The 57,671-nt window shown below is 59.9% G+C and carries 52 protein-coding genes and 1 pseudogene (2 of these 53 cut by a window edge); 17 read left to right on the top strand and 36 right to left on the bottom strand.

All coding sequences use genetic code 11. The features are described 5' to 3' along the window. Together BWR59_RS11600 and BWR59_RS11595 are read left to right on the top strand one after the other, a co-directional pair. Positions 1-1,218 carry the 3' portion of a transporter associated domain-containing protein gene (locus BWR59_RS11600; protein ID WP_081565775.1) on the top strand. 21 nt of this gene lie to the left of the window's left edge, so 1,218 of the gene's 1,239 nt are visible here — the last part of the coding sequence; its start codon lies beyond the left edge, outside the window; the stop codon is at positions 1,216-1,218. 303 nt (positions 1,219-1,521) lie between these two features. Further along, a complete protein-coding gene (locus tag BWR59_RS11595) occupies positions 1,522-2,844 on the top strand; it encodes an MFS transporter (RefSeq protein ID WP_081565774.1) in 1,323 nt (440 codons plus the stop codon). Positions 2,845-2,986: 142 nt separating this feature from the next. On the opposite strand, the gene purT is transcribed toward BWR59_RS11595, so the two are convergent. The 4 genes from purT to BWR59_RS11575 all read right to left on the bottom strand — a co-directional run bounded on the left by purT (position 2,987) and on the right by BWR59_RS11575 (position 6,205). Continuing rightward, complete coding sequence (gene purT, locus BWR59_RS11590) at positions 2,987-4,168, bottom strand: formate-dependent phosphoribosylglycinamide formyltransferase (RefSeq protein ID WP_081565773.1); 1,182 nt, start codon at positions 4,166-4,168, stop codon at positions 2,987-2,989. A gap of 599 nt (positions 4,169-4,767) precedes the next feature. Next, on the bottom strand, positions 4,768-5,001 hold the full coding sequence (locus tag BWR59_RS11585) for a DUF1289 domain-containing protein (protein ID WP_081565772.1): 234 nt from the start codon (positions 4,999-5,001) through the stop codon (positions 4,768-4,770). Beyond that, positions 5,001-5,525, bottom strand: a complete 525-nt coding sequence (locus BWR59_RS11580) for a gamma carbonic anhydrase family protein (protein WP_081565771.1) — start codon at positions 5,523-5,525, stop codon at positions 5,001-5,003. Before BWR59_RS11580 ends, BWR59_RS11585 begins: the two co-directional genes overlap by 1 nt. A gap of 68 nt (positions 5,526-5,593) precedes the next feature. Continuing rightward, positions 5,594-6,205, bottom strand: a complete 612-nt coding sequence (locus tag BWR59_RS11575; RefSeq protein ID WP_081565770.1) for a CoA pyrophosphatase — start codon at positions 6,203-6,205, stop codon at positions 5,594-5,596. Positions 6,206-6,363: 158 nt separating this feature from the next. On the opposite strand from BWR59_RS11575, the gene BWR59_RS11570 reads away from it, so the two are divergent. The 7 genes from BWR59_RS11570 (at position 6,364) to nagE (ending at position 15,020) form a co-directional block, all read left to right on the top strand. Next, a complete protein-coding gene (locus BWR59_RS11570) occupies positions 6,364-6,915 on the top strand; it encodes an NUDIX hydrolase (RefSeq protein ID WP_081565769.1) in 552 nt (183 codons plus the stop codon). Between the two features lie 49 nt (positions 6,916-6,964). Beyond that, the gene (locus BWR59_RS11565) at positions 6,965-7,528 is read left to right on the top strand and encodes a L,D-transpeptidase family protein (protein WP_081565768.1); all 564 of its coding nucleotides are present in this window, start codon (positions 6,965-6,967) and stop codon (positions 7,526-7,528) included. 301 nt (positions 7,529-7,829) lie between these two features. Continuing rightward, on the top strand, positions 7,830-8,561 hold the full coding sequence (locus BWR59_RS11560; protein WP_081565767.1) for a GntR family transcriptional regulator: 732 nt from the start codon (positions 7,830-7,832) through the stop codon (positions 8,559-8,561). 28 nt (positions 8,562-8,589) lie between these two features. Next, positions 8,590-9,696: an N-acetylglucosamine-6-phosphate deacetylase gene (nagA, locus tag BWR59_RS11555; RefSeq protein WP_081565766.1), complete on the top strand. Its 1,107-nt coding sequence runs from the start codon at positions 8,590-8,592 to the stop codon at positions 9,694-9,696. Further along, on the top strand, positions 9,677-10,699 hold the full coding sequence (locus BWR59_RS11550) for an SIS domain-containing protein (RefSeq protein WP_143490815.1): 1,023 nt from the start codon (positions 9,677-9,679) through the stop codon (positions 10,697-10,699). Before nagA ends, BWR59_RS11550 begins: the two co-directional genes overlap by 20 nt. 39 nt (positions 10,700-10,738) lie before the next feature. Beyond that, the gene (ptsP, locus tag BWR59_RS11545; protein WP_081565764.1) at positions 10,739-13,294 is read left to right on the top strand and encodes a phosphoenolpyruvate--protein phosphotransferase; all 2,556 of its coding nucleotides are present in this window, start codon (positions 10,739-10,741) and stop codon (positions 13,292-13,294) included. Positions 13,295-13,334: 40 nt separating this feature from the next. Next, a complete protein-coding gene (nagE, locus tag BWR59_RS11540) occupies positions 13,335-15,020 on the top strand; it encodes an N-acetylglucosamine-specific PTS transporter subunit IIBC (protein WP_081565763.1) in 1,686 nt (561 codons plus the stop codon). Positions 15,021-15,056: 36 nt separating this feature from the next. On the opposite strand, the pseudogene BWR59_RS11535 reads toward nagE, so the two are convergent. Continuing rightward, positions 15,057-15,179, bottom strand: a pseudogene (locus tag BWR59_RS11535) (NGG1p interacting factor NIF3); the annotation flags it as partial. A gap of 89 nt (positions 15,180-15,268) precedes the next feature. Here BWR59_RS11535 and tssD point away from each other — a divergent pair. Then, positions 15,269-15,871, top strand: a complete 603-nt coding sequence (gene tssD, locus BWR59_RS11530; RefSeq protein WP_081565762.1) for a type VI secretion system tube protein TssD — start codon at positions 15,269-15,271, stop codon at positions 15,869-15,871. Between the two features lie 27 nt (positions 15,872-15,898). Here tssD and BWR59_RS11525 read toward each other — a convergent pair whose 3' ends face one another. Beyond that, positions 15,899-16,153, bottom strand: a complete 255-nt coding sequence (locus tag BWR59_RS11525; protein WP_081565761.1) for a hypothetical protein — start codon at positions 16,151-16,153, stop codon at positions 15,899-15,901. Positions 16,154-16,506: 353 nt separating this feature from the next. Here BWR59_RS11525 and BWR59_RS11520 point away from each other — a divergent pair, with 353 nt between their 5' ends. Together BWR59_RS11520 and BWR59_RS11515 are read left to right on the top strand one after the other, a co-directional pair. Next, entirely contained in the window at positions 16,507-17,976 is a 1,470-nt protein-coding gene (locus tag BWR59_RS11520; protein ID WP_081565760.1) for an anthranilate synthase component I family protein, read from the top strand. Continuing rightward, entirely contained in the window at positions 17,973-18,554 is a 582-nt protein-coding gene (locus BWR59_RS11515; RefSeq protein ID WP_081565759.1) for an aminodeoxychorismate/anthranilate synthase component II, read from the top strand. Before BWR59_RS11520 ends, BWR59_RS11515 begins: the two co-directional genes overlap by 4 nt. A 144-nt stretch (positions 18,555-18,698) precedes the next feature. Here the strand turns inward: BWR59_RS11515 and BWR59_RS11510 are convergent, their stop codons facing one another. Both BWR59_RS11510 and purL read right to left on the bottom strand, forming a co-directional pair. Further along, positions 18,699-19,010: a YqfO family protein gene (locus BWR59_RS11510; protein ID WP_081565758.1), complete on the bottom strand. Its 312-nt coding sequence runs from the start codon at positions 19,008-19,010 to the stop codon at positions 18,699-18,701. Positions 19,011-19,016: 6 nt separating this feature from the next. Then, entirely contained in the window at positions 19,017-22,916 is a 3,900-nt protein-coding gene (gene purL / locus BWR59_RS11505; RefSeq protein WP_081565757.1) for a phosphoribosylformylglycinamidine synthase, read from the bottom strand. A gap of 214 nt (positions 22,917-23,130) precedes the next feature. Here purL and mltF point away from each other — a divergent pair, with 214 nt between their 5' ends. Then, positions 23,131-24,591: a membrane-bound lytic murein transglycosylase MltF gene (gene mltF, locus BWR59_RS11500; RefSeq protein ID WP_081565756.1), complete on the top strand. Its 1,461-nt coding sequence runs from the start codon at positions 23,131-23,133 to the stop codon at positions 24,589-24,591. Between the two features lie 553 nt (positions 24,592-25,144). Here the strand turns inward: mltF and tadA are convergent. Next, a complete protein-coding gene (gene tadA, locus BWR59_RS11495) occupies positions 25,145-25,627 on the bottom strand; it encodes a tRNA adenosine(34) deaminase TadA (protein WP_081565755.1) in 483 nt (160 codons plus the stop codon). Further along, a complete protein-coding gene (locus BWR59_RS11490) occupies positions 25,627-26,997 on the bottom strand; it encodes a multicopper oxidase family protein (protein ID WP_081565754.1) in 1,371 nt (456 codons plus the stop codon). Before BWR59_RS11490 ends, tadA begins: the two co-directional genes overlap by 1 nt. Positions 26,998-27,272: 275 nt before the next feature. Here BWR59_RS11490 and BWR59_RS11485 point away from each other — a divergent pair, with 275 nt between their 5' ends. Beyond that, positions 27,273-30,119, top strand: coding sequence for a membrane-targeted effector domain-containing toxin (locus tag BWR59_RS11485; RefSeq protein ID WP_168184478.1), 2,847 nt, complete (start codon positions 27,273-27,275; stop codon positions 30,117-30,119). Between the two features lie 91 nt (positions 30,120-30,210). Here the strand turns inward: BWR59_RS11485 and guaA are convergent, their stop codons facing one another. The 4 genes from guaA to BWR59_RS11465 form a co-directional block, all read right to left on the bottom strand. Continuing rightward, positions 30,211-31,788: a glutamine-hydrolyzing GMP synthase gene (gene guaA / locus BWR59_RS11480; RefSeq protein ID WP_081565752.1), complete on the bottom strand. Its 1,578-nt coding sequence runs from the start codon at positions 31,786-31,788 to the stop codon at positions 30,211-30,213. A 102-nt stretch (positions 31,789-31,890) separates the two neighbouring features. Beyond that, complete coding sequence (gene guaB, locus BWR59_RS11475) at positions 31,891-33,360, bottom strand: IMP dehydrogenase (RefSeq protein ID WP_081565751.1); 1,470 nt, start codon at positions 33,358-33,360, stop codon at positions 31,891-31,893. Between the two features lie 126 nt (positions 33,361-33,486). Next, entirely contained in the window at positions 33,487-34,035 is a 549-nt protein-coding gene (locus tag BWR59_RS11470; protein WP_081565750.1) for a sugar ABC transporter ATPase, read from the bottom strand. A gap of 70 nt (positions 34,036-34,105) precedes the next feature. After that, on the bottom strand, positions 34,106-34,891 hold the full coding sequence (locus BWR59_RS11465) for a sulfite exporter TauE/SafE family protein (protein ID WP_081565749.1): 786 nt from the start codon (positions 34,889-34,891) through the stop codon (positions 34,106-34,108). A gap of 87 nt (positions 34,892-34,978) precedes the next feature. On the opposite strand from BWR59_RS11465, the gene xseA reads away from it, so the two are divergent. The 3 genes from xseA to leuA all read left to right on the top strand — a co-directional run bounded on the left by xseA (position 34,979) and on the right by leuA (position 39,218). Then, positions 34,979-36,358, top strand: coding sequence for an exodeoxyribonuclease VII large subunit (gene xseA / locus BWR59_RS11460; protein WP_081566026.1), 1,380 nt, complete (start codon positions 34,979-34,981; stop codon positions 36,356-36,358). A 3-nt stretch (positions 36,359-36,361) separates the two neighbouring features. Further along, a complete protein-coding gene (locus tag BWR59_RS11455; protein WP_081565748.1) occupies positions 36,362-37,204 on the top strand; it encodes a peptidoglycan DD-metalloendopeptidase family protein in 843 nt (280 codons plus the stop codon). A 328-nt stretch (positions 37,205-37,532) separates the two neighbouring features. Further along, positions 37,533-39,218, top strand: coding sequence for a 2-isopropylmalate synthase (gene leuA, locus BWR59_RS11450; protein ID WP_081565747.1), 1,686 nt, complete (start codon positions 37,533-37,535; stop codon positions 39,216-39,218). 148 nt (positions 39,219-39,366) lie between these two features. Here leuA and BWR59_RS32785 read toward each other — a convergent pair whose 3' ends face one another. From BWR59_RS32785 to cysE, 22 genes are all read right to left on the bottom strand, one after another. Next, positions 39,367-39,774: a hypothetical protein gene (locus BWR59_RS32785; RefSeq protein WP_230981993.1), complete on the bottom strand. Its 408-nt coding sequence runs from the start codon at positions 39,772-39,774 to the stop codon at positions 39,367-39,369. Positions 39,775-39,895: 121 nt separating this feature from the next. Then, positions 39,896-40,336: a hypothetical protein gene (locus BWR59_RS11440; RefSeq protein ID WP_081565746.1), complete on the bottom strand. Its 441-nt coding sequence runs from the start codon at positions 40,334-40,336 to the stop codon at positions 39,896-39,898. Positions 40,337-40,394: 58 nt separating this feature from the next. Further along, the gene (locus tag BWR59_RS11435) at positions 40,395-41,186 is read right to left on the bottom strand and encodes an amidohydrolase (protein ID WP_081565745.1); all 792 of its coding nucleotides are present in this window, start codon (positions 41,184-41,186) and stop codon (positions 40,395-40,397) included. Further along, positions 41,174-42,322, bottom strand: a complete 1,149-nt coding sequence (locus BWR59_RS11430) for a pyridoxal phosphate-dependent aminotransferase (RefSeq protein ID WP_081565744.1) — start codon at positions 42,320-42,322, stop codon at positions 41,174-41,176. Before BWR59_RS11430 ends, BWR59_RS11435 begins: the two co-directional genes overlap by 13 nt. A gap of 118 nt (positions 42,323-42,440) precedes the next feature. Further along, the gene (gene der, locus BWR59_RS11425) at positions 42,441-43,910 is read right to left on the bottom strand and encodes a ribosome biogenesis GTPase Der (RefSeq protein WP_081565743.1); all 1,470 of its coding nucleotides are present in this window, start codon (positions 43,908-43,910) and stop codon (positions 42,441-42,443) included. Between the two features lie 151 nt (positions 43,911-44,061). Next, entirely contained in the window at positions 44,062-45,213 is a 1,152-nt protein-coding gene (gene bamB, locus BWR59_RS11420) for an outer membrane protein assembly factor BamB (protein ID WP_081565742.1), read from the bottom strand. Further along, positions 45,206-45,847, bottom strand: a complete 642-nt coding sequence (locus BWR59_RS11415; protein WP_081565741.1) for a YfgM family protein — start codon at positions 45,845-45,847, stop codon at positions 45,206-45,208. Before BWR59_RS11415 ends, bamB begins: the two co-directional genes overlap by 8 nt. Before the next feature lie 36 nt (positions 45,848-45,883). Continuing rightward, the gene (hisS, locus tag BWR59_RS11410) at positions 45,884-47,173 is read right to left on the bottom strand and encodes a histidine--tRNA ligase (protein ID WP_081565740.1); all 1,290 of its coding nucleotides are present in this window, start codon (positions 47,171-47,173) and stop codon (positions 45,884-45,886) included. A gap of 21 nt (positions 47,174-47,194) precedes the next feature. Continuing rightward, positions 47,195-48,304 carry a flavodoxin-dependent (E)-4-hydroxy-3-methylbut-2-enyl-diphosphate synthase gene (gene ispG / locus BWR59_RS11405; protein WP_081565739.1) on the bottom strand — a complete coding sequence of 370 codons (1,110 nt, stop codon included), beginning with the start codon at positions 48,302-48,304 and terminating at the stop codon, positions 47,195-47,197. A 3-nt stretch (positions 48,305-48,307) separates the two neighbouring features. After that, positions 48,308-49,321 (bottom strand): RodZ family helix-turn-helix domain-containing protein, encoded by a 1,014-nt coding sequence (locus BWR59_RS11400; protein WP_081565738.1) that lies wholly within the window; start codon positions 49,319-49,321, stop codon positions 48,308-48,310. Further along, the gene (pilW, locus tag BWR59_RS11395) at positions 49,321-50,079 is read right to left on the bottom strand and encodes a type IV pilus biogenesis/stability protein PilW (RefSeq protein ID WP_081565737.1); all 759 of its coding nucleotides are present in this window, start codon (positions 50,077-50,079) and stop codon (positions 49,321-49,323) included. The genes BWR59_RS11400 and pilW overlap by 1 nt, the downstream gene beginning before the upstream one ends. A gap of 26 nt (positions 50,080-50,105) precedes the next feature. Further along, positions 50,106-51,254 (bottom strand): 23S rRNA (adenine(2503)-C(2))-methyltransferase RlmN, encoded by a 1,149-nt coding sequence (rlmN, locus tag BWR59_RS11390; RefSeq protein ID WP_081565736.1) that lies wholly within the window; start codon positions 51,252-51,254, stop codon positions 50,106-50,108. 27 nt (positions 51,255-51,281) lie between these two features. After that, on the bottom strand, positions 51,282-51,707 hold the full coding sequence (gene ndk / locus BWR59_RS11385; RefSeq protein ID WP_081565735.1) for a nucleoside-diphosphate kinase: 426 nt from the start codon (positions 51,705-51,707) through the stop codon (positions 51,282-51,284). A gap of 90 nt (positions 51,708-51,797) precedes the next feature. Next, positions 51,798-51,998, bottom strand: a complete 201-nt coding sequence (gene iscX / locus BWR59_RS11380; protein ID WP_081565734.1) for a Fe-S cluster assembly protein IscX — start codon at positions 51,996-51,998, stop codon at positions 51,798-51,800. A gap of 13 nt (positions 51,999-52,011) precedes the next feature. Next, the gene (gene fdx / locus BWR59_RS11375; protein WP_062383494.1) at positions 52,012-52,353 is read right to left on the bottom strand and encodes an ISC system 2Fe-2S type ferredoxin; all 342 of its coding nucleotides are present in this window, start codon (positions 52,351-52,353) and stop codon (positions 52,012-52,014) included. Between the two features lie 3 nt (positions 52,354-52,356). After that, positions 52,357-54,219 carry a Fe-S protein assembly chaperone HscA gene (gene hscA / locus BWR59_RS11370; protein WP_081565733.1) on the bottom strand — a complete coding sequence of 621 codons (1,863 nt, stop codon included), beginning with the start codon at positions 54,217-54,219 and terminating at the stop codon, positions 52,357-52,359. Positions 54,220-54,264: 45 nt separating this feature from the next. Continuing rightward, positions 54,265-54,783 carry a co-chaperone HscB gene (hscB, locus tag BWR59_RS11365; protein WP_081565732.1) on the bottom strand — a complete coding sequence of 173 codons (519 nt, stop codon included), beginning with the start codon at positions 54,781-54,783 and terminating at the stop codon, positions 54,265-54,267. 8 nt (positions 54,784-54,791) lie between these two features. Further along, a complete protein-coding gene (gene iscA, locus BWR59_RS11360; RefSeq protein ID WP_074752840.1) occupies positions 54,792-55,115 on the bottom strand; it encodes an iron-sulfur cluster assembly protein IscA in 324 nt (107 codons plus the stop codon). Between the two features lie 38 nt (positions 55,116-55,153). Beyond that, positions 55,154-55,540 (bottom strand): Fe-S cluster assembly scaffold IscU, encoded by a 387-nt coding sequence (gene iscU, locus BWR59_RS11355; RefSeq protein WP_062383507.1) that lies wholly within the window; start codon positions 55,538-55,540, stop codon positions 55,154-55,156. 92 nt (positions 55,541-55,632) lie between these two features. After that, positions 55,633-56,847 (bottom strand): IscS subfamily cysteine desulfurase, encoded by a 1,215-nt coding sequence (locus BWR59_RS11350; protein ID WP_081565731.1) that lies wholly within the window; start codon positions 56,845-56,847, stop codon positions 55,633-55,635. Between the two features lie 44 nt (positions 56,848-56,891). Beyond that, positions 56,892-57,383 (bottom strand): Fe-S cluster assembly transcriptional regulator IscR, encoded by a 492-nt coding sequence (iscR, locus tag BWR59_RS11345; RefSeq protein ID WP_081565730.1) that lies wholly within the window; start codon positions 57,381-57,383, stop codon positions 56,892-56,894. Positions 57,384-57,553: 170 nt separating this feature from the next. Then, positions 57,554-57,671, bottom strand: the 3' portion of a protein-coding gene (cysE, locus tag BWR59_RS11340; RefSeq protein ID WP_081565729.1) for a serine O-acetyltransferase. 671 nt of this gene lie beyond the right edge of the window; 118 of the gene's 789 nt are visible here — the last part of the coding sequence; its start codon lies beyond the right edge, outside the window — the gene reads right to left on this strand; it ends in the stop codon at positions 57,554-57,556.

Genomic DNA, 57,671 nt, shown 5'->3' with positions numbered 1-57,671 from the left:
ACGATGCTCGCGCTCCTCGCCCTGCTCACGTTGTGGTCGGCGCTGTTCACCGCAGTCGAGGCGGCGCACCACAACCTGCGCGCGGTGCACATCAACCCCCGCTCGACCGAACCGCCGAAACCTACCTTGGCGTTCAACCTCAACAGCCTGATTCTCGGCAATACCTTGCTCAAGGTATTGATCACGATTCTTTCGACATTGCTCGCCATCAGCCAGTGGTACTTCCATGGCCCGCTGATTGCCTGGATCGCGGTGGCCAGTGTGCTGGTGATTGTCACGGAATTCATTCCACGCAAACTCGCCGCCCGCAGGCCGGAAGCGATATTGCTGCTGGGCAACAATGTCCTGCGCATCCCGATCCGTCTCTTGCGGCCATTGACCTGGATCTACAAGAACATCGCCAAACTGCTCCTGCGCCCGTTCCTGTCCAGACGTCGCCCCGACACCGCCGACGATGAAGACGATATGGGCGCCACGGTCTATCAGGACAACGAAAGCCAGTTCGGCCGCGCTCACATAATTTCCGGGATCCACGCGCTGGACAGCATGAGCGTCAACGACATTCTGGTGCCGCGCAGCGAAGTGGACGGCATCAATCTGGACGAGACCATCGAGGAGATCACAGACAAGCTGATCATTTCGAGGCATACGCGTCTGCCGGTCTACCACAACGACATCAATCAGGTCGAAGGCGTGCTCAACACGCGGATGATCAGCCACCTGTTACCCCGTGGCGAGTTGACCAAGGATGCGCTGAAAGCCGCTTGCTACGAGCCCTACTTCGTTCCGGAAAGCACCCCGCTGCAAATGCAGTTGCTCAACTTCCACAAACAGCAGCGGCGCATGGGTGTGGTGGTGGACGAGTACGGCGAAGTGCTGGGCATCGTCAGTCTGGAAGACATTCTTGAAGAGATCGTCGGCGAATTCGAGAGCGAGCAATCCCTCGATAATCCCCACATCCATCCGCAGCCAGACGGGCGTCTGGTGGTCGAAGGCGCGGCGTCGATTCGCGACCTGAACAAGACCCTGGGCTGGCACCTGCCCGCCGATGGCCCCAAGACCCTCAACGGCCTGATCACCGAAGCACTGGAAACCATTCCCGACAGCTCGGTGTGCTTGAAGATCGGGCCTTACCGCCTGGAAACGCTGGAAACCGAGGACAACCGCGTCACCCGCGTGCTGATGTGGCAGAACACCCGGACCAAAGACGTCATTTAAAGGGCTCGTCTGGCGTTTGAAACACTTGTTTCCACGCCGGCGCCCTTCCTATAATCGAGCCGCTTACCCAGCCCCGCCGATCCGCGTGCTACCCGCACGAAGCGCGATCCGGCCAGTCACTCAGCCTGACGTCTTCACGCGACACCCTGGCGCCCGCTCCCATCCCGAGCGTTGCCAGTCGCCCTCGCCCGCATCCGGGCTAACCTGTTCAGCGCTGTACCCAAAATAATTAACGATTGCCCCAGCGCGCGTACGATTTTTCGATGCCCGCTGACAGGCAAGATGACTGCCAGGGATACCCGCATGACCAGTACTTCCGCCTATCAACCAAGCGACGAGCGCGAGGCGCGCCCCGCCAACTCCGCCGCCCGCGTGGCCACTGCCAGCTTCATCGGTACCGCCATCGAGTTCTACGACTTCTACGTCTATGCCACAGCAGCCGCGCTGGTGATTGGTCCGGTGTTCTTTCCACAGACCTCCAGCACCGCACAGATGCTGTCGGCGTTTCTGACATTCGGCATCGCTTTTCTGGCCAGGCCGATAGGCTCGGCATTGTTCGGTCACTTTGGCGATCGGATCGGCCGCAAATCGACACTCGTCGCTTCCCTGCTGCTGATGGGCATCTGCACCACGCTGATCGGCGTGCTGCCGGGCTATGACGCCATTGGTTCATGGGCGCCCATACTGCTCTGCGTGCTGCGCTTCGGTCAGGGCCTGGGCCTTGGCGGCGAATGGGGCGGTGCAGCGCTGTTGGCGACCGAGAATGCGCCGAAAGGCAAGCGCGCCTGGTTCGGCATGTTCCCGCAACTGGGCCCTTCGATTGGTTTCCTCGCAGCAAACGGCCTGTTTCTGACGCTCGCCATGACGCTGACTGACGAGCAGTTCCGTTCCTGGGGCTGGCGGATTCCGTTCCTGCTCAGCGCAGTACTGGTGGTGATAGGCCTGTACGTGCGCCTGAAGCTGGAGGAAACGCCGATCTTTGCCAAAGCCATCGCTCGCCACGAACGCCTGAAAATGCCGATTGCCGAGCTGTTCGCGCAGTACTGGGCGCCGATGCTGCTGGGCGCGGCATCGATGGTGGTGTGCTACGCGCTGTTCTACATCTCGACGGTGTTCTCGCTGAGCTACGGGGTCAAATCGCTGGGTTACACCCGCGAATCGTTCCTTGCGATGCTGTGTTTCGCCGTGCTGTTCATGGCCTTGGCGACCCCGCTTTCCGCCTGGGCGAGCGACCGCTTCGGCCGCAAGCCTGTGCTGATCATCGGTGGCGTGCTGGCGATTCTGTCCGGTTTCCTGATGGAACCGTTGCTGACCCACGGCACGACCTGGGCCGTGACGCTGTTCCTGTCTATCGAGCTGTTCCTGATGGGCGTGACCTTCGCGCCGATGGGCGCCCTGCTGCCTGAGCTGTTTCCTACACGCGTGCGGTACACCGGCGCGTCAGCGGCCTACAACATCGGCGGTATCGTCGGTGCGTCGGTTGCGCCGTTCTTCGCACAGAAACTGGTGGAAATGGGTGGCCTGAGCTGGGTGGGCGGTTATGTGTCGGTGGCAGCGTTGATCAGCCTGATCGCGGTGCTGTGCTTGAAAGAAACACGGCACGCGGATCTGGATACGATCAAGTAATGCTTGCTCCGTAGCAGTCCGGCTTGCCGGCGGTGGCGTCCTTGAAATCGCTGCCGCCGGCAAGCCGGACTGCTACGGGATCAGTGTTCACTGCAAACAAAAACGGCGCCCCTGAGGGCGCCGTTTTTGATTGCGCGTCAGCTTACAGCTGAACCTTCACCGCCATCGACGAGCGCATCGCCTTGCTGCGCGCGGCTTCGATCGACTCATCGCGCGCCAGTGCCACGCCCATGCGACGCTGGCCGTTGACTTCCGGCTTGCCGAACAACCGCAGTGCGGTGTCTGGCTCGCTCAGAGCCTGCTCCAGGTTGGCGAAGGCGGTCTGGGTCGATTTGCCTTCCACCAGAATCACCGCCGAAGCCGATGGGCCGAACTGACGAATCAGCGGAATCGGCAAGCCCAGGATGGCGCGGGCGTGCAGCGCAAACTGCGACAGGTCCTGAGAAATCAGGGTCACCAGGCCGGTATCATGCGGGCGCGGCGATACTTCGCTGAACCACACCTGATCGCCCTTGATGAACAGCTCCACGCCAAACAGGCCGCGGCCGCCCAGCGCTTCGGTCACAGCCTTGGCAACGCGCTCGGACTCAGCCAGGGCAACCGGGCTCATGGCCTGTGGCTGCCACGACTCTTGATAATCGCCCTTCTCCTGACGGTGGCCGACCGGCGCACAGAAGGTGGTGCCGCCGACATGACGCACGGTCAGCAGGGTGATTTCGTAATCGAAGTCGATAAAGCCTTCGATGATCACGCGACCTTTGCCGGCTCGGCCGCCTTCCTGCGCGTAATCCCAGGCTTTCTGGATGTCGGCGTCGGTCTTCAGCAGGCTCTGGCCCTTGCCCGACGAGCTCATGACCGGTTTGACTACACACGGGAAGCCCAGGTCTTCAACGGCTTTCTTGTAGGCTTCGAAGGTGTCGGCAAAGTGATACGGCGAGGTCGGCAGGTCCAGCTCTTCAGCCGCCAGACGACGAATGCCTTCCCGGTTCATGGTGAGCTGCGCGGCGCGGGCGGTCGGGATCACCGTGAAGCCTTCGGATTCAAGCTCCACCAGCGTCGCGGTGGCGATGGCTTCGATTTCCGGGACGATGTAATGCGGCTTCTCGGCCTCGATCACGGCACGCAGCGCGGCGCCATCGAGCATGTTGATCACATGGCTGCGGTGCGCGACCTGCATGGCCGGAGCGTTGGCGTAACGGTCGACGGCAATCACTTCAACGCCCAGACGTTGCAGTTCGATCACCACTTCCTTGCCAAGCTCGCCGCAACCGCAGAGCAATACGCGGGTCGCGGTCGGCGACAGTGGAGTTCCGATTTGAGTCATCTCAGGTCCTCGTGGAGCAGATATCGAGGGCAGCCCGCCATGTGCGAGCAACCGCAGGGGAGAAAGGCGCGCAATTTACCATGAAGGCCGGGGAATGGGGTGTTGCGGGTGACGGGTGATCCGATGTTCCGCAGCCTTTCGCAACACCGCTACCCCTGCAGGAGACGCCGGCGGTCACGACGGCAGCGAACGCGGTGGGTCAGCCAGCTCAGTTCTGTCTGAAGTACCGCAATCGCCACTGTCGTAACCTCCAGAAGCTCCCACAATGCAGTGTCCACAGTGGCATCGCGGGCTCGCTGAACGCTGTGGGAGACGCCGGAGGTCACGACGGCAGCGAACGCGTCGGGTCAGCCAGCTCAGCTCTGTCTGAAGTACCGCAATCGCCACTGTCGTAACCTCCAGAAGCTTCCACAATGCAGTGTCCACACTGGCATCGCGGGCTCGCTTGAACTCTGTGGGAGACGCCGGAGGTCACGACGGCAGCGAACGCGGTGGGTCAGCCAGCTCAGCTCTGTCTGAAGTACCGCAATCGCCACTTTCGTAACCTCCAGAAGCTCCTACAAATGGGTCGCCGTGCCCAGCGGCTCCCAGGATGAAGCTTATTGACCGGGAACCGAAAACATCATCCCGCTCGCCCGCGCCCGCTCGCCACATAGCAACAACACCGCGCGGCGTTCGTCGTTGTTCATGCGGCTCCAGCCGGTGATTTCCCCGACGGTGCGCTGGCAGCCGACGCAGATGTCGGCCTCGTCCAGCGCGCAGACGTTCACGCAGGGTGAGCGAACGGGTTTTTCATGTGCCGGCTGTGCTTGAATCAGTGGTTCGGTGGACATCAGTCTTCCTGGGGCGCCAGATCGCGTGCATAACGCTGTGCATTGTGAACGTAATGCGCGGCGCTGGCTTCGAGCATTTTCTTCTGGGCGTCGGTCAGCTCGCGGACGATCTTGCCCGGTGAGCCCATCACCAGCGAGCCGTCGGGGATCACCTTGCCCTCGCCGATCAGCGAATTGGCGCCGATGATGCAGTATTTGCCGATCTTCGCGCCGTTGAGGATCACTGAATTGATGCCGATCAGCGTGTTGTCGTCCACGCTGCAGCCGTGAAGCATGACGTTATGCCCGATGGTCACGTTCTTGCCGATGGTCAGCGGCGAGCCCATGTCGGTGTGCATCACGGTGCCATCTTGCACATTGCTGTTCTCGCCGATGTCGATCAGCTCGTTGTCGCCACGCAGTACCGCGCCGAACCAGACACTGGCGTTGGCTTGCAGCCGAACCCTGCCGATCAGCGTCGCAGTCGGTGCGATCCAGCTTTCAGGATGGGCTTCGACACGGGAATCCCCCAGACGGTATTTCATATTATTTTCCTCATGGCTCTATGGCCGCGGGTCGAGCGCGTGGCTCACGGTTGGATGGAAAGATTCGTTCAGGATTTCAACGTGTGGATCACAGAGCGCCCGGGCGGGTGGCTCAGGCTGATATTGCTGTCGTACAGCACGTTCATCAGTTCGACGATCATGATCGCGGTCAGCCCCCAGATCTTGTACTCGCCGAAACGGTAACTCGGCACGTACCAACTGCGGCCCTGATAATCGATGCGGTGGGTATGTTCGCGAGCGTCCTGGCGGAAGAATTCCAGCGGCACGCTGAAGACGGCAGCAATCTCGCCGTCATTGGGGCGGTATTCGACAAAATCGGGAATCACGCCCACGTAGGGCGTGACCTTGATGCCGTGCTTGGAGATCAGCGGACTCAACGGGCCTATGACTTCGACGAGGCCGGGAGGCAGACCGATTTCTTCCTCGGCCTCGCGCAAGGCGGTGAACACTAGATCAGGATCCTCAGGATCACGTCGTCCGCCGGGAAACGCCACTTCGCCACCATGGGTGGACAAGCTGCTGGCGCGCAGCGTCAGAACCAGTTCGGGTTCGTCACTGCGGGTGATGGGCAGTAGCACCGCCGCCTCGGGGAAGCGCGCGTCCGTCTCCAGAGTGCCCGGCGTGTGGCTGCTTATACGGCGAAGTAGCTCGTCCAGCATGGGAATTCTCGTCCTGTTGCCTACTCGGCATGATGCACCAAAGGAGCGACGCGCCCAACCCCCGGCAGGACAGGACAGCATTACCGGGAAGACGCCCCTTGCCGACCACACGCGCGGCACGCCAAGATAGCCGCTGACTTCAGGAACCCGATTCGATCATGAAATTCTGCAGCCAATGCGGCGAACAGGTCATCCAGCGCATCCCCGAGGGCGACAGCCGCCCGCGTTTCGTGTGCGACCACTGCCACACCATTCACTACCAGAACCCCAATATCGTCGCGGGCGTGCTGCCGGTCTGGGAAGGCAAGGTGTTGTTGTGCCGCCGCGCCATCGAGCCACGCCTGGGTTACTGGACGCTGCCAGCGGGCTTCATGGAGAACGGCGAGAGCGTCGAGCAGGCCGCTCGCCGGGAAACCGTGGAAGAGGCCTGCGCCGTTCTGGAAGACCTGCATCTGTATGCGATGATCGATGTGCCGCACATCAGTCAGGTGCACATTTTCTATCGCGCGAACATGGCCAGCGCGGATTTCGCTGCCGGCGTCGAAAGCCTTGAAGTGAAGCTGTTCGACGAGGCCGACATTCCGTGGTCGGAGCTGGCTTTCCACACTGTCAGGCGTACCCTAGAATGCTTCTTTATCGACCGGCGGCATCAAGAATTCCCGGTGCATACCGATTGCCTGTCTATCTCACCTCCTCTTAAAACCACTTGATCAGATGACGACGCGCGATGGCTGCGCGAGCTTCAGGGATACCGTGTACATGCGTTGGTTGCTTGCCGTTCTATGTCTGTCGTTCGTTCCGCTGTCCCAGGCTGCGTTCACTCAGACCATCGTGCCCAAAGGCAGTGAGCAGAAGTTCATTGGCGGCAAGGTCATCGACACGGAAGACATCGCCAACCGCACCATCGACAAGATCCTGGTGCTCAAATCCGCGCACCAGTTGCAGCTGATGAGTAATGGCGAGGCGCTGAAGACCTACCGTATCTCGCTGGGCAAGGCACCCAAGGGGCCCAAGCTGCAGGAAGGCGACCAGCGCACCCCTGAAGGCTTCTACTGGCTGGACTACCGCAAAACCAGCGACGCCTTCAACCTGTCGCTGCACATTTCCTACCCCAACATCTCCGATTCCGCACGCGCCCGCCGCGAAGGCGTGAACCCCGGCAGCATGATAATGATCCACGGCACGCCGGTCAGCGAGGATTACCCGGAATGGTATTTCCAGACGCTGGACTGGACCAATGGCTGCATTGCCATGAAGAACAGCGACATTCGCGAAGTCTGGGATCTGGTCAAAGACGGAACGATGATCGAGATTCGGCCGTAACCTTTCAATACCACTTGGTAGCCAGTTCCACTCCGGTATAGACGCCACCGATTCGGTGGGAGGGAGCGAAGCTCGCGAAAGCGTCGTGTCATTAACAAACATGTGATCTGAGACCCTGCATTCGCGAGCCTCGCTCCCGCCCACAGGTGCATTCGACATCCCGGACTTTCGAGCTTTTCTGTCACCATCCCGTGACCAAAAAACCTTCCTGACCAATACCAATCCCGTTGACGTGGTATGCAAGTGGTATTACTTTCGGCAAGCAGTCCGAGAATAATTTCAAACCACTTGGAACCCGCACATGAACTCGATCCTCAACCTGCGTCCCGACGACAGTCAGCCGACGCCGCTGTACCTACAGCTGGCGCGCAACCTGGAAGCGGCGATTCACGCAGGTCACTGGCAGGCCGAGCAGGCGTTGCCCTCGGAACGTAGCCTCAGTGAAACCCTGAATATCTCCCGCGTCACCGCTCGCAAGGCGCTTGAAATTCTGCTCGAACAAGGCCTGATACGCCGCAGCCAGGGCTCGGGCACGTTCATCACGCCGCGCCTTGAGCAACCACTGTCCCGCCTTTCCAGCTTCAGCGAAATGTTGCGCCTCAAGGGCTTTACCCCGAGTTCGCAATGGCTGGAGCGCGACATCGCCCTGCCCACCCACGAAGAGCTGCTCCGCCTGAGCCTGTCGCCCACCGAAAAAGTCGCGCGGCTCAAACGCTTGCGCAAAGCCGATGGCATCGTCATGGCTGTCGAGCTCAGCGCGCTTCCAGCTGCGCTGTTGCCAGACCCACAAGCCATCGGCGATTCGCTCTACGCCCATCTGGACGCCATCGGCCGCCCTGTGGTGCGCGCCCTTCAGCACATTCGCGCGATCAACGCCTCGGCAGAAATGGCAGCCCTGGTCGGTATCGAAACCGGCACCGCGATGCTGCTGATGACGCGGATCGGTTACCTGGCCGACAACACCCCCATCGAGCTGACCGACACCTACTGCCGCGACGATTACTACGATTTCGTCGCAGAGCTGCGTCGCTAAATAGCGACCAGCCACACACGGAGCCCCCATGTCCGACTACAACATCCTCACGCCCGACGGCTGGATTCGCGGCCAGTTGCAGCATCGCGACGGTCGGGTGACGAGCATTTCCGGCACGCTCTGCAACCCACGGGACAACGAGCTGCCCTACGTGCTGCCGGGTTTCATTGACCTGCACGTTCACGGCGGCGGTGGCAGTGATGTCATGGAAGGTGCCCAGAGCTTCGCCACCATCGCCCGCACGCATCTGCGCTTCGGCACGACTTCGATGCTGGCGACCACCATGACCGCGCCGGCCGCCGAAATCAGCCAGGTGCTCGAGCAATTAGGCGGCTACTGCCAGAGCCGCGCGTCAGGCACCGCCCGTGTATTGGGTGTGCACCTGGAAGGCCCCTACATCAACCCCGGAAAACTCGGCGCGCAACCCAATCACGCTCATGCCGCTTTACTCAGTGAAGTTGAAGACTATCTAAGACTCGCGCCGATCAAGGTGATCACCATCGCCCCGGAAATCGCCGGGCATGTCGAGTTGATTCAGGCGCTGGCGGCACAAGGCGTACGTCTGCAAATCGGCCATACGCTGGGCAGTTACGAAGAGGGCGTCAGAGCGCTGGAAGCCGGTGCCACCAGCTTTACCCACCTCTACAACGCCATGAGCCCGCTGCATCACCGCGAGCCGGGCATCGTCGGCGCAGCACTGGCCCACGCCCGCTACGCCGAACTGATTCCTGACTTGCTGCATGTGCATCCGGGGGCGATCCGCGTCGCGTTGCGCTCGATTCCCTGCCTGTACTGCGTGACCGATTCCACGGCAGCCACCGGCATGCCGGACGGCGAGTACAAGCTGGGCAGCCATACCGTGACCAAATGCCTGGGCGGCGTGCGCCTTGCCGACGGCACTTTGGCAGGCAGCACGCTGACCATGGATCAGGCGCTGCGCAACTTGGTGAAGATCGGCTTGCCGCTGGCCGAAGCCTCTCAGCGCCTGTCGCAATTTCCCGCAGATTATCTGGGCATCGAAGAGCGTGGCCGCCTGCAAACGGGCAGCTGGGCCGATGCCGTTTACCTGAATCGCGATCTGACACTGACCGCCGTCATGGTTGAAGGAGAAACCATTGAACTCAAAAATGCTTGATGAGGCACTCGCCTCTGCCGCTGTCGTCCGGCGCCAGCTCGATGTGCTGGAAACGCGCCTGATCGAGGTCGCCGGTCGCCTGCGCCAGGCCGAGCCCAAGGTGCTTCTGTCTGTCGCGCGGGGCAGTTCCGATCACGCGGCCAGTTACTTCGCCTACCTCGCCATGCAAATGACCGGCGTACCGGTAGCTTCGTTACCGATGTCGGTGGTAACGCTGCATGACGCACCGATGCAGGTCAAAGGCCAGCCGGCGTTTGCCTTCTCACAGTCGGGCCAAAGCCCGGATCTGGTCGATAGTCTGCAAAAATTGCGCGAACGCGGCGCTTTGAGCGTTGCGATGGTTAACGCCGAAGGCTCCCCGCTGGAACAGGCCTGTGAATATGTCTTGCCCCTCAGCGCCGGGCCGGAACTCAGCGTAGCCGCGACCAAGAGTTTTATCGCAACCCTGAGCGCCAGCGCTCGGCTGATCGCGCACTGGCAACAGGATCAACAGCTGCTGCAGGCAGGTCTGACATTGCCTCAAGGCCTGGAGCAAGCAGCGCGTCAAGATTGGTCAACGGCGATCGACACGCTGCGTGACTGTCAGCGCCTGATGGTCATTGGTCGTGGCACTGGTTTCGCCATCGCGCAGGAAGCCGCCCTGAAATTCAAGGAAACCTCGGCGATTCAGGCCGAGGCGTTCAGCAGTGCTGAAGTGCGTCACGGCCCGATGGCGTTGGTCGACGATCTATACCCGTTGCTGATTTTCGCAACCCGAGGCGCCGAGCAAGCCAGCCTTCTGCAACTCGCCGCCGACATGCGCCAGCGCGGCGCGAAAGTCCTTTTGGCTGCGCCCGACGACATTGCCGAACGCGACCTGACGCTGAGTCGCGCCGACCACTTGGCCCTCGATCCGATCCTCGCCATTCAAAGCTTCTACGTCATGGCTGCTGCGCTGGCTGTGGCTCGCGGGCTGGACCCGGACCAGCCACGGCACCTGAGCAAAGTTACCAGAACCCGTTGATTCCGCGCCGCTCCGGCCGACGCCTGCAAGGACGAAGTCATGCATAACAATAAACAAATGACGTTCAGCGCCCCGTTCAGTGGAGCCGTGCTGACAATGGCCAGGATCCCTGACCCGGTGTTCGCCAGCGGCGCTATGGGTGACGGCTTGGCCATCGACCCGCTGGATGACGTGCTGCACGCGCCGTTCGCGGGCGTGGTGATCAATGTCGCGCGCACCCTCCACGCGATAAACCTGCGCGCCGACAACGGCAGCGAGTGGTTGCTGCACGTGGGCATCGACACCGTTGAGCTCAATGGCGAAGGTTTTGATGCGCTGGTGAAAGACGGCCAGCGCGTCACCGAAGGCCAACCGCTGCTGCGCTTCGATCTGGACAAGGTGGCGCGTAACTGCCGCAGCCTGGTCAGTGCGCTGATCCTGCTCAATGGCGACCGGTACGAACTGTCGCCTGTGCGCGAATCAGGCTCGGTGAACGTTGGCGAACCGCTGATGCAGGTCATCGCGCTGGCTCCCGACGATGAGTCTGCGCAAAGCACCGACGTGCGGGCCAAACAGGCTCGCGGCAGCATTCGTGTGGCGCACAACGGCGGTCTGCATGCCCGCCCCGCCGCCTTGGTGCGCCAGACTGCACGCCAGTTTGCCAGCCATGCCGAACTGCATTTCTCCGGCGCCAGCGCATCCACCGACAGCGTTACCGGGCTGATGGGGCTTGGTGTTGCGGAGCAGGACGAAGTGGAAGTCGTGTGCCTGGGGCACGACAGCGAAGTCGCATTGCAGGCTTTGCTCAAAGCGCTGTCGACACCCGCTCATGATGAAAAACCTCAGGCGCCGGTAGCCGCTGCCCCGAAAGCCAGTTCGAAAGCAGATCGTGAAAACGGCATTCTGCATGGCGTCACGGCTTCTCCCGGCTTGGCGAGTGGCCCTTTGTTCCGGCTCGACACCCTCGAGCTGGGCGAAGATCTGGGCGGTCATCGCCCGGACGAACAACGCCAGATCCTGAGCGAGGCGCTGGTTGAAGTGCGCGCCGACATCAGCACTTCGCTGGACCACGACCAGCATGAACAGAGCGCGATTTTCGCAACCCACCTTGCGATGCTCGAAGACCCGGCCCTGCTCGATGCGGCCTTTGACGCCATCGATCAGGGACAGGCCGCAACCCACGCCTGGAGCCACGCCGTGCTGGCGCAATGCGCCAACCTGGAAAAACTCGGCAATGCCCTGCTCGCCGAACGCGCCAACGACCTGCGCGATCTGCGCCAGCGCGTGCTGCTGACCTTGCTCGGCGAGGCACGCACTCTGGAAATTCCTGCAGGAGCGATTGTCGCGGCCCGGGAACTGACGCCTTCCGATCTGTTGAGGCTGGCGCAATGCGGCGTTGGCGGAATTTGCATGGCTGAAGGCGGCGCCACCTCCCACGTCGCGATCCTCGCGCGGGGCAAAGGCATGCCATGCCTGGTAGCGCTGGGCTCCACGCTGCTGGACATCGCCCATGAGTACGCCCATGAATCCGCGCATCAGGAAGTGGTGCTAGACGCCGATAACGCGCGCCTTGAGATCAGACCCGATGCCCCACGCCTGAAAGAAATCCACAGCCTGCGAGCGCAACGTTTCGAACAAAGGCAACGTCAGCAACAGCACGCGCATCTGCCCGCTCTGACTCAGGATGGCGTGAGCATTGTCGTCGCGGCCAACGTTGCGTCTCGTGCCGATGCCGAAAACGCGCAACTCAATGGCGCGGATGGCGTGGGCCTGCTGCGCACCGAGTTTCTGTTCGTTGATCGCAGCACTGCGCCGACCGAGGACGAGCAACTGGCTGCCTATCAATCAGTGCTCGATGCGATGCCCGACAAGCCGGTCATCATCCGCACCATCGATATCGGCGGCGATAAACAACTGGAATACCTGCCTCTGCCCGCCGAAGCCAATCCGGTGCTGGGCCTGCGAGGGATTCGCTTGGGTCAGGCTCGCCCTGAGCTGCTCGATCAACAGCTGCGAGCGTTATTGCGGGTCAAGCCACTGGCGCGTTGCCGCATTCTGCTGCCGATGATCACCGAGGTCAGCGAATTGCTGGCAGTGCGTGAACGTATCGACGAACTGGCACGTGAGGCCGGCATCGGCGAGCGCCCTGAGCTTGGTGTGATGATCGAAGTGCCCTCCGCCGCACTGTTGGCCGAGCAATTGGCGGAGCACGCGGACTTCCTCTCCATCGGCACCAACGATCTGTCGCAGTACACCCTGGCGATGGACCGCGATCATGCCGGCCTCGCTGCTCGCGTCGACGCCCTGCACCCGGCATTACTGCGCTTGATCGCCATGACCTGCAGCGCTGCGGCAAGCAAGGGCCGCTGGGTTGGCGTGTGTGGGGCATTGGCTTGCGATCCGCTGGCAACGGCAGTGCTCATCGGTCTGGGGGTTCGCGAGTTGTCTGTGAGCCCGCCGCAAGTCGCCGAAATCAAGGCACTGGTACGCGAACTGGACACCCGGCAGTGTCAGGCATTGGCCCAGCACGTGGTCAGCCTGGGCAGCGCAGCCGATGTGCGGGCGGCGTCCAGCACCTTTCAGACTCAGGTCCTGACCCGTCGCGCCAGCGCGTGAACGCGCCTGAATAACAAGAACAAAGACAAGGAGAGACGCCGTGTACCAACACTTCATCGAAGGGTTACAGCGACTGGGACGGGCTCTGATGCTGCCCATCGCCATCTTGCCGATTGCCGGATTGTTGTTGCGTCTGGGTGACAGCGACCTGCTGGACATCGCCATCATTCACTCGGCGGGCAACGCGATTTTCAGCAACCTGGCGCTGATCTTCGCCATCGGCATCGCCGTGGGCTTCGCACGCGACAACAACGGCACCGCCGGCCTCGCGGGAGCCATTGGTTATCTGGTGATGACGTCTACACTCAAAGTGCTCGATCCGCATATCGACATGGGCATGCTCGCCGGGATCATCGCCGGGCTGCTGGGCGGCGCGATGTACAACCGCTTCAAGGACATCGCCCTGCCTGAATATCTGGCGTTCTTCGGTGGTCGGCGTTTCGTGCCGATCGTCACCGGGCTGTCAGCCGTCGTACTGGGGTTAGTATTCGGCCTGATCTGGCCACCGGTGCAGAATGGCATCAACAGCCTCGGCCAGTTGATGCTGGAAAGCGGCAGCATCGGTGCATTCTTCTTCGGGGTGATGAACCGCATCCTGATCATCACCGGCCTGCATCACATCCTCAACAATCTGGTGTGGTTCGTCTTCGGCACCTTCACCGACCCGGAAACCGGCCGCGCCGTGACAGGGGATCTGGCACGTTATTTCGCCGGCGATCCCCATGCGGGGCAGTTCATGACCGGCATGTTCCCGATGATGATTTTCGGTCTGCCTGCGGCGTGTCTGGCGATGTACCGCAACGCGCTGCCGGATCAACGCAAGCTGATCGGCGGGATTCTGCTGTCCATGGCGCTGACCTCGGCGCTGACTGGCGTGACCGAGCCCGTCGAGTTCGCCTTCATGTTCCTCGCGCCAATGCTGTACGTGGTGCACGCCTTGTTGACAGGCCTGTCGATGGCCCTGGCCAACCTGCTGAACATTCACCTGGGCTTCACTTTTTCCGGCGGCGCCATCGACATGGCGCTGGGCTGGGGCAAGTCCACCAATGGCTGGCTGGTGTTCCCGCTGGGGCTGGCGTATGCGGTGGTGTACTACGTGGTGTTCGATCAATGCATCAAGCGTTTCAACCTGAAAACACCGGGCCGCGAACAGGTCACCAGCGCGTCATCCCACGTCGTGAAGAGTGATCGTGCCGGCGCGTATATCAAGGCATTGGGCGGCGCGGAAAACCTGCTGAGCATCGGCGCCTGCACGACCCGTCTGCGCCTGCAGATGGTTGATCGCAATCTGGCACAGGATGCCGAACTCAAGGCACTCGGCGCAATGGCAGTCGTACGACCCGGTAACGGCGGCAGCCTGCAGATCGTGGTCGGGCCGTTGGCGGACAGCATTGCTGATGAGCTGCGCGATGCCCTGCCCCTCGCAGCCAAATCCTCTGCTGCCGATACGCATGCAGCTCCGCAAACGCAAAAGCCGGTCGACGTCAGCCAGGCCACGCAGTGGTTCAAGGCGCTTGGCGGGAAAGGTGTTGTGGACGTGGAATGCGTGGCGCTAACGCGTCTGCGCGTGCAGTTGAAGGATGGGCAATCGCTGGCAGCGATTCAGCTGGAAGCACTGGGAAGCCAGGGCGTCAGAAGCCTGGGGAACGGGGTCTGGCATGTGTTGGTCGGGGAAAACGCTCAAGGGCTGAGCGAGGCGTTGCGGGGGATGGTGAAGGCCGGTTGACAGGGCCCCAGGGCAGAGTCGGATGCAAAACGTGACTCAAAAACTTTCCAGCTTCCACACCTCATAAGCCGGTGTTTCATAGGGGTGGCTGTGCTTGAGCGCAGCCACCGCCTGTTGAATCAACTCATCAGCGACCACAAGCTCGACCTTCCCGAATTTGTTGGACATGGCAACTTTCGGAAACGCCCTACAGAACCCCTGAAAGTGTGTGATTACACTGATCGGCCAATACCCGAGGAAGATCAACCATGGCTAATCAGGGTTACCTGACCATGACCGGCGAAAGGCAGGGCCTCATTTCTGCTGGCTGCTCCGCGCAAGACTCCATCGGCAACAAATGCCAGACCGCCGACCTGGACGAGATTCAGGTTCTATCGTTCGTGCATGACATGGCCCAGGTCGGCCATAGCCCCCATGCTTCCGATGGTCCGATAGTCATCACGAAAAACATCGATAAATCGACGCCCCTGCTGGCCCAGGCGCTGGATCAGCGTGAGAAATTGAAGTGTGTTCTGGATTTCTACCGCGTAAGTGCTTATGGCAATCAGGAGAAGTTCTACACCGTCGAATTGAGAGGGGCGGTGATTGTGAGCCTCTCAACATGCACTGTGGGCGTAATTACGGCAGCCCACGGGGCAAACAACCTCTATGAAAACAGCCGAAATTTGCTTGAGCGCAACCCTGATACGAGAGGCCCCTTGAGAAACGTTTACCAATACATAGCAGGAAGTGAGGGAGGGGGAAACATTACGTATGGCACGGCGGATGTTGGACTTTCAGTCTACGGCGTTTTAACACCCGCAATAAAGCCCGACGCGTGGCGAATTCAAGTACATCAAAGCCGATTATGAAATGGCATATAAACTAGTGCAGGCACTCTAACTATTGGTGGCGCGGCAGGAATAGGCACATCCGCCAGCATATGGGAAGAATGGACCCAAAATAAAAGTGAATAATTTAATATTATGCGCCAACTTCCTTTCAGGTTCGATTTTATTATTTACTCCCTCACTCATTTCAAAATATTCGTACAGCGGCAAAAAATGCTCAAAAAACATATTCGCCTTTACCGTCCTCAACAACATACTTTGCTCATCGGCGTACTGGATATTTACCGACAGCGGGAAGATCATTTTTCTCGGAACCTATGACAACTCATTGATGGGATGGCCGTCGTTGTTCTTCGCTTTCGCGTATGGCTGGGCACTCCCCTTTCCAGCCATGGATCGCCTACAAAGGCATTAGCTCAGTCGTCTTCTGAAATTACGGATGATGCCAGCGCTGATGAATTATCCGGTCTTCCGCTTTTGGGAAACTGGCATGCGACATGTCAGCACACCCGCTTGGGCAGGTACAGAGTCGGTAGACACCGAGATAACAACAAGACATTGTGGACATAACTTTATGATGCCCAACAAAAAACTTGCACACCAATATTTATTTATCGCACTTCCCTTTAGCTCTTAACTTAAAATTGGAATCATCCGTGAACAACAACATTCTTAGCGTGGATATCCTTCGACATGAAGAGCGTCAGACAACCGATGCACTTGATGTTTACATGCATGCACTCGCACAATTAGGTCATCACTCGGTATTCATTCTTGAGTCACTCTCAGGACCCAGCCGCGATCAACATGCGACAATCATCGGCATGGAGCCGCTTTTTGAAGTGTGCATCGATGAAAAACACGCATACCTGCGCGGCCAGCCAGAACTCTGTGCACACCTGTACGGCTGCCTGCGTCAACACGGCATGAAAATCGGCCCCGATCAGCGGATCGAATTGCAAGACAAGGAAGGCGCCTGGAATCTACTGCGATATGGCCAGTCCCTGTTCCAGGCGACTTCGGATAGGCCGCAAAGTCTCGCCTACTTTGGCTATTTCTCATACGACAGCGTGCGGTTGATCGAACGTCTGCCTGACTTGACGGAACGGACCCACGACTACCCGCTCATTGCTTTGTCTGTTTACCAGACGCTGCTGTACTTCCACAGCAATGGCGCTGTCGAGACCCTGATCAATAATCACCCGTTGTGGGCGGCACGCCGCCTGGAAGACTACCCATTCCTGCGGGCCTCAGCTGCGCCCATCTCGCAAGAACAGTCTGATTACCCGCAAGTCTTCGAAGAAACCCGTACGGTGACTCCGGAACAGTTCGAGCAGCGGGTAGAAGTGGCCATGGAGCATATTCGAGCCGGAGACGTGTACCAGATCCAGCTGGGCCACGAGATCCGTATTCGTTCCCAGATTACGCCGTTGGACGTTTACAAGAGCCTGCGCATGCGCAATCCGTCGCCCTACATGTACCTGGCGCACGTCGGCGGGATTGATCTGATTGGTGCGAGCCCCGAACTGTTCGTCAGGATCAAGGACAACCTGATCGAAATGCGCCCTATCGCCGGGACCGTAGGCAAGAGGCCTGGTGTCGACTACACCGAACTGGTGTTGGAGCTGACGCGTTCGGAGAAGGAGCGCGCGGAGCACCTCATGCTCATCGACCTGTGTCGCAATGACATAGGGCGGGTCTGCCAGCCAGGATCTTTGGAGGTCGATGAATTCATGCTGATCGAAGAGTATTCGCACCTTTACCACATGGTTTCGAATGTCCGGGGTTTACTGCGCCCAGGCATGGATGCCTACGACGTGATCAAGGCGTCATTTCCAGCCGGGACGATGTCGGGTGCGCCCAAGGTCAGAGCGATGGAGCTGATCGAGACCATGGAAAGCAACCGACGAGGTATCTATGCAGGTGCCCTTGGGCTGATCGGGTTCGATGGCAGCGTCAATACGGCCCTGTGCATTCGTTCGACTGTGCACGACCAAGGCACCTACTACCTGCGCGCATCCGCGGGTGTGGTAGCCGACTCGACGCCCGAAATGGAGTGGAAAGAAACGCTGTACAAGATGGGTTCGGTTTACCGCGCGGTAACCGGAGAGGAGATTGCTCTGTGAAAGTATTTTTGATCGATGCCTATGACAGCTTTGTCTTCATCATCAGCCAATACCTTGAGCAGCTAGGGCTGGAAACTCGTGTCGAGCGCCATGACCAGCCTGACCTCATTCAGCGGATCGAAGCTTTCGCGCCAGATTTCTGCGTGTTGGGGCCTGGGCCTGGTCACCCGGCAGATGTCGGCTACATCGAACTCATTCGGCATTTCGAACACCGCCTGCCGCTGCTCGGCGTCTGCCTCGGTCATCAAGCCCTGGGGCTCGCGTTTGGAGCTCAGGTCAGCCGCGCCCCTCGCGTCATGCATGGCAAGGTGAGCCAGATAGAAAATGATGGCAAGGGAGTCTATGCCCACACCCATGGTCGAACGATCAACGCTACTCGCTATCACTCCCTCATGATCGAAGACCTCGCTCTGCCGGAATGTCTGGAGGTGACCTCCAGATCAACCGACGATGGCTACATTATGGGCGTTCGACATCGTGCGTTACCAATCGAGGGCGTTCAGTACCACCCCGAAAGCATCCTGACGGAAAATGGTTTGGACCTGTTCCGCAGCTTCATCAAGCATTACCTGAACTGACTGGCATGGCAGTGGATGGGGACTTAACACCGACCACTGTAGGAGCGCGCTTGCCCGCGACGGCATTCCAACTTACGCTGCTGCGTCGAATGACACACCGCCCTCGCCGGCAAGCGCGCTCCTACAACGGGTAAGCTCCGCACATCAGAAATCTTCCAGCTTCCACACTTCATAAGCCGGTGTTTCATAGGGGTGGCTGTGCTTGAGCGCAGCCACCGCCTGTTGAATCAACTCATCAGCGACGACAAGCTCGATCTTCCACTCTTCAACCTGCTCGATCTGTCCGGTTTGCCCAATGAACGGCTGGCTGCCGTCCAGCGGGCGAAACTGGCCTTGACCCAGCACCTGCCATGAGCAGCTGTCATAGGCGCCGACTCGCCCCGCACCGGCGGCGAACAACGCGCTTTTGACCTGCTCCACATGGCTTGGCGGAACGAAGAACGCCAGCTTGTACATCGTCGATCAGTTAACCCAGACGCGTGCGTTGCGGAACATGCGCATCCAGGCGCCGTCTTCAGCCCACTCATCCGGACGCCACGAGTTGTTCACTGCACGGAACACGCGCTCAGGGTGCGGCATCATGATGGTGACGCGACCGTCGCGGGTGGTCAGGCCGGTGATACCGCGCGGCGAGCCGTTCGGGTTGGCCGGGTAGGTCTCGGTGACCTTGCCGTGGTTGTCGACGAAGCGCATGGCCACGGTGCCGGACAGATCGGTTTCCAGCAGCGACTCAGAAGACTTGAATTCCGCATGACCTTCGCCGTGAGCGATGGCGATCGGCATACGCGAACCGGCCATGCCTTGCAGGAAGATCGACGCCGATTTCTGGATCTCGACCATTGCTACGCGCGCTTCGAACTGCTCGGAGCGGTTGCGCACGAAGTGCGGCCAGAATTCGCTGCCCGGAATCAGCTCGTGAAGGTTGGACATCATCTGGCAACCGTTGCACACGCCCAGCGCAAAACTGTCGCTGCGGGCGAAGAAGCCCTGGAAGGCGTCACGTGCGCGAGTGTTGAACAATGCAGACTTGGCCCAACCTTCACCGGCGCCGAGAACGTCGCCATAAGAGAAGCCGCCGCATGCAACCAGCCCCTTGAACTCGTTCAAATCGACACGGCCCGCGAGGATGTCGGACATGTGCACGTCGACCGAGGCGAACCCGGCGCGATCGAACGCTGCTGCCATTTCCACCTGACCGTTGACGCCCTGCTCACGCAGGACCGCCACTTGTGGGCGAACGCCTTTCTTGATGTAAGGCGCGGCGATGTCGTCGTTGACGTCGTAACCGAGCTTGACGCTCAGGCCCGGGTTGTCTTCTTCAAGCAGGGCGTCGAACTCCTGATCGGCGCAATCGGCGTTGTCGCGCAGACGCTGGATCTGGTAGCTGGTCTCGCTCCACTGGCGTTGCAACAGACGACGATCACCCTTGAACAGCTGTTCGCCGTCCAGGCTGATGGCGATTTCGTTGTTATTGATCGGCTGGCCGATCACGGCAACGCAGTCGTCGCCCAGGCCCGCAGCGCTGAACTGCGCCAGCACCAGTGGGGTGGCGTCATGACGCACCTGAATCACGGCGCCCAGTTCCTCGTTGAAGAGGATGGCCGCGACTTTTTCGCGCTTGCCGGTCAGGGTGTCGAGTTGCAGATTCAGACCACAGTGGCCGGCGAAGGCCATTTCCAGTGCGGTGGTCATCAGGCCACCGTCGGAACGGTCGTGGTAAGCCAGCAGGTGGCCGTCGGCGTTGAGGCCCTGAATCACGGCGAAGAACGCCTTCAGGTCTTCAGCGTCATCCACGTCCGGCGCCACGCTGCCGAGCTTGCCGTGGGTCTGCGCGAGGATCGAGGCGCCCATGCGGTTCTGGCCGCGGCCCAGGTCGATCAGGATCAGGTCGGTGACGCCCTTGTCCATGCGCAGTTGCGGGGTCATGGTGCCGCGAATGTCGGTGACTGGCGCGAAGCCTGTGACGATCAGCGACAGCGGCGAAGTGACGGTTTTTTCCGCGCCTTCATCGCTCCAGCGGGTTTTCATGGACATGGAGTCCTTGCCCACCGGAATGGTGATACCCAGCTCAGGGCACAGTTCCATGCCGACGGCTTTTACGGTGTCATACAGACGCGCGTCTTCGCCCGGGTGACCGGCTGCGGACATCCAGTTGGCCGACAGTTTGATGTCGGACATCTTGCCGATGCGCGATGCCGCGATGTTGGTCAGGGTCTCGCCGATGGCCATGCGGCCGGATGCCGGAGCGTCCAGCAATGCCAGCGGCGTGCGCTCGCCCATGGCCATCGCTTCACCGGTGTAGACATCGAAGCTGGTTGCAGTGACAGCAACGTCAGCTACAGGCACTTGCCACGGGCCTACCATCTGATCGCGATTCACCAGACCGGTGATGCTGCGGTCGCCGATGGTGATCAAAAAGTTCTTGCTCGCCACGGCAGGGTGGCGCAGCACGCGCTGTACGCTGTCTTCGAGGTCCAGGGTGCTCGGGTCGAAATCGTCGCCCAGCTCGGTTTCGCGAGTGGCCGAGCGGTGCATGCGCGGCGCCTTGCCCAGCAGCACTTCCAGCGGCATGTCCACCGGGCTGTTGCCGAAGTGGCTGTCGGTGACGGTCAGTTGCGGCTCTTCGGTGGCTTCGCCGACCACGGCGAACGGGCAACGCTCACGTTCGCAGATGGCTTTGAAACGCTCGAAATCAGGGGCGCTGACGGCCAGGACGTAACGCTCCTGGGACTCGTTGCTCCAGATTTCCAGAGGCGCCATGCCCGGCTCGTCGTTCGGCACGTTGCGCAGCTCGAAACGACCGCCACGGCCGCCGTCGTTGACCAGTTCAGGGAAGGCGTTGGACAGACCGCCCGCACCGACATCGTGAATGAAGGCGATAGGGTTGGCGTCGCCCAGCTGCCAGCAGCGGTCGATCACTTCCTGGCAACGGCGCTCCATCTCAGGGTTTTCACGCTGAACCGACGCGAAATCCAGATCCGCCGAGCTGGTACCGGTGGCCATGGAGGAAGCCGCGCCGCCACCCAGACCGATCAGCATCGCCGGGCCGCCCAGCACGATCAGCTTGGCGCCGACAGTGATTTCGCCCTTCTGCACGTGCTCTGCACGGATGTTGCCCATACCGCCAGCCAGCATGATCGGCTTGTGGTAGCCACGGACTTCTTCACCGTGCGGGGTATTGATGGACTGTTCGAAGGTACGGAAGTAGCCGGTCAGCGCCGGACGACCGAATTCATTGTTGAACGCGGCGCCGCCCAGCGGGCCTTCGATCATGATGTCCAGCGGAGTGACGATGCGCTCAGGCTTGCCGTAAGGCTTTTCCCAAGGCTGCTCGAAACCCGGAATGTTCAGGTTGGAAACGGTGAAACCGGTCAGGCCAGCCTTTGGCTTGGCGCCACGGCCGGTCGCGCCTTCGTCGCGGATCTCGCCACCGGAACCTGTGGATGCGCCCGGGAACGGAGCAATCGCGGTCGGGTGGTTGTGGGTTTCCACCTTCATCAGAATGTGCACCGGCTCCTGCACCGCACCGTACTGGCGGGTTTCAGGGTTCGGGAAGAAGCGCCCCGCCACACTGCCGACGATGACCGAGGCGTTGTCCTTGTAAGCGGACAGCACGCCTTCGTTATGCATCTGGTAGGTGTTCTTGATCATGCCGAACAGGCTTTTTTCCTGGCTCTGGCCGTCGATGTCCCAACTGGCGTTGAAGATCTTGTGACGGCAGTGCTCGGAGTTCGCCTGGGCGAACATCATCAGCTCGATGTCGTGCGGGTTGCGCTTGAGGCCAACGAACGCGTTGACCAGGTAATCGATTTCGTCTTCAGCGAGGGCCAGGCCCAGCTCGACGTTGGCTTTTTCCAGCGCCGAGCGACCGCCGCCCAGCACGTCTACCGCCGTCAGCGGCTTGGGCTCGGCGTGGCTGAACAAGCCAGCAGCCTGCTCCAGCGCGCCCAGTACCAGCTGGGTCATGCGGTCGTGCAGGGTGTCGGCGATCAGCTGTGCTTCGGCTTCGCTGAACTGGCCTTCTACATAGAAGGCAATGCCACGCTCAAGACGCTGGATCTTGGTCAGGCTGCAGTTGCGGGCGATATCGGTGGCCTTGCTCGACCACGGCGAGATGGTGCCGAACCGCGGCAGCACCAGGAACAGACGGCCACGAGGCTCTTGAACCGGCACGCTAGGGCCGTATTTCAACAGACGGGCAAGGACTTGCTGCTCATCCTCTGTCAGAACGCCGGTAACCTCAGCGAAGTGAGCGAATTCAGCGTACAGGCCACTGACAGCCGGAACTTTATCGTTCAGCTGCTCAAGTAATTTCTTGTGGCGGAAGGCGGAAAGGGCGGGAGCACCACGCAAGATCAACATCGTCGGGACAGCCTCGGGGAAGGGGGTGTGCTTTGAGGCCGTGCATTCTAGCCTAAACCGCCACTTTCGGCACCCGAAACCACGGCCTGAACGCACCCGAATGTCGGCGCTTGCCGATTCCCTACCCAGCCCCGTGAAAAATCCGACTGCTCTATCAGACGCGATCATTACTGTCGAGATATGGCGGTCAGTGCGCTTTGCGTATACTGCACCGATGTTTTCCCCATCCGATTTCCGCCCACGCTGTGCCAAGTGGCTCATCGCAACCGGAATCTTCCTGCTGCTCGGCGCCTGTGTTGAGAAACCCAACACACTGGAACGAGTCAAGGAGGATGGCGTTCTGCGCGTCGTCACCCGCAACAGCCCGGCCACCTATTTCCAGGATCGCAACGGTGAAACCGGTTTCGAGTACGAACTGGTCAAGCGTTTCGCCGACGATCTGGGCGTGGAACTGAAGATCGAAACTGCCGACAACCTTGACGATCTGTTCGACCAGATGAACAAACCCGGCGGCCCGGTATTGGCAGCTGCCGGTCTGGTCAGCACCGAAAACCGCGCCAGACAGGTGCGCTTCTCGCATTCCTATCTTGAAGTCACGCCGCAGGTCATCTATCGCAACGGCCAGTCGCGCCCCACCGATCCGGGCGATCTGGTCGGCAAGCGCATCCTGGTACTCAAGGGCAGTAGCCACGCCGAGCAACTGGCGGCGCTGAAGGTCAAGTATCCCGGCATCAGTTATGAAGAGTCCGATCAGGTCGAGGTGGTTGACCTGCTGCGCATGGTCGATGAGGGCCAGATCGACCTGACCCTGGTGGATTCCAACGAACTGGCGATGAACCAGGTGTATTTCCCCAACGTGCGCGTCGCCTTCGACCTCGGCGACGGCCGCGATCAGCGCTGGGCCGTAGCGCTGGGCGACGACAACAGCCTGCTCAACGAGATCAACAGCTTCCTCGACAAGATGCAGAAGAACGGCATGCTACAGCGGCTCAAGGACCGCTATTACGGCCATGTCGACGTTCTCGGCTATGTCGGCGCCTACACCTTTGCCCAGCATCTGCAGGAACGTCTGCCCAAGTACGAAAAACACTTCCAGTCCGCAGCCAAGGCCGAACAGGTTGACTGGCGCTTGCTGGCCGCGATTGGTTATCAGGAATCCCTGTGGCAACCCGCGGTGACCTCCAAGACCGGCGTTCGCGGCCTGATGATGCTCACCCAGAGCACCGCGCAGGCCATGGGCGTGTCCAACCGGCTGGATGCCAAACAGAGTATTCAGGGCGGCGCGAAGTATTTCGCCTACGTGAAGGATCAGCTTGAAGACACTATTCAGGAGCCCGATCGCACCTGGCTGGCGCTGGCGTCTTACAACATTGGCACCGGCCATCTTGATGATGCGCGCAAGATGGCGGAAAGCGAGGGCCTGAACCCGAACAAATGGCTGGACGTGAAGAAGATGCTGCCGCGTCTGTCCCAGAAAAAGTGGTACAGCAAGACTCGCTACGGCTATGCCCGAGGCGGTGAGCCGGTCAGCTTCGTCGCCAACATCCGCCGTTATTACGACATCCTCACCTGGGTCACTCAGCCGCAGCTGGAAGGCAGCCAGGTGGCGGAAGGCAATCTGCACGTGCCTGGCGTCGACAAGACCAAACCGCCGGAGGAAAAAGCCCCGCTTTAGTCTTTTGTCGATGCTGAGGTCGGGGGCTGATCCGTTAGCTGCGGGGATGCTTTTTGTTCTGGCTAACGCCAGACCTGTTTCGACTTCGTCGAGTTACTTGAAAGCACCAAGTAACCAAGTGCCTGCGCCCCCTTCCCGGCCCGACTTCGTCGGGTTCCCTGCGGCGGCGATCTCAAGGACCCCACCGCCGGCAAGCCGGACTGCTACAGGAAGGTGTCGTGCTTTTGATTTGTTTTTGATCTTAATGCGCAATGGCACAGACACCGCCAAACGCGACTTGGGTGCAGGCTGAACGCAGGTCTCGCGGAGTGGGTCGAGCCGCATGGATGCGGCGAGAGGCGTGTGGGCCATGGATGGCCCATTCACGCCGGGCCCACGGAGCGAGACCGGAGTGAAGGAAGTCTGACGAAGTCAGACCCCAGCCAGGAGTAAAAGCCCTTGGTTACTTGGGGCTTTTCCAAGTAACTCGACGAAGTCGAAACGCTTCTGCCGTTAGGCAGAACCGGGGATAGGATGAGCGCCATTAAAATAGCGGCGTACACAAATCCCAGAGCTAAGACCTCGCCCTTCTCATCCTGAAGAACTCGCTCAGCATCGTGCCGCACTCCTCGCCCAGCACCCCGCCTTCGAACAGCACGCGATGGTTGAGAAACGGCTGACTGAAGAATTGCCCCTGGCTCTGCACCACACCCGCCTTGGGCTCGGTGGCGCCGTAGACCACACGCGTGATGCGTGAATGCACGATCAAACCTGCACACATGCTGCAAGGCTCCAGCGTGACATACAGCGTGGCGCCCGGCAGGCGATAGTTGCTCACCGCCTGAGCGGCATTGCGAATCGCGACCATCTCCGCGTGGGCGCTCGGGTCGCTGCCACTGATAGGGCAGTTGTAACCCCGCCCGATGATCACGCCATCCTGAACCACAACCGCACCCACCGGGACCTCTCCCAGCATTGCGCCCTCGGAGGCCAGAGCCAGTGCTTCGCGCATGAAATGTTGATCGCGGCTGCGATCAATGATTTGCGGCTGCCGCATTACGAAACCTCGATAGCTGCCATAAGACCGGTTTCCATGTGATCGATCACATGGCAGTGGAACATCCACACGCCGGGATTATCCGCTACCAACGCGACCCGTGCGCGCTCGTTTCGTCCTAACAGATAAGTGTCGGTGAAATACGGGATCACGTCCTTGCGGTTGGACGCGATCACCTTGAAGCTCATCCCGTGCAAGTGAATGGGATGCTGATACTGAGTCATGTTCTTGAGTTCGAAGATGTAGCTTTTGCCCTTTTCAAGTTTCGCAATCGGGCGGTCGGCGCAGGTCTTGTCGGTGATGTCCCAGGCCTGGCCGTTGATCTGCCACAGGCTCGGCGGTTTGCCCTTGGCAGTGACCGACATCGAACCGACCCATTCGAAATTGAAATTCAGCTTCTCGGCGTTGGCCAGATCGGGCTCGGCCACCGGATTGGCAGGCAACTCGGGAGGCCATTCCCCCGGCGCGTCATTGCTGTCCACCGAACGAAAGGTCCCCAGACGCACCGGCCCGTTACGCAACGCAAGCTCTTCACCCGCCGCTGGCGCCTTGATCGCCAGACAGATGCGCATGCCGGGCCCCAGCCAGTAATCCTTGCCCAGGGCGCGCGGCTTGACCGGATTCCCGTCGAGCGCATAAATCATCGCCTCGGCACCCGGCAGATTCAGGCGATAGGTCACGGTGTTGTCGAGGTTGAGAATGCGCACACGGGTGACCTGCCCGGCTGGCAGTTGAATGACGCCCTGCGGCACGCCATTGATGGTCGAGAGTCGCCCCGCAGTGCCTTCGCGAGCGGCCTCGCGGGTCACGCTGAAATCGGTGAAAGCGCCCTGCTCGTCCACGTGCCAGCTCTTCAGGCTGACCACCCGCTCGTGAGCGAAGCCGGTGGGATCTCGCTCCTCGATGATCAGCGGGCCGACCAGGCCGCGACCCAGCTCTTCGCTGCTGCTGACGTGAGGGTGATACCAGTAGCTGCCGGCATCCGGTACGCGGAAGTTGTAATCGAAATACTCACCCGGCTTGACCGGCAACTGCGACACATAAGGCACGCCGTCCATCTCCAGCGGCAGACGGATGCCGTGCCAGTGAATGGTGGTCTCAACCGGCAACCGGTTGATGAAACGCACCCGCAGCCAGTCGCCCTGCCTCACGCGCAACTCGGTGCCCGGCGCCGTCGCACCAAACGCCCAGGCGGGCGTCTTGAAGCCTGGCACCAGCTCAACGTCCAGCGGTGCGGCGATCAGTTCGTAATCGTGTCCTTCTCCCGGGCCCGTGCGCCCCAACCAATAACGCGAAGCTCCGCCTGCGCCCAGCCCAACCACGGCAAGACCAGCCAGACCTCCGAGAATTTGTCGACGAGTGAAAGACATCAGCGAGAACACCTGGACGATAGAAGCGAATGAACACGCGCAACTGAGAGCACCTGCGAGGGGCGAATACGATACACCTGCATTTACGGAAAATTAAGAGAAGTCAGGTGCGGTACATATTTAGTACCAATTGAGTCATGTCGATGGAGACGCTATGCGCTCATTCAACAAGGACGACGAATATGCCCTCCCACCCCCCGCCCCTGAACGACACTCCAGCCGATCACGCCCTGTTAAAGGAGATCGCCCTGAAACTGGTACTCCGCTGTCCGGACATGCGTGAACTGGCGCGCAAGGCCGCCCTCGACATCCTGCGCAAGCACGATCTCGAACACCTGCAACCCGACGCCGTCTACTGGCACCGATTTGACAGAAGCCTTAGCAGCCACCGCACGTTTAGTGGTTGGCAGCATATGAGCCGGCCGATCGAATCGTTGACGCTGCCGCAGCTGATCATGCATCGCTTTAACGCCAATGATCAGGACAACGCCGATAACCTGCAGATGATGGGTGGCTTTTACACCGCCGGGCCCGATGCCGAAGTGTTCGACGAGACCAACGAAGTGCCCCTGCTGCCCCAGTCAGTCATGAAGGAGCTCTGGCCTCTGGACTTCAAGACACACTTCACCAATCGAATGGCAGCGTTCTGGAAAGACTGTGCAGATGATTTTCGAACCCTGGCCAAAGCCAATTTCATTGGTAAGGCAATGGAAGAGCTTGAAAGCGGCAGGCTCGGCAGAGAGCAGTTCGACACGCTGATGAAAGCGCTGGGCCTGAATCTTGCTCAACCCATCGGGCTGTCCATGTTGCAAGCGCACACGCCTCTGGGCAGTGACGTACGCGTGGCAACGCTGGACATTGCCGGTTATGAAGCAAGCGACATCCTGCGCTTTGTGCAAAGCAGCGGACGACAATTTCTCTACCTGCCCGGCGAGACCGACGCCTTCCACGTCTTCGAGACAGCGGATGATCTGCAATGGTGGCTGATGACTCACACTGATCACGCGGACAATCGGGCGCAGTTCATGTCTCACTTTCCGCTGTCCACGCACAGCGAAAGCGGCCGAGGCGTAGGCTTGAACCACGCTCTGGATCTGATGTTCAGCAATTGGGGCCCGCACGCGAAGAAAATAGTCAACAGCACCGATCGAACCGTGACCGGGGATCCATTCACGCACCTTCGCGACGCGTCCAGAACCCGAATGCACGCCGATGCCGATTTTGCGTTGCACTCCAATGGTGAAATCCGCAAACAGATGTGGATCGGCTACTTGCAAGCGTTCGGCAAGGTGTTCGGTGCCATGGCCGCCATTGACTGGCCGATAGCGCTGGCAGTCGTGGGCGCAGGTTTGGCCGATGTCGGTCTGAACATCGATCAGGCTATCCATGCCCACACCACCGCCGAACGCAAACAGGCCGTTACCTGCGCAATCCTCGCAAGCATCGACGTCCTGTTCAACAGCCTGTTTCTGTTGAGAGGAGCGGATCTCGGTTCGACCGAAGTTGCCGCCGACAACGTACCGCGCGAACTGCCAGAGCCCAGGGAGGCGCCAGGTCCATCATCCTTCATAGAAGATGAGAAGCCTTTGGGGCCAGACCCGAGATCGCCCGTAGAACATAATGAATTGCTGACCTCGTTTGAAACCAACGAAGTGCTCGACGGATACGGCCCTCCTGCGACCGAAGGCCCCATGCGGGGCGTCTACCAGAACGCGCGCGGGGAGACCTATGTTCCGGTAGGGGACTTCATCTACCGGGTTCGTTACGCCTCGGAATTGAACACTTGGGTCATCGTCCACCCGAAAAGTCCGTTCTCTTTCTACCGCAGCATCCCCGTGCGACTCGACGCTGCCGGAAAATGGCAGCCTGGTGCCGCCATGGGGTTACGTGGTGGTGGCCAGGTATTCGGAAAATGGCTTGAGCAAGGACCCTCTACCTCGGCAACCGCTGGCGCACTGCCAACCCGGTACGACATACCCCAAGAGTTGAGAGAGGCTTTGCGAGCCGACATGGAAAGCCCCAGCGACAAACCTTTTGTCGGTTACGTTGGCCTTTCCGAGGACCGGAGCGCCCTCAAGGCTTTTTTCGGCATGCGTGAAAAGCTGCTGACAGATGCCAGGGCCTTTCATGGGCAACAGCGGTGGCCCGAGCGCCCGTCATTGCCGGACATACCACCCCACTCATCGCCAAAAGTCGCGCTCAGCCAGCTTTACGAAGAGGCTTCAGGCGTGGTGATTGGCGAGAGCCACAACAGCATCGGCAGCAAAAAATTTCTCATCGACAACATGCCGTTGCTGGCGAAGCAAAAAGTCAGGACCTTGTACATGGAGCATCTCCTGACCGATCTGCATCAAGCGGACCTGGATGCTTTCGCCAAGACCGGAAACATGCCGGAAAAACTGAAGGCGTATCTCGAAGATCTCGACGCCGGCCACCACACCGACGCAACTGGCACTTATACATTTCTGAATCTGGTAAGGGCGGCACACGAAAATCACCTTCGCATTCGTGCCATCGACTGCATGAGCAGCTATCGAGTCGCAGGAATGCCCGACCCGTACGGAACGCTGCGGATGGAAATGATGAACTACTTCGCCCACACCGTCATAAGTGCAGACCAGGCAGCATTGGGGGGAGGTCGCTGGGTGGCGCTGGCCGGCAACGCCCATGCGAATACCTTCAAAAGGGTTGCGGGCATCGCAGAGCTGGAGGCGGCAATCGGTCTGCGGATCGAAGATGTCGCCCCAGGGGAGCCGCACGGTTTCGAGCCAGACCCGGGTCAAGACATGAAAAATGAGCTGGGCCGCCCTGCCGGCCGGGTCAAAAGCGACCTGCGACTGCAAATGGAAGTCGCGGCACTCAAGCCTGTGCGGCCAACCCAGAGCACCTCCATCGAATCCCGACTGAGACGTCCCGGTACCTTCATCATCCAGCGGAACAATCCGCCGCAGATGATTCACCGCAGCGGCAGCGGCTCGATCATCCGCACGCCGATCAAATTTGACGGCAGCCGCGTCTACATCGAGCGCCCCAAGTGGGCGTATATCAGCGGGCGTCGCTTCAAGAGCCTCAAGGAACTGGCGACCGCACTGAGCCTGATCGGCATGCGGCAAGTCGCCTGACGCAAAAAAGCCGGATGACCCCGAGGGGCGCATCCGGCTTTCAAGAGAGTCGCTGAAGGTTTGTTACCAAGCCTTCAGAGATGCTCGGGGATCATTCCCACTCAATCGTCGCAGGCGGCTTGCTCGACACGTCGTAGGTGACGCGGGAGATGCCTTCGATTTCGTTGATGATGCGGCCGCTGACGGTTTCCAGCAGTTCGTAAGGCAGGTGCGCCCAACGTGCAGTCATGAAGTCGATGGTTTCGACGGCGCGCAGGGCGACGACCCAGGCGTAACGACGACCATCGCCGACCACGCCAACCGATTTCACCGGTTGGAACACCACGAATGCCTGGCTGACCTTGTGGTACCAGTCGGCCTTGCGCAGCTCTTCGATAAAAATGTGGTCAGCGCGACGCAGCAGGTCTGCGTATTCCTTCTTCACTTCGCCGAGGATGCGTACACCCAGGCCCGGCCCCGGGAACGGGTGACGGTAGACCATGTCGTACGGCAGGCCGAGCTCCAGGCCCAGACGACGGACTTCGTCCTTGAACAGTTCACGCAGAGGCTCGACCAGTTTCAGGTTCATCTCTTCCGGCAGGCCGCCCACGTTGTGGTGCGACTTGATCACGTGTGCCTTGCCGCTCTTGGCGCCAGCGGACTCGATCACGTCAGGGTAAATGGTGCCCTGCGCCAGATACTTGATGTTGTGCAGCTTGGTCGATTCGGCGTCGAACACGTCGATGAAGGTACGACCGATGATCTTGCGCTTCTTCTCCGGGTCGCTTTCGCCAGCCAGGTTGTTGAGGAACTGATCTTCGGCGTTGGCGCGGATCACTTTGACGCCCATGTTTTCGGCGAACATGGCCATTACTTGCTCGCCTTCGTGCAGACGCAGCAGGCCGTTGTCGACGAAGACGCAGGTCAGCTGATCGCCGATAGCCTTGTGCAGCAGCGCTGCGACCACCGAGGAGTCGACACCGCCAGACAGACCCAGCAGCACGTTGTCGGTCCCGACCTGAGCGCGAACCTGCGCGATGGCGTCTTCAGCGATTTTCGAAGGTGTCCACAGCGCTTCACAGCCGCAGATGTCGAGGATGAAGCGCGAGAGGATGCGACCGCCCTGCTTGGTGTGGGTCACTTCCGGGTGGAACTGCACGCCGTAGTAACCACGGGTGTCGTCAGCCATGCCGGCGATCGGGCAGCTCGGGGTGCTGGCCAGAACGTGGAAGCCTGCAGGGATTTCGGTGACCTTGTCGCCGTGGCTCATCCACACGTCCAGACCGAAAACGCCGTCAGCGTCGACGTGGTCTTCGATGCCATCCAGCACGCGGCTCTTGCCGACGACGTCGACACGGGCGTAACCGAATTCACGCAGTTCGGAACCTTCGACGCGACCACCGAGCTGTTCGGCCATGGTCTGCATGCCGTAGCAGATACCGAAGACTGGAACGCCCAGATCGAACACGGCTTGCGGGCAACGCGGGCTGTCGGCGACGTGCACGGACTCAGGTCCGCCGGCAAGAATGACGCCTTTTGGAGCGAATTCGCGAATCGCTTCGTCGTCCATGTCGAACGGGTGCAGTTCGCAGTAAACACCAATTTCGCGCACACGGCGGGCGATCAGTTGGGTGTACTGGGAACCGAAGTCGAGGATCAGGATGCGGTGGGCGTGAATGTCGAGGGCCATAAGTCATTCTCGTCGAAAATCAGAAACAAGACGGGGCTGTGTTGAACAGCCCCGCTACACAATTCTTTTGAAACGCGCCCGAAACACCAGGCGCATTCCAGATCAACCTACGCGATAGTTCGGCGCTTCCTTGGTGATCTGCACGTCGTGGACGTGAGACTCGGCCATGCCGGCGCCGGTGATGCGGACGAATTCAGGCTTGGTGCGCATTTCCTGAATGTCGGCGCTGCCGGTGTAGCCCATGGAGGAACGCAGGCCGCCCATCAACTGGTGAACGATGGCAGTCAGCGAGCCCTTGTAGGCAACGCGGCCTTCGATACCTTCCGGTACCAGTTTTTCAGCACCTTCCGAGGAGTCCTGGAAGTAGCGGTCCGAAGAACCTTGCGCCTGGGACATCGCACCCAGCGAACCCATGCCGCGGTACGCCTTGTACGAACGACCCTGGAACAGTTCGATCTCGCCCGGTGCTTCTTCGGTACCGGCGAACATCGAGCCCATCATCACACAGTAGGCGCCGGCCACGATGGCCTTGGACAGGTCACCGGAGAAACGGATGCCGCCATCGGCGATCAGGGGAACGTCAGTACCTTCCAGTGCGGAAGCGACGTTGGCGATGGCGCTGATTTGCGGTACGCCGACGCCAGCCACGATACGGGTGGTGCAGATGGAGCCAGGGCCGATACCGACCTTGACGCCGTCAGCGCCCGCTTCGACCAGCGCGCGAGCAGCAGCGCCGGTGGCGATGTTGCCGCCGATGACCTGTACGTCAGGGAAGTTCTGCTTGACCCAGCGAACGCGGTCGATCACGCCTTTGGAGTGACCGTGAGCGGTGTCGACGACGATGACGTCAACGCCGGCAGCGACCAGAGCGCTGACGCGCTCACCAGTGTCTTTACCGGTACCGACAGCTGCGCCGACGCGCAGACGACCTTGATCATCCTTGCTGGCCAGCGGGTAGGCTTTGGATTTCTCGATGTCCTTGACGGTCATCATGCCCTTGAGCGCGAACTTGTCGTCGACGATCAGGACTTTTTCCAGACGATGCTTGTGCAGCAGGTCGCGAACTTCGTACTTGTCGGCACCTTCGCGGACGGTGACCAGACGCTCTTTAGGCGTCATCACTTCGCGGACAGGGACGTCAAGACGGTTTTCGAAACGGACGTCGCGAGAGGTCACGATGCCGACGAGCTCGCCGTCGTGCAGGACCGGTACGCCGGAAATGTTGTGTTGACGGGTCAGTTCGAACAGATCACGAACCGTGGCATCCGCCTCGATGGTGATCGGGTCCTTGACCACACCCGCTTCGAACTTCTTGACCTTGCGCACTTCGGCAGCTTGCTGCTCGACGGTCATGTTCTTGTGGATGATGCCGATGCCACCTTCCTGAGCCATGGCGATTGCCAAACGGGCTTCAGTGACGGTGTCCATAGCGGCGGAAACGAGGGGGATGTTCAGTTCGATGCCACGGGTCAATCGGGTTTTCAGACTGACTTCGTTGGGAAGCACCTCGGAATAACCGGGCACAAGGAGAATGTCGTCGAATGTAAGGGCTTCTTGGCTGATACGCAGCATCGCTGGGCTCCCGAGCGGGAAAATGGAAGCGCGCCATTATACCCAGACACCTGCCCTTGCTCAATGTAAAGATCAGGCTATTTCATAATCAAGACGATGGAGCCGCTCTATCGCTCTTATCCGCCGTTATAAGCGGACTTTGACGAACGACACCGGACGATCCAGACGTTCGGCGAACTCTTCCACAAAGCTGGCCTTGAACCCGGCATCCAGCCAGTCATTGAAGATGAACCCCAGGTTGGAAAAGCCGCAGGGGTCGAGGAACAGGAAGCCGTTGATGTCGTCTTCGTGGCGGCATTCCGGGCAGATGAAATTATCGGTATGGCCCGGCATCCACTCTTCGAGGCTGTCGAACAGCGCCTCACCGATTTCACGTCGACACTCCGGGCAACCGGCCTCCTCCTTGAAACCCTGCTGCGGCGTATAGATGCAGCGCTTGAGCACGATCTCCAGGCCATTGACCGGCTGACCGTAAGGCAGGGCTTCAGGGTTTTCGACGAAGCGCCGCGCACCGGGCGCAATGGCGTAGGCCATGCGATTGAAACTGCGCCCGCAGGTGGTCAGCGACTCCTCGACCACATTCAGCTTTACCAGCCAGCGCAGGATCGCCCGTGCCTTCGCGTCATGCGCAGGAAAGCTGGAGATTTGCGGGACGATGATGCTTTGGGTGTTCATGACGAGCCTGGCTGACGTTGAATCGGGGGCGGCAGCTTAATACCACCGTCAACAACGTCAAGTATGGCTTTCAGCCGGCGAGGTAGCGAGCGATGAGCGTGATCCCGCTGATCAGTACCATCCAGGTCACCAGACGCACGAACATCTCCCGTGACAGGCGCACGACCAGATGACGGCCGATCCAGGAACCGACAATCATTGCAGGCAGTAGACAGACCGCCAGCAGTAACAGGGAAATCTGCGCATATACCCCAGTGATCACGAACAGGCTCAGGCGCACGATGGTGCTGCAACTGATCAGGGCATTTTGCGTGGCGCGGGCCTGGGTCTTGTCGGTCAGACGACCATTGAGATAGATCGCATATAAGAAGCCGCCACTGCCGAACAGCGCACCGAACAGGCCGCCCACGGTACCCATTGGAATAGACCAGCCCGCCGACAGTTGGGTCGGACGCACTTTTACCGCCAGGCTGTAGATCGAATAGCCGATCAGAAACAGGCCCATCAATAGCAGCAGAACGTCGGACTTGAGATTGAGCAGAAACAACACGCCCAGCGTACAGCCGACCGCCATGCACGGCACCATTCTGAGCAGTTCCGAACGCACCACCGATTGCCGCGACGGCAGCAGGTGGCTGAACGCCGCGAGGAAATCCAGCATGACCAGCAACGGAATGATCCGGGACAGCGGCATGAAATGGATCAGCACAGGGCCTGCGACCAAGGCCGTGCCGAATCCGGCGATGGCAAACACCAGATAGGCCGCGATCACGCCGCCTTCTATAAAGAGCCAATCGAGCGGCGTCAGGCCCAATTGGTTGAAGGCTGCTGAAAGGTCGGCAAAGGTGGCGAGCATTTTTCCTCCATGGACGGGCGAAAGCGGCACAGCATACTCGAACTCGCGGACACGACAGCGTGCCCCAATGCCTTTATCATGCCTGCCATGATCAAAGACCCCTTCGCAAGACTCGGCCTTGACCGGGAAGTCCTCACTGTCAGCCAGCTCAACGGCCGCGCGCGCGTGTTGCTGGAGGACGTTTTCTCAAGCATCTGGGTCGAGGGCGAGATTTCCAACCTGTCGCGCCCGGCCTCCGGCCACGTCTACTTCACGCTCAAGGACTCCGGCGCCCAAGTGCGTTGCGCGCTGTTTCGGAGCAATGCGGCCCGGGTGCGTCAGGCGCTGAAAGACGGTCTGGCAGTGAAGGTGCGCGGCAAGGTTTCGCTGTTCGAAGGCCGCGGCGACTATCAGCTGATCCTCGATACCATCGAACCCGCCGGCGATGGCGCATTGCGTCTGGCCTTCGATGCCTTGAAGGAAAAACTCAGCGCCGAAGGCCTGTTCAGTGCCGAGCGCAAGGTTGCCCTGCCCTTGCACCCGCAACGCATCGGTATCATCAGTTCACCTACCGGCGCCGTGATTCGCGACATCATCAGCGTGTTCCGCCGTCGTGCGCCGCAAGTCGAACTGACGCTGATCCCTACTGCCGTGCAAGGCCGGGAAGCCATCAACCAGATCGTGCGCGCCCTGAAACTGGCGGACGCACGCGGCTTCGACGCATTGATCCTTGCTCGCGGGGGCGGCTCGCTGGAAGACCTCTGGTGTTTCAATGAAGAAGCCGTGGCGCGCGCCATCGATGCCTGCGTGACACCTATCGTCAGCGCGGTCGGACACGAAACCGATGTTTCCATCAGTGACTTCGTCGCCGACGTCCGCGCCCCGACGCCTTCCGCTGCCGCAGAGCTGCTGGCGCCTGACTCCAGCGACCTGCACCGGCGCGTCGAAAGCCTGCAACGGCGGTTGATCAGCCGCATGCAGGATCGTCTGATGCGTGAACGACTGCGTCTGGACGGTATCTCGCGGCGTTTGCGTCACCCGGGCGAACGTCTGCGCCAGCGCGCGCAACGCCTGGACGATCTGGACATGCGGCTGCGCCGGGCTTTCGAGCAACAGATGCACAAGCGTCAGGTGCGCATGAGCCATCTTGAAAGCCGTCTGGCCGCGCAACATCCCGGACGCACGCTGGCGTTCCTGCGCCAGCGCCTGGATGTATTGGCCGAGCGCTTGCCGCGAGCGATCAAGGAAAACCTCAAGACGCGCCGACTGCAACTGCAGAGTCAGGTGCAGACGCTGAACGTCGTCAGCCCGTTGGCAACACTGGGTCGCGGCTACAGCATCCTGCTGGACGAGCGAGGCAGAGCCATTCGCGCCGCCGAACAGACCCATACCGGCCAGCGCCTGACCGCCAGACTCGCCGAGGGCGAGTTGCGAGTGCGGGTCGAGGACAATCACCTGACGCCCGTTACCCTTTCTCTTCTGGACTGATCGATGCTGCCCTTCATTACTCGCTCCCTGGCTGGCGTCGCGCTGGCCCTTTGCGTGACGCTACCGGCCCACGCCGACAGCTATATCTCGCGCCTGTTGAACAAACCAGTGCCAGGAGGTGTTGCGGTGGTCGATCTTGGCCCCGCAGCCCAGGCACCGAAAGCCACCTGGCAGGGCAAACCGGTGCTGGTGGTCAAGGATCAGGACGCGCGCTGGCTGGCGATCGTGGGTATCCCGTTGACGATCAAACCCGGCACCTCGCAACAGGTGAACAGTGGCGGCCGCAATCTGCCATTCAGCGTAGGCAGCAAGAAATACCCCGAGCAGCACATCACGCTGAAGAACCAGCGTCAGGTCAATCCGAATCCGGACGACCTCAAACGCATCGAGCAGGAGCTGGACGTACAAGTCCGCGCTTATCGCAGCTTCACCCCCGGTACGCCGAGCAATCTGTTGCTGGACAAGCCGGTCGATGGCCCGATGTCGAGCAAGTTCGGCGTACGCCGCTTCTTCAACGGCGAAGAGCGCAATCCTCATGCAGGGCTGGATTTCGCCGTTCCGGCGGGCACACCGATAAAGTCCCCGGCTGCGGGCAAGGTGATTCTGATCGGCAACTACTTCTTCAACGGCAACACAGTGTTCGTCGACCACGGTCAGGGCTTCATCAGCATGTTCTGCCACATGTCGAAGATCGACGTGAAAGTCGGCGACGCCGTGCCGCGCGGTGGCGTGGTCGGACGCGTTGGCTCCACAGGCCGAGCCACTGGTCCGCACATGCACTGGAACGTCAGCCTGAATGATGCACGAGTGGACCCGGCAATCTTCATCAACGCGTTCCAGCCGTAGCCATGTCCATCAGCGCTTCGATTTGCGCCGAGCCTGGATGCTCGGCAATTAAATCTCGAAAAGACGACCACATAAGCTACAAAATCTCTTAACAGCGAGATAACCGGAAACTTCTCCCAATTTTTTCCAACTGCTTGCCAGCTTTCACCCTATTGGTTACGTTTGGACATATGAAAGCCTCTCAAAACCTCATCCTGCTGCGTCAACACCGCTGCCTCAGTCTCGTCAGTGCACGACTGCCAGGCTAAATCGCGGTGCCTCGACCAACACTTCGTATTAAACGGCTGGCCGCCTTCTTTCGGCCCTGAATACAAAAAGGATTATTCACATGACCATGCTCAAAGATCCCTCGCAGAAGTACCGCGCGTTTCCTGTCATCGACCTGCCCGACCGTACCTGGCCTTCCAAGACCATTACCGAAGTGCCGATCTGGTGCAGTTCCGACCTGCGTGACGGTAACCAGTCGCTGATCGAGCCGATGGATGCGGTCAAGAAACTGCGTTTCTGGAAAACCCTGGTGCAGGTCGGCGTGAAAGAAATCGAAGCGTCCTTCCCGGCGGCATCGCAGACCGACTTCGACTTCGTACGCACCCTGATCGAAGACGGCCACATCCCGGACGACACCACCATTCAAGTGCTGACTCAAGGCCGCGAAGACTTGATCGCGCGTACTTTCGAATCCCTGCGCGGTGCCAAGAAGGCCATCGTTCACCTGTACAACGCTACCTCGCCATCCTTCCGTCGCATTGTCTTCAATCAAGACAAGGACGGTATCAAGGCCATCGCGGTCAACGCCGCCAAGCTGTTCGTCAAATACGCCGCCCAGCAGCCGGAAACCCAGTGGCAATTCGAGTACTCCCCTGAAACCTTCAGCGCCACCGAACTGGATTTCGCCAAGGAAGTCTGCGACGCCGTGATTGAAGTGTGGAACGCTACGCCGCAGAACAAGGTGATCCTCAACCTGCCTGCGACCGTAGAGGTGGCGACGCCGAACATCTATGCCGACCAGATCGAGTGGTTCTGCCGCAACATCAGCCGTCGTGACAGCGTGATCATCAGCCTGCACACCCACAACGACCGTGGCACCGGCGTTGCCGCCACCGAACTGGGCCTGATGGCTGGCGCGGATCGCGTCGAAGGTTGCCTGTTCGGCAACGGCGAACGCACCGGTAACGTCGATCTGGTGACCGTCGCCCTGAACATGTACACCCAGGGTCTGAATCCGCAACTGGACTTCTCCGACATTGACGGCGTGCGCAAGGTCGTCGAAGAGTGCAACCAGATTCCGGTTCATCCACGTCACCCGTATGTCGGCGATCTGGTTCACACCGCCTTCTCCGGCTCGCACCAGGACGCCATCCGCAAGGGCTTTAGCCAGCAGAAGGAAGGTACGCTGTGGGAAGTGCCTTACCTGCCCATCGACCCGGCGGACATCGGCCGCAGCTATGAAGCTGTCATTCGCGTGAATAGCCAGTCCGGCAAGGGCGGTATTACCTACCTGCTCGAACAGGAATACGGCATTTCGCTGCCACGTCGCATGCAGATCGAGTTCAGCCAGGTGGTTCAGGGTGAAACCGACCGTCTGGGCCTGGAGATGACCGCCGAGCAGATCTACTCGCTGTTCAAGCGTGAATACCTGCAAGCCAACAAGCCGTACGCGTTGGTCAGCCATCGTCTGCAGGAAGAAAACGGCCACAGCGCCGTGGAAGTAGAAGTTGCCGCCAAGGGCGACGGCGAGAGCAACCTGCACTGGCGCGGCAAAGGCAATGGTGCTCTGGAAGCTCTGGTTGCCGGCCTGCCAGTCAAGGCGGAAATCATGGACTACAACGAACACGCCATTGGCGCAGGCACCACGGCCAAGGCCGCTGCCTACATCGAACTGCGTGTGGATGGCGGGCGTGCGGTACATGGCGTAGGCATCGATGAAAACATCACCACCGCCAGCTTCAAGGCCCTGTTCAGCGCGCTGAACCGTGCGCTCTTGCAGGCAGAGGCCGCCGCCGAAGCTGCTTGATCGAGACGCTAGACCTCTAACGGTCCGGCTTCGATCTCAAATGCTCCACCATCGGCAAGCCGGACTGATACAGGAATGGTGTTTGAACCGGAAATAAAAAAGGCCCTGAAGCAGACGCTTCAGGGCCTTTTCATTGGAGCGGGATGGGTCAGGCAGTGGTATTGACGCTGCCCTTCATCAACTCCATCAACGAAGCCTGCTGGGCGCCTAATTGCGCCATGGTTCCGGAGATCTGTTGCTGGATCGCCATGACCTGCGCCGCCTTCTCTTGCTCAGGCGCCTTGCTGCTTTGAGCGGCAGCCAATTGCTGCTGCTGTTGCTCAAGCATCTTCTGGGTCTGTTTGATCTGCTCCTGCAACTGCTTGATCGCCTGTTCGCGCGGCGTGCCCCCGCCTTCAGACTTGCTCGCCCCCGCCGCCTTCGGCTCTTCGTAGACGTTGCCACGCAGGTTCACGCTGGCCGTGGTCGCGTCGCTCTTGGTGGATTCGTCATTCTTGAAGCCAACGGAAAACGCGCTGGAGTAGGTACTCAACGAACTCGTATTGATCGTGGTCATGATGAACTCCTTGTTTAGTGCACTTTGTATCGGCCAGCTTACAAAGAACTGAAGGTCATCATTTCGCGCGCGCGAAAATGCTCCACAGCCTTGGGCCATGGAGCGGTTCTGCGGCGGATTGTCAGGCGGTGGTGTTGATGCTGCCGGATTTCTGCAGTTGAACCAGCGCCGCTTCCTGAGTGGCCAGGCTGGCGGTCGTGGTGGAAATCTGCCCCTGGATCGCCATGACCCGCTGGGATTTCTCTTCATCCGAGCCTTTTCCGGCCTGAGCGGCAGCCAGCTGCTGCTCCTGTTCCTGCAGGCGCTTTTCGGTTTCCTTGATCTGCTGCTCCAGCTTCTCGATGGCCTGCTCGCTTTCGCTGGAGGAATCAGAAGTGCCGCCCGCTCCGCCGGCGCCACCTGCACCGCCAGCAGCGGTCGTGCCGGATGCGGACGTAGTTGCAGCGGCAGCGGTGGTCGAGGTGTCGTCGCTGTCAGCCGTAGCGGTCGTGGTGTCTTTCTTGACCGCAACGGTGAAGCTGCTGGAGTAAGAAGTGAGTGAGGAAGCGTTGATGGTGGTCATACCGATCTCCTGTATTGGTACAACGCTATCGACCGCGCCCCCTGCAAACTCTATGAACTTAGTGTATCTCGAATGTATCAGCGTCGAGATATGCCGGGAATTTGTGCCGGTACGCCGACAAGCTTTCGGCAGACAGACTGACGTGGAATACGCCATCGGCCTCGCCGATGTTCAGCAGGCTTTCACCCTGGAAGTCCAGCACCTGACTGTCACCGGTGTAGGCAAAACCCTTGCCGTCCGTGCCAATGCGGTTGACGGCTGCGACATAACACAGGTTTTCGATGGCCCGCGCCGGCAACAAGCGGTTCCAGTGCTGACGGCGGGCTCCCGGCCAGTTCGCCGTGTACAACAGCAGATCGGTATCCTGCGCGCCGCGACTCCACACCGGGAACCGCAGGTCATAACAGATCAGCGGACGAATCCTCCAACCCTTGAGTTCGAACTGCACCTGACGCTCGCCCGGGCTGTAATGCTCGTGCTCGCCCGCCATGCGGAACAGGTGACGTTTGTCGTAATGCAACAACTCGCCATCAGGGCGCGCCCACAGCAAGCGGTTGCGATGGCTGCCATCGGCTGCACGCACGATGATGCTGCCGGTGACCACTGCATTGATGCGTTTGGCCTGCGCCAGCAGCCACTTGGACGTAACGCCGTTTTCCGGCTCGGCGAGGGTTTCGGAATCCATCGAGAAACCGGTGGTGAACATCTCCGGCAGAATCACCAGATCGGCGCCTTGCGCCTGCTCCAGCAATTCTTCGAAGTGCGCATGGTTGGCCTTGCAGTCGTGCCAGACCAGCGTGGTCTGCACCAGCGCGATGTTCAGATTCGACAGGTTGCTCAGATCGCGCATAGTTTTTCCGCTGCCTGACGCAACGTCTCCTCTCGCTTTGGAAAGCACAGGCGAATGATGCGCTGGCCTTCAGGCGGGCTTTGGTAAAACACTGAAATCGGAATGCTCGCCACGCCATGTTCGCGGGTCATCCACAGGGACATGTCGACGTCGTTGAGGTCGGGGCGAATCTGCGAATAATCGACCAACTGGAAGTAGGTGCCCGACGCGCGCGTGAAGGTGAAACGCGACGACTCCAGGCGATCGCAGAAGAAATCACGCTTGGCCTGGTAGAACGCGGGCAACTCCTCGACATGCTCGGGACACGCGGCCATGAAATCGGCCAGCGCCCATTGCAGCGGCGTCACGCCACAGAAACCTACGAATTGGTGGATCTTGCGCATCTCGGCAGTCAGCGCGGGGGGCGCGACCAGATAGCCGGTTTTCCAGCCGGTGACGTGGTAGGTCTTGCCGAACGAGCTGACCACAAAGGCACGCTCATACAACTCTTCGTGGGCCAAGACGCTGGCATGCTTGACGCCATCGAACACCAGGTGCTCGTAGACTTCATCGCTGACCAGATAAATGTCGCGATCACGGATCAATGCTGCCAATTGATCCAGCTCGCTGCGAGTGATCAGCGCACCACTTGGGTTGTGTGGCGTGTTGATGATGACCATGCGAGTACGCGGACTCAGCGCAGCGCTGAACTTCTCCCAGTCGATGGAGAAGTCGCCATCCTTGAGCTGCACATGCACACAGCGACCACCGGCCAGTTCAACCGAAGGCTCGTAGCTGTCGTAACTTGGATCGAAGACGATCACTTCGTCGCCTGCACGCACCACAGTCTGGATCGCACAGAAAATCCCGTGGGTGGCACCGGGGGTGATCGTGACCTCGGTGTTCATGTCGACCTGACGCCCATAAGAGCGGGTGATCTTCGCGGCAACCTGCTCACGCAAGGCAGGCAGCCCGGCCATCGGCGCGTATTGGTTATGGCCGTCCATGGTGTGGCGGCAAAGAGCCTCGCGCAGTGCGTCGGGGCCGTCGAAATCGGGAAAACCCTGAGAAAGATTGATCGCCCCGGTTTCGGCTGCAAGCTGGGACATCACGGTAAAGATGGTGGTGCCAACGTTCGGCAATTTGCTGGTGATCATGGGGTTTTCCTGCTCCACACCCGGCTCCAGAACGGCACGGGGTCTCGCAGGATAGCCCAGATGTCAGGCACAAAAAAAGGCGCCATTGGCGCCTTTTCCGAGAAAGTCCATTACACAATCAGCGCTTATCCTTGCGCTTCTTGTTGGCCTTCTTGTGGTGCGACATCAAGCGACGCTTCTTGTTGACCTGGCGGTCGGTCAGCGTGTTCTTGTTGCCTTCGTACGGGTTTTCGCCACCCTTGAACTCGATGCGGATCGGTGTACCGACCAGCTTGAGCACGCGGCGGTAGGTGTTTTCGAGGTAACGGACGTACGACTTCGGAACCTTGTCGACCTGGTTACCGTGAATCACAATGATCGGCGGGTTGGCGCCGCCCAGGTGGGCATAGCGCAGCTTGATGCGGCGGCTGGCAACCATCGGTGGCGCGTGCTCGCTGACCGCATCTTCGAGGATCTGCGTCAGACGACTGGTCGGCCAGCGGGTGACGGCTGACTTGAACGAGTTCTGCACCGACTGGTACAGGTTGCCCACACCCGTGCCGTGCAACGCGGAGATGAAGTGAATGTCCGCGAAGTCGACGAAGAACAACCGGCGTTCCAGCTCAGTCTTCACGTAATCGCGTTCGCTCGGCACCATGCCGTCCCACTTGTTCAGCGCGATGACCAGAGCGCGACCTGCTTCAAGCGCAAAACCGAGCAGGTTGAGGTCGTGATCGACCACACCTTCGCGGGCGTCCATGACGAAGATCACCACGTTGGCGTCCTTGATCGCCTGCAAGGTTTTCACCACGGAGAACTTTTCGACTTCCTCGTGGATCTTCCCGCGCTTGCGCACACCGGCGGTGTCGATCAGCGTGTATTTCTCTTCATTGCGCTCGAACGGAATGTAGATACTGTCACGGGTGGTTCCGGGCTCGTCGTAGACGATGACGCGGTCTTCGCCCAGCATCCGGTTGACCAGCGTCGACTTGCCCACGTTCGGACGGCCGATGATCGCGATCTTGATGCCATCCTTCTCGCTCGGACCAGGAATGCGCTTGGCTTCTTCGCCTTCGGCAACCTCTTCCTCTTCGCCTTCTTCGGGCTCATCGGCGTCTTTGGGGAATTCGCGCAAGGCGATTTCCAGCATCTGCGTGATGCCACGACCGTGAGCACCGGCAACCGGGATCGCGTCACCCATGCCCAACGGGGCGAACTCGGCGCGGGCCATGTCAGGGTCGATGTTGTCGACCTTGTTTGCGACCACGTACGAGGTCTTGTTGCGCTTGCGCAGGTGCTCGCCAATCATCTGGTCGGCGGCGGTAAAGCCAGCCTTGGCGTCAACCAGGAACAGCACGACATCGGCTTCTTCGATTGCCAGCAGCGACTGCTCTGCCATCTTTTCGTCCATGCCATGTTCATCACCGGAGATACCGCCGGTGTCGATCAGGATGTAGGTACGCCCTTGCCACTTGGCCTCACCGTATTGGCGATCACGGGTCAGACCGGACAAGTCGCCGACGATGGCGTCGCGAGTCCTGGTCAGGCGGTTGAACAAGGTGGACTTGCCGACGTTCGGTCGACCCACCAGGGCGATTACGGGAACCATGCGGCTCTCCACTTCGTTATTTCAGAAAATACAAAAGCCGCTGCAAGGCAGCGGCCGGAGTTCGGAGCGGCACCCAAGTGCCGCAAGCCCCGTCAGCGCGGGGCCGCTCGAGGAAAGCCGGTACGCCAGCCTCCTCAAGCATAAACAGCCACTACTTGATCGTCAGGGCTTCCAGCTTGCCGCTGTTGCCGAAGACGTAAATGGTGTTGCCAGACACCAGTGGGCGCGCACGCAGGCCGTCACTGTCGATCTTTTCACGGCCAACGAAGTGACCGTCGACCTGGCTCAGCAGATGCAGATAGCCTTCCATGTCGCCGACCGCTACATAGCTGGAGAACACTTCCGGCGAGCCGAGTTGACGACGGGCCAGAGAGTCGTTGCTCCACAACGCAGTGGAAGAACGCTCATCGACGCCTTCGACAGTGCCGTTGGCCAGGGAAACGTAAACGCTGCCGAAGCCCTGGGCTACACCCGAATAGCTCGACGCATCACGCTGCCACAGCACACGGCCGCTCTGCAGTTCCAGACCTGCTACACGACCCTGATAGGTCGCGACATACAGCGTAGTACCCGACAGCAGCAGACCGCCGTCGATGTCGACCACACGATCCAGCTCGGAACGACCTTGCGGAATCGCAACCCGTTGTTCCCAGACAGGCACGCCGTTGCTGACGTCGAGCGCCACGACCTTGCCAGTCGACAGGCCTGCAACGGCCAGTTGATTGGTGACGATCGGTGCACCAGTGCCACGCAGGGTCAAGACCGCAGGGCTGCTGTCGTAGATCCAGCGCTGGTTGCCAGTGGCGGCATCGTAACCGATGACCTTATCATCCTGAGTCTGGGCAACCACGACATCGCCGTTGGTTGCCGGAGAAGACAGGACTTCACTGGTGGCCTTGGCCTTCCACTTCTGCTCGCCGGTGGCTTCGTCAAGAACGATCACTTCGCCACGCAGGGTGCCGAGCATGACCATGCCGAAACCTACGCCGACAGCGCCGGAAACAGGCTGCTCAAGCTCTTTCTTCCAGACCACGTCGCCGTTGCTGCGGTTGATCGCCATGACCAGACCGTTGGCATCGGCGGCGTAGATGTTCTCGCCGTCGATGGCCGGAACCAGCATGTTGTAGATGTCCCCCTGGCCATCACCGACCGAGCGGCTCCACAGCTTCTGCAGAACCACTTCTTCTTTGAAGTCGGTCAGCTCGGCCGGAGGCAATTCTTTTTTGCTGTTGCTGCTGCAACCCGCGGCCAGAATGGCCAGAGCCAGCAATGCTGCATGTTTCCAACGAATCACGTCACGCATCCCCTTTCGCCAGATCGTCGAGCTTCATTTGCAGGCCACCCACCGCCGCTTCCTCGGAAAGCGCAGCCTTGGCCTTTTTATAAGCAGCGTAAGCATCGTCGGTACGACCCAGCTGAACCAGCAGGTCGCCACGCAGCTCTTCACGGCTGGCCGCGAAAGCCTTGTCGGCATCGCCGTCGAGCAGTTTCAGCGCGTCTTCTGCCTTGTTCTGTGCTGCCAGCACGCGGGCCAGACGCTGACGAGCGATTTCGCCCAGCGTCGGGTTGGCCGGCTTGTCATTGATGGCCTTCAGTTCGCTTGCAGCGTCGTCCAGCTTGCCGGTGTCGACCGCGACCTTGGCCACGAACAGGCTGCCGTACTGGGCGTAAGGAGTGCCGCCAAAATCGCTTTTCAGCTTGCCGGCGATTTCAGCCACACGACCGGCATCGGCCTGGCCGCTTGGAGTCAGCGCCGTTTCCAGCAACTGCTGGTAAAGGGCCGAGGCACCCTGGGCCTGGTTGTTCTGATAGCGGTGCCAGGCTTGCCAGCCCAACACAACGACCACCGCGAGCAGACCGCCGGTGACCAGGGGCTTGCCGTTACGCTGCCACCAGTCTTTTACCGCCGCCAGCTGTTCATCATCGGTACTCGACACCCCAATACTCCTATCTAAATCGGCTGTTTATCAGCTTCAACCCTGCACGACGCAGGTGGCCAGGTGCTCGGACAGAGCATCCCAGGCAATATTTTGTTGTTCGCCCTGACCGCGCAGAGGCTTGACGCCCACTTCCTTGCGAGCCAGTTCTTCGTCACCCAGGATCAGCGCATACAGCGCGCCGCTCTTGTCGGCCTTCTTGAACTGGCTCTTGAAGCTGCCAGCTCCGGCGTTCACCTGCAGGCGCAGGTTCGGTGCCTGATCGCGCAGACGCTCGGACAATGCCAGTGCGGCCAGCTCTGCGGCTTCACCGAAGGCACAGACGTAAACGTCGATGGTGCGCGAGATTTCTTCCGGGACCTGCTCAAGGGTTTCCAGCAGCAGCACCAGACGCTCGATACCCATGGCAAAACCTACGCCAGTGGTTGGCTTGCCACCCATCTGTTCGACCAGACCGTCGTAACGACCGCCCGCGCAGACAGTGCCCTGAGCGCCCAGTTGATCGGTGACCCATTCGAAAACGGTCTTGCTGTAGTAGTCCAGGCCGCGAACCAGTTTCGGATTGATCACGTAAGGAATGCCGGCCGCATCGAGACGCGCCTTGAGGCCCTCGAAGTGAACACGGGACTCTTCATCCAGATAGTCCGCAAGCTTCGGCGCATCGACCAGCACAGCCTGGGTTTCAGGATGCTTGGTGTCGAGCACGCGCAGCGGGTTGGTTTTCAGACGGCGCTGGCTGTCTTCGTCCAGTTGCTCCAGGCGGGCCGACAGGTATTCGACCAGGGCCTCACGATAGCGCCCACGGGCTTCGCTGGTGCCCAGACTGTTGAGTTCGAGCTTGACCGCATTGCGGATGCCCAACAGGCCCCACAGGCGCCAGGTCAGCACGATCAGCTCGGCGTCGATGTCCGGACCGTCGAGGTTGAACACTTCACAGCCAATCTGGTGGAACTGGCGATAACGGCCTTTTTGCGGACGCTCGTGGCGGAACATCGGGCCGATGTACCACAGTTTCTGAACCTGGCCACCACCGGTGATGCCGTGCTCCAGCACAGCGCGCACGCAGGCCGCCGTGCCTTCAGGGCGCAGGGTCAGCGAGTCACCGTTGCGGTCGGCGAAGGTGTACATCTCTTTTTCGACGATGTCGGTGACTTCGCCGATGGAACGCTTGAACAGGTCGGTGAACTCGACGATCGGCATGCGGATCTGGCGATAACCGTAGTTATCCAGCAAACGCGATACGGTGCCTTCGAAATAGCGCCACAGGGGCGTCTGGTCCGGCAGGATGTCGTTCATGCCACGGATGGCTTGCAGAGACTTACTCACAAAAATTCCTTGGAAACTGGGTTAGCCGCGAACGATCAGCGCTGCGTCGGCCTGGACCTTCTCGGCCGCTTTCTCGCGGATCAAGCGTTCGAGCTCGTCCACCAGATTGTCATTGGTCAGCTTTTGCGACGGCTTGCCATCGATGTAGATCAGGTTCGGCGTACCGCCAGTGAGGCCGATATGCGCCTCCTTGGCTTCGCCAGGACCGTTCACCACACAGCCGATCACCGCGACATCGAGCGGGACCAGCAGATCTTCAAGGCGCCCTTCCAGCTCGTTCATGGTCTTGACCACATCGAAGTTCTGCCGCGAGCAGCTCGGGCAGGCGATGAAGTTGATGCCACGGGAACGCAGGTGCAGCGACTTGAGGATGTCGTAACCGACTTTCACTTCCTCGACCGGATCGGCGGCCAGCGAGATACGGATGGTATCGCCGATTCCTTCGGCCAGCAGCATACCTAGGCCGACGGCCGATTTCACTGTGCCTGAACGCAAACCACCGGCTTCGGTGATGCCCAGATGCAATGGCTGGACGATTTGTTTGGCCAGCAGGCGGTAGGCTTCGACAGCCATGAACACATCAGAAGCCTTTACGCTGACCTTGAAGTCCTGAAAATCCAGGCGATCAAGGTGGTCGACGTGACGCAATGCGGACTCGACCAGCGCCGCGGGCGTTGGCTCGCCGTACTTCTTCTGCAGGTCTTTTTCCAGAGAGCCGGCGTTGACGCCGATACGAATCGGGATGCCACGGTCGCGAGCGGCATCGACCACCGCACGTACGCGATCTTCCCGACCGATGTTGCCCGGATTGATCCGCAGACAATCGACGCCGAGCTCAGCCACACGCAGGGCGATCTTGTAGTCGAAATGGATGTCGGCAACCAGCGGCACCTTGACCAGTTGCTTGATGCGCCCGAACGCCTCGGCGGCGTCCATGTCCGGGACGGAAATGCGGACGATGTCCACGCCCGCGGCTTCAAGACGGTTGATCTGGGCGACGGTGGCAGCGACATCGTTGGTGTCACTGTTGGTCATGCTTTGTACCGCGATCGGCGCATCACCGCCGACCGGCACGGAGCCGACCCAGATTTTACGAGATTCGCGACGTTTGATCGGAGATTCGCCGTGCATGACTTATTGCCCCAGCTTCATGCGAGCCGTCTGGCCCGAAGTGAAAGGTGTGACGTCCACCGGCTGACCGTTGTAGCTGACCTGTGCGGCGCGGGCGACACCCAGGCGCACTGCCAGAGGCGGTTTGCCACTGACATTGACGCTGTCGCCAGTACGCTTGAGGCCGCTGGTCAGCACTTTGCCGTTGCCATCGGTGATCTGGAACCAGCAATCGGCGGTGAACTGAATCTGGACCTGACCAAAGCCTGCCGGAGCAGGCGCTGCCTCAACCGGCGCAGGTGCAGGCGTAGGTGCAGGCGTTGCTGCTGTGGCCGGAGTCGTCGGTGTGGAGTGAGCTGGCGCTGCCGGTGTTGCTGGCGTGCCATGAGCAGGCGCGGGCACTGGCGTACCCGCTACAGGTGCCGTTGCAGTCGGCGTAGCGGGCGTCAAAGCTGCTGGCGCGGCGGGCTCAGCGTTATTGAGCGGCAGAGGCCCGGTGTTGTTCTGCGCTTCGGCGACGGCCTGATCTTCGGGCTCGTCCAGCGGATGAATCTGGGTGGTGCCGTCGGCACTCTCGACTTCGACGTGCTCCATGCCCAGGTTGGTCGGTTCCTTGCCACGCAAGGTCGCCTGATCCTGCCACCAGACAAAACCACCACCGATCAACGCCACCAGCAGCAACAGGCTGACGATACGCAAGATGTTATGGGACAGGCGCACGGGTTCTTCGATGCGGCCCAGGGCATGAACGTTGCTGCCTTTGCCGTCTGTGCCGGTGTACTGGTCGAACTGGCTCACCAAAGCGGCCTGATCCAGGTCCATCAATTTTGCGTACGCACGAATGTAGCCCCGGGCAAAGGTATGGCCCGGGAGCTTGTCAAAATCGCCCGACTCCACATAGCCGAGGGAAGTCGCGGTGAGGTTCAGCCTCAAAGCCACATCTGGCAGCGACCAGTTTTTACTCTCGCGAGCCTGGCGCAACGTTTCACCGGGGTTCGTACGAGTGGCTGCTACAACTTCGGGATGCGCCGCTTTCATCATTGCTCCGACAGGTATTGCTGATATTCCGGCGTACCGGGATAGAGTCTTTTCAGTTGCAGGCCATAACTGGCTGCCTTGTTGCGATCGTCATAAATCTTCGCCAACCGTGTGCCCAGCAACAGACTACGTGCATTCTGCTCGCTAAGCTGGCTGAAACGGTCGTAATAGTCACGCGCCGGCACATAATGCCTGTCTTCGTAAGACAACTCAGCCATTTCCAGCAATGCACGCGGTTGTTGACGATCAAGCCTCAAGGCTTTGGTGAATTCTTCCAGCGCGACGTCGCGATTACCCAGCTTCAGCGAGGTCATCCCCAGGTTCTCGAAAACCCTGGCGCGCTCGGAATAGAGATTATCATCGGCGGCCTGCTGAAAGCGCTCGTAAGCTTCCTTGTAGCGCTTCTGCTCGTAAAGAAAACCACCGTAGTTGTTGAGGATGCGCGCATCCCTGGGACGAGAAGACAGTGCCTTGGTGTAATACTGACTGGCCAGCTCGGGCTCCAGTTCAGCCTGAAACACCAAGCCCAGCGCGGCATTCGCGTCGGCGTCGGAGCTGTCCAGCTCCAGCGCTTTCTTCAACGGGGCCTTGGCGCGCTCCATCTGGCCTTGCTGCAGATACCCCAGCCCCAATTGCACATAGGCTTGACGAGCTTCATCACGTCCCTTGCCGGTACTCAGCGGATCGACGTTGCCAGTGGAGACACAACCAACCAGCAACGAGGCAAAACACAGCAGCAGCCCAGCGCGCAGGGACATAGAGATCCTCTCAGTCAATTTCGCAATCAGGTGCGAGCCGCAGCAGCCTGAGTCCCTTCGGCCTCGGCACTGAGCTCACGCACAGCGATGTAGCGTTCGCTGCGGCGAGTGCGGTCCATTACCTGCCCGACCAACTGGCCACAGGCAGCATCGATGTCCTCACCACGGGTGGTGCGCACGGTGACGTTGTAGCCCGCTTGATGCAGCAGATCCTGGAAACGACGGATCGCGTTGTTGCTCGGGCGCTCGTAGCCCGAATGCGGAAACGGGTTGAACGGAATCAGGTTGATCTTGCAAGGCGTATCCTTGAGCAACTCGATCATCTCGACGGCGTGCTCTGGACGGTCGTTGATGTCCTTGAGCAGCGTGTACTCGATGGTCAGGACGCGCTTCTCGCCCAGTGCCGACATATACCTGCGGCAGGACTCGAGCAGCATCTTCAAGGGGTACTTCTTGTTGATCGGTACCAGCTGGTTGCGCAGTGCGTCGTTTGGCGCGTGCAGCGAGAGGGCCAGCGAGACGTCGATGTGCTTGGCCAGCTCATCGATCATCGGGACCACGCCGGAGGTGGACAGGGTCACCCGGCGCTTGGAAATGCCATACCCGAAGTCATCCATCATCAGATGCATTGCAGAAATGACATTGTCGAAGTTCAGCAATGGCTCACCCATGCCCATCATCACCACGTTGGTGATGGCACGGTCGACGGTAGCCGGGACACTGCCGAAAGATTTGTTGGCAATCCACACCTGACCGATGACTTCGGCGGCGGTGAGGTTGCTGTTGAAGCCTTGCTTGCCGGTAGAGCAGAAACTGCAATCCAGCGCACAGCCCGCCTGGGACGAAACACACAACGTGCCACGCTTGCCCTGCGGAATGTAGACGGTCTCGACGCAGCTGCCGGACGCCACGCGAACGACCCATTTACGGGTACCGTCGGTGGAGATGTCCTCGCTGACGACTTCAGGACCACGAATTTCGGCACGGCGCTCGAGCTTTTCGCGCAGCGCCTTGCCGACGTTCGTCATGGCCTCGAAATTATCGACGCCAAAATGGTGAATCCACTTCATGACCTGACCGGCGCGGAAGCGTTTCTCCCCGATGGACTCGAAGAATTTTTCCATTTCCGGTTGGGTCAGACCCAACAGGTTGATTTTGCCAGTTGTATCAGTCATGGATTCACCCTCACTCGCAGCAGCAGCTTAGCGAGTGGTTACCTCGGTAGCAGCGAAGAAGTAAGCGATTTCGCGAGCAGCGGCAGCTTCGGAATCGGAGCCATGAACAGCGTTGGCGTCAATCGATTCTGCGAAGTCAGCACGGATGGTGCCGGCAGCAGCTTCTTTAGGGTTGGTAGCGCCCATCAGCTCACGGTTCGCCAGGATGGCGTTTTCGCCTTCCAGAACCTGAACGACAACCGGACCGGAAGTCATGAAAGCAACCAGGTCGCCGAAGAAACCACGAGCGCTGTGCTCAGCGTAGAAACCTTCTGCTTCGGCCTTGGACAGTTGCTTCAGTTTCGAAGCCACAACACGCAGACCGGCTTTTTCGAAGCGGGTGGTGATTTCGCCGATTACGTTTTTAGCAACGGCGTCAGGCTTGATGATCGAGAAAGTACGTTGAACAGCCATGGTGTAACTCCAGAAACGGTGATTGTTGCGAAAAATTAAACCCGCGAATTATACGCGGGTTCTGGTGTATTGCCTAACGTGCAGAGATGATCAGTCTTTTTCAGCGGCCCAAAGGGTCTGAACCGCTTCCAGCACCTTCTCCCCGACCCTGCCGGAGGTGTCGTCGAAATCGGGCAGCTGTTTGATCATCTGTTGCAGTTTGACGAAACCCACCGAATACGGATCGGTATCCGGATGGGCCTCGTACAATTCTTCAGCGATACGCTGTACATCATTCCAACCGTAGCTCATGACAATACCTCGGTCAGTGCGGCGCTTCAGCTGCATGGTTAAGCGAATATTTCGGTATTTCGACGGTCAGGTCTTCAGTCCCGACCTTTGCCTGGCAAGACAGACGCGATTGCGCTTCCAGACCCCAGGCACGATCAAGATAGTCCTCTTCCAGCTCGTCGGCCTCTTCCAGCGAATTGAAGCCCTCGCGGATGATGCAGTGACAAGTGGTGCAGGCGCAGACACCACCGCAGGCACTCTCGATTTCGATGTGATTGTCATGCGCCACTTCGAGAATTGACTTGCCGGTTTCGGCCTCGACAACCATACCGTCCGGGCAATGCTCGGCGTGTGGCAGAAAAATGACCTGCGGCATCAGTTATTCCTCAATCTCATTCAGGTTGCGCCCTGACAACGCGGCTTTTACCGTCGAGTCCAGGCGGCGGGCCGCGAACGCATCGGTCACCTGCGACAGACGCTTGGTCTGCTGCTCGATGGCCGCACCGTCGGTGCCCTTCATCAATTCACGGAGTTCGTCCACCTGCATCTCGATGACCATGCGCTCTTCGGCGTCGAGCAAACGCTCGCCGTCGGCCTGCAGCGCACCTTCGACGGCTTCGATCAGACGCTGGGCGTCGACCTGCTGCTCACGCAACACGCGAGCGACCTTGTCGTCACCGGCATACTGGAACGAGTCCTTGAGCATCCGCGCGATCTCGCCGTCGGTCAGGCCGTACGAAGGCTTGACCTGGATGCTTGATTCCACGCCGGACGCCAGTTCACGAGCGGAAACGCTCAGCAGACCGTCGGCATCGACCTGGAAGGTGACACGAATCTTGGCAGCGCCGGCGACCATCGCGGGGATACCGCGCAGATCGAAACGCGCCAGGGAACGGCAGTCACTGATCAGTTCACGTTCGCCTTGCAGCACGTGAATCATCATGGCCGACTGGCCGTCTTTATAAGTGGTGAACTCTTGAGCACGGGCGACCGGGATCGTGGTGTTGCGTGGAATCACCTTCTCCATTAGCCCACCCATGGTCTCAAGACCGAGCGACAGCGGGATCACGTCCAGCAGCAACAGTTCGCCGCCGTCACGCTTGTTGCCCGCCAGGGTATCGGCCTGGATTGCTGCACCAATGGCGACAACCTGATCCGGATCGATCTCGGTCAGAGGCTGACGACCGAACAGATCGGCAACGGCTTCACGCACGCGCGGCACCCGAGTCGAACCGCCAACCATAACCACGGCTTCGACTTCGTCCAGCTCGATGCCGCAATCACGCACGGCACGGCGGCAAGCCTTGAGGCTGCGGGCGATCATTGGCTCGATCAGCGCGTCGAATCCAGCGCGAGTCAGCGTGCCAGCCCAGGCGCCATGTACCACTTCGACCGAATCGGTATCGGTCAGCGCTTCCTTGGCGGCGCAAGCGGTCTGCATCAGGCTGCGCTGAGCGGAAGGATCGAGGTCTTCCGACAAACCGGCCTCAGTGATGATCCAGCTGGCAATGGCATGGTCGAAATCGTCGCCACCCAGAGCGCTGTCGCCGCCGGTGGCCATGACTTCAAAGACCCCGCCAGTCAGACGGAGAATCGAGATATCGAACGTGCCACCGCCCAGATCGTAGATGGCGACCACGCCCTCAGCGTTCTGATCAAGACCATAAGCCACGGCCGCTGCGGTTGGCTCGTTGAGCAGACGCAGCACGGTCAGACCCGCCAGCTTGGCGGCGTCCTTGGTCGCCTGGCGCTGAGCATCGTCGAAGTAGGCAGGAACGGTGATCACCGCGCCTACCAGATCGCCGCCCAACGTCGCTTCAGCGCGCTGACGCAGCACCTTCAGAATGTCAGCGGAGATTTCCACCGGGCTTTTCGGACCCTGAACGGTCTCGATGAACGGCATGTGCGACTCGCCGCCAATGAAGCGGTAAGGCAGTTGCTCACCCAGATGCTTCACGTCGGAGATGCCGCGGCCCATCAGGCGCTTGACCGAGATGATGGTGTTCAGCGGATCGGTGGCGGCAGCATCCTTGGCGGACTGGCCGACTTCGACGCGATCTGCGTGGTAACGCACCGCCGACGGCAGGATGACCTGCCCGTTCTGATCGGGAAGGGGTTCACTGATGCCGCTGCGCAACGCAGCCACCAGCGAGTTGGTGGTGCCGAGATCGATCCCGACGGCCAGACGGCGCTGATGAGGTTTAGGACTTTGGCCGGGTTCGGCGATCTGCAGTAGAGCCATTGCTTTTCTGATATCACTGGCGCGCCGCCCAAGGGCGGCGCGGGGTTAATCGTCGAGGCGCTCTTCCAGCTGGCGCACTTCGTAGGAGAGCTTGTCGAGGAACTGCATGCGGCGCATCAGCCTTTCGGCCTGCTCACGCTGTGCAGCATCATCCCAACAGGCCGCGAAGCTTTCGTTCAGTTCTTCCTGCGCTACCTTGAGCCGACGCTTGAATACCGCGACGCCGTCCAGATCCGCTTCGTCCTGCAAGTCCTCGAGTTCTTCGCGCCATTGCATCTGCTGCATCAGAAAATCGGGGTCATGCACGGTGACTTCAAGCGGAACTTCGCCCTTGAGCGCCAATAGATAACGCGCCCGTTTCGGCGCGTTTTTCAGCGTCTGGTAGGCGTCATTCAAACTTGCCGAGCGCTCCAGCGCAACGCGCTGCTCACGCTCGGAAGCGTCAGCGAAGCGGTCGGGGTGCACGCTACGGGCAAGCTCGCGATAACGCGTCGCCAGCAGGTCGAGATCCAGACGGAAACCCGGCTGCAGATCGAATAAAGCGAAATGACAAGGAGTACCCACGATAAGCCTCAGACGTTGAAGCTTTCGCCGCAGCCACATTCACCGCGCGAGTTCGGGTTGTTGAACTTGAAGCCTTCGTTCAACCCTTCCTTGACGAAATCGAGCTCGGTGCCGTCGAGATAAACCAGGCTCTTGGGATCGATGATCACCTTGACGCCATGGTATTCGAACACCGAATCTTCGCTTTCCGGCTCGTCGACGAACTCGAGAACGTACGCGAGGCCGGAACAACCTGTGGTGCGAACACCCAGACGAATGCCATCACCCTTGCCGCGCCCTTCGAGGGAACGACGCACGTGGTTAGCGGCAGCTTCGGTCATGCTGATAGCCATCAGGACTCCTTACTTCTTGCAAGCGGGATGAAGACTGCTCAGAGCAGGCCTTTCTTCTGCTTGTAATCGCGAACGGCAGCCTTGATGGCGTCTTCGGCGAGTACAGAGCAGTGAATTTTCACCGGCGGCAATGCCAGTTCTTCAGCCAGCTGAGTGTTCTTGATGGTCTCTGCTTCGTCCAGAGTCTTGCCCTTCATCCACTCGGTGGCCAGGGAGCTGGAGGCGATCGCCGAACCGCAGCCGTAGGTCTTGAACTTGGCGTCTTCGATAATGCCTTGCTCGTTGACCTTGATCTGCAGGCGCATGACGTCGCCACACGCTGGAGCGCCGACCATGCCGGTGCCGACATCAGGATCTTCCGCGTTCATCTTGCCGACGTTGCGCGGGTTTTCGTAGTGGTCGATGACCTTTTCGCTGTAAGCCATGATCTAAATCCTCATCAGGTTCGTCGCTCTCGCGACACTTAAAAAACTACCGCATCAGGTTTTAAAAGTGCCGCTTGTGTGGCGACTTCAAATTAGTGTGCGGCCCACTCGATCTTCGAGATGTCGACGCCATCTTTGAACATGTCCCACAGCGGCGACAGAGCGCGCAGCTTGGTGACAGCCTCGCAAACTTTCTGCGCGGCCCAATCGATTTCTTCTTCAGTAGTGAAGCGGCCGAAGGTGAAACGGATCGAGCTGTGAGCCAGCTCATCGTTGCGACCCAGGGCGCGCAGCACGTAGGAAGGCTCAAGGGAAGCCGAGGTGCACGCGGAACCGGACGAAACCGCCAGATCCTTGAGCGCCATGATCAGCGATTCGCCTTCGACGTAGTTGAAGCTCAGGTTCAGGTTGTGCGGCACGCGAGCAGTCAGGCTGCCGTTGACGTACAGCTCTTCAAGGTGCTCGACCTGCTTGTAGAAGCGGTCGCTCAACGCCTTGATGCGTACGTTTTCAGCGGCCATGTCTTCTTTAGCAACACGGAAGGCTTCGCCCATGCCAACGATCTGGTGGGTAGCCAGAGTGCCGGAACGCATGCCGCGCTCGTGACCGCCGCCGTGCATGGTGGCTTCGATGCGAACGCGTGGCTTGCGGCTGACATACAGCGCGCCGATACCTTTCGGACCGTAAGTCTTGTGAGCGGAGAAGGACATCATGTCGACTTTCAGTTTCGACAGATCGATATCGACCTTGCCGGTGGACTGAGCAGCATCGACATGGAACAGCACACCACGCGAACGGGTCAGCTCACCAATCGCGGCGATGTCGTTGACGGTACCGATTTCGTTATTGACGTGCATGATCGAAACCAGAATGGTGTCGTCGCGCAGGACAGCTTCGATCATCGCTGGAGTGATCAGGCCGTCGGTGGTCGGTTCCAGGTAGGTGACTTCGAAACCTTCACGCTCCAGTTGGCGCATGGTGTCGAGGACAGCCTTGTGTTCGATTTTGCTGGTGATCAGGTGCTTGCCTTTGGTGCCGTAGAAATGCGCCGCACCTTTGATCGCCAGGTTGTCGGACTCGGTAGCACCGGAGGTCCAGACGATTTCACGGGGATCGGCATTGACCAGGTCTGCGACCTGGCGGCGAGCATTCTCGACCGCTTCTTCAGCTTTCCAGCCGAAAACGTGGGAGCGCGACGCCGGGTTACCGAAGTTGCCATCAACCAGCAGGCAATCGCTCATTTTCTGCGCAACACGCGGATCGACCGGGGTCGTCGCGGAATAATCGAGGTAAATCGGCAATCTCATTGAATATCTCCTATCGGGCAGGCGCGCCGCGCGTTCATCTGCGTTCACTCAACGGCGGATGTTTCAATCTTGTCCAGTTGCTGCGTCTTGTTGTTGCAACGACGCAGATCCTGACGTTGGGCGACCTCCTGCACTTCACGGCGAGTGACGAGGTCGGCCAGGCTGATACCGCTTAGAAATTCATGAATCTGCTGGCTGAGGTCGCACCACAGATGGTGGGTCAGACAGGTATCACCAGCATGGCAATCACCGAGCCCCTGACAGCGCGTCGCGTCGACGGATTCGTTGACCGCATCGATGACCTGCGCCACCTGGATACCCTGCATGTTGCGGGACAGCTGATAGCCGCCGCCCGGCCCACGCACGCTGGACACCAGATTGCTGCGGCGCAGCTTGGCGAACAGTTGCTCGAGGTAGGAAAGGGAAATCCCTTGCCGCTCGGAGATATCGGCTAGAGACACTGGCCCATGCTGCGCGTGTAAAGCCAGATCAAGCATGGCAGTTACGGCGTATCGGCCCTTTGTAGTCAGTCGCATGACGTGTACCGCGGAGGTTCGGAATGAGGGCGAGTATGCTATTCCCGAGTATTTAAGTCAACTATAAGACCTAGTGAAACAGTCGGGATTACCCGCAAAGAGCGGGCCGCATGATAGCAAAATCACCAGTCAAATGGCACGCTTCACCGCCCCCTTCAGAGCCATTTGCGTCAATTACCTTGACCGACCTTGGTCTCGTTGCGTTCCTTGATGCAATCGAATACTTCCTGATGCAGCTCCGGAAGTTCTTTCTCCCGGTACTCGCAACCCAGGCTTTTCAAGGCCTTG

Origin of the sequence: Pseudomonas sp. Bc-h, assembly GCF_002080045.1 — a bacterium.
GTDB lineage: Bacteria > Pseudomonadota > Gammaproteobacteria > Pseudomonadales > Pseudomonadaceae > Aquipseudomonas.
This window is presented reverse-complemented; position numbering and strand designations above follow the sequence as displayed.

Coding starts and splice junctions, on each gene's coding strand:
- BWR59_RS11485 (WP_168184478.1), top strand. CDS start 27,273: ATGCGTGAACTGGCGCGCAAGGCCGCCCTCGACATCCTGCGCAAGCAC.
- BWR59_RS11560 (WP_081565767.1), top strand. CDS start 7,830: ATGAACTCGATCCTCAACCTGCGTCCCGACGACAGTCAGCCGACGCCG.
- hscA (WP_081565733.1), bottom strand. CDS start 54,219: ATGGCTCTACTGCAGATCGCCGAACCCGGCCAAAGTCCTAAACCTCAT.
- BWR59_RS32785 (WP_230981993.1), bottom strand. CDS start 39,774: ATGACCACGATCAATACGAGTTCGTTGAGTACCTACTCCAGCGCGTTT.
- BWR59_RS11510 (WP_081565758.1), bottom strand. CDS start 19,010: ATGTACAAGCTGGCGTTCTTCGTTCCGCCAAGCCATGTGGAGCAGGTC.
- BWR59_RS11455 (WP_081565748.1), top strand. CDS start 36,362: ATGCTGCCCTTCATTACTCGCTCCCTGGCTGGCGTCGCGCTGGCCCTT.
- rlmN (WP_081565736.1), bottom strand. CDS start 51,254: ATGACTGATACAACTGGCAAAATCAACCTGTTGGGTCTGACCCAACCG.
- leuA (WP_081565747.1), top strand. CDS start 37,533: ATGACCATGCTCAAAGATCCCTCGCAGAAGTACCGCGCGTTTCCTGTC.
- ndk (WP_081565735.1), bottom strand. CDS start 51,707: ATGGCTGTTCAACGTACTTTCTCGATCATCAAGCCTGACGCCGTTGCT.
- BWR59_RS11435 (WP_081565745.1), bottom strand. CDS start 41,186: ATGCGCGATCTGAGCAACCTGTCGAATCTGAACATCGCGCTGGTGCAG.
- BWR59_RS11350 (WP_081565731.1), bottom strand. CDS start 56,847: ATGAGATTGCCGATTTACCTCGATTATTCCGCGACGACCCCGGTCGAT.
- iscA (WP_074752840.1), bottom strand. CDS start 55,115: ATGGCTATCAGCATGACCGAAGCTGCCGCTAACCACGTGCGTCGTTCC.
- BWR59_RS11585 (WP_081565772.1), bottom strand. CDS start 5,001: ATGTCCACCGAACCACTGATTCAAGCACAGCCGGCACATGAAAAACCC.
- BWR59_RS11430 (WP_081565744.1), bottom strand. CDS start 42,322: ATGATCACCAGCAAATTGCCGAACGTTGGCACCACCATCTTTACCGTG.
- iscR (WP_081565730.1), bottom strand. CDS start 57,383: ATGCGACTGACTACAAAGGGCCGATACGCCGTAACTGCCATGCTTGAT.
- bamB (WP_081565742.1), bottom strand. CDS start 45,213: ATGCGTGACGTGATTCGTTGGAAACATGCAGCATTGCTGGCTCTGGCC.
- iscU (WP_062383507.1), bottom strand. CDS start 55,540: ATGGCTTACAGCGAAAAGGTCATCGACCACTACGAAAACCCGCGCAAC.
- BWR59_RS11570 (WP_081565769.1), top strand. CDS start 6,364: ATGAAATTCTGCAGCCAATGCGGCGAACAGGTCATCCAGCGCATCCCC.
- BWR59_RS11465 (WP_081565749.1), bottom strand. CDS start 34,891: ATGCTCGCCACCTTTGCCGACCTTTCAGCAGCCTTCAACCAATTGGGC.
- BWR59_RS11575 (WP_081565770.1), bottom strand. CDS start 6,205: ATGCTGGACGAGCTACTTCGCCGTATAAGCAGCCACACGCCGGGCACT.
- iscX (WP_081565734.1), bottom strand. CDS start 51,998: ATGAGCTACGGTTGGAATGATGTACAGCGTATCGCTGAAGAATTGTAC.
- BWR59_RS11565 (WP_081565768.1), top strand. CDS start 6,965: ATGCGTTGGTTGCTTGCCGTTCTATGTCTGTCGTTCGTTCCGCTGTCC.
- pilW (WP_081565737.1), bottom strand. CDS start 50,079: ATGTCCCTGCGCGCTGGGCTGCTGCTGTGTTTTGCCTCGTTGCTGGTT.
- purL (WP_081565757.1), bottom strand. CDS start 22,916: ATGTTGATCTTGCGTGGTGCTCCCGCCCTTTCCGCCTTCCGCCACAAG.
- ispG (WP_081565739.1), bottom strand. CDS start 48,304: ATGCACGGCGAATCTCCGATCAAACGTCGCGAATCTCGTAAAATCTGG.
- tadA (WP_081565755.1), bottom strand. CDS start 25,627: ATGCGGCAGCCGCAAATCATTGATCGCAGCCGCGATCAACATTTCATG.
- BWR59_RS11580 (WP_081565771.1), bottom strand. CDS start 5,525: ATGAAATACCGTCTGGGGGATTCCCGTGTCGAAGCCCATCCTGAAAGC.
- BWR59_RS11490 (WP_081565754.1), bottom strand. CDS start 26,997: ATGTCTTTCACTCGTCGACAAATTCTCGGAGGTCTGGCTGGTCTTGCC.
- BWR59_RS11470 (WP_081565750.1), bottom strand. CDS start 34,035: ATGAACACCCAAAGCATCATCGTCCCGCAAATCTCCAGCTTTCCTGCG.
- nagA (WP_081565766.1), top strand. CDS start 8,590: ATGTCCGACTACAACATCCTCACGCCCGACGGCTGGATTCGCGGCCAG.
- der (WP_081565743.1), bottom strand. CDS start 43,910: ATGGTTCCCGTAATCGCCCTGGTGGGTCGACCGAACGTCGGCAAGTCC.
- xseA (WP_081566026.1), top strand. CDS start 34,979: ATGATCAAAGACCCCTTCGCAAGACTCGGCCTTGACCGGGAAGTCCTC.
- guaB (WP_081565751.1), bottom strand. CDS start 33,360: ATGCTGCGTATCAGCCAAGAAGCCCTTACATTCGACGACATTCTCCTT.
- BWR59_RS11400 (WP_081565738.1), bottom strand. CDS start 49,321: ATGAAAGCGGCGCATCCCGAAGTTGTAGCAGCCACTCGTACGAACCCC.
- BWR59_RS11440 (WP_081565746.1), bottom strand. CDS start 40,336: ATGACCACCATCAACGCTTCCTCACTCACTTCTTACTCCAGCAGCTTC.
- guaA (WP_081565752.1), bottom strand. CDS start 31,788: ATGGCCCTCGACATTCACGCCCACCGCATCCTGATCCTCGACTTCGGT.
- BWR59_RS11525 (WP_081565761.1), bottom strand. CDS start 16,153: ATGATCTTCCCGCTGTCGGTAAATATCCAGTACGCCGATGAGCAAAGT.
- BWR59_RS11595 (WP_081565774.1), top strand. CDS start 1,522: ATGACCAGTACTTCCGCCTATCAACCAAGCGACGAGCGCGAGGCGCGC.
- fdx (WP_062383494.1), bottom strand. CDS start 52,353: ATGCCGCAGGTCATTTTTCTGCCACACGCCGAGCATTGCCCGGACGGT.
- ptsP (WP_081565764.1), top strand. CDS start 10,739: ATGCATAACAATAAACAAATGACGTTCAGCGCCCCGTTCAGTGGAGCC.
- tssD (WP_081565762.1), top strand. CDS start 15,269: ATGGCTAATCAGGGTTACCTGACCATGACCGGCGAAAGGCAGGGCCTC.
- purT (WP_081565773.1), bottom strand. CDS start 4,168: ATGACTCAAATCGGAACTCCACTGTCGCCGACCGCGACCCGCGTATTG.
- mltF (WP_081565756.1), top strand. CDS start 23,131: ATGTTTTCCCCATCCGATTTCCGCCCACGCTGTGCCAAGTGGCTCATC.